Source organism: Bacillus piscicola (genome assembly GCF_022458745.1).
In the GTDB taxonomy this organism is placed as follows: domain Bacteria; phylum Bacillota; class Bacilli; order Bacillales; family Marinococcaceae; genus Alteribacillus_A; species Alteribacillus_A piscicola.
The window spans coordinates 287,486-345,156 of the sequence record NZ_JAJJJF010000002.1 but is presented as its reverse complement, the minus strand read 5'-3'; the positions used below and the strand labels follow the sequence as shown (position 1 = coordinate 345,156).

The window sequence follows — 57,671 nt, the reverse complement described above, 5'->3', positions numbered from 1 at the left end:
TGCTTGTTGGGCGTCATTACCTGCGTTGATAGCCGCCACGCCTACGGTACCAAAGGCCGCCACTGCCGTACCCGCTACGCCTAACATCGCCTTATCCATCGTTTTCGTCATTTTGGAAAAGGTACCGGACGTCTTCTTCGTTGTGTTACTTAACTTCTCCGTCTGCTTTACCGCTTTGCGCATAGGAGCCGACCATTTATCCTCTAACCGCAATACGGCTTTTAAATCAAGTGCCATCCCGTCTCCACCTCCTCAATATCCCTTTGTAATACGGCGATCAACTCGCCAGCTTCTCCGGCAGACTTATGCGCAACCTCGTAAATTGCCGTCGTATTTATTTGCTCTAATAGCCGGATAATCTCCGCCATAATTAAGCCGATACTGCTGACGATACCGCCGTCCTGCCGAAAAGCCGTCGCAATCGCTTTAAAACGTTGCAGCCGTTTGATTCTGCGTTTGAAGTCGTCGTCTAGCGCAAAGTTGACGTTTTCTACTATCGTTAGAAATTCGCGTAGTTGCTTACTACGCCTGTATGATAACGTTGTCATTTCGTTCACCCTTTCCGAATATTAGTTGACGTAATGCGTAAATAAAAAAGACGCCCCGGAGGGCGCCGCAGTAAATGTCTAAAATTTTAACTTTGCTGCTCCAGGCTTTAGTAGGATCGGCCGATCATCGCAGCTATTTGATATTGTGCCTATCGTTATAACTCTTCACGAATAACTGTTTTGCCTTCGCGTAAATCTTCGCGCCTTCTTTACCTCGTCTTACTCCGATGTCGTAGGCTCTTGATAGATCGTCTGCACCGACTAGCTCGCCGCGCGGAAACTCATTAGCTGGAAGCTCTACCTCGTCAATGTCTTCCCCTTCTACCTTCGCAAGTACCTCATCGTCATTTTCAATGATTAATTTATTTCCCTCGTATCTGATTCTCATTAGATCGCTCCCCTTTTGGTTTTTAATTTTGATTTCCGGTTTCTTCCTCACTTTTATTACTTGCGTCCATATTCTGTTAAGTTGAAATCATCCGGTCGGTTTAAAATCCCCGCGTATTTGCTCCCTAACCTCTGCGCGATTGGCTGGTTGTGGATTTGATTATAAAATTGTCGTGAAAAAGCTCCTTCTGTGCTTGCTAAAATTTGTTGCGCCTGTCTCTGCTCGTCTGTCATTGCTTTTTGTTGCATGTCTTCATAGATACGATGTAATGACGTTTTTTCCTGTGACGTTAAGTTCTTGTTTATTAGTCGTTCATACATCGACGGTAGTTCGTTGATGAAGTTCTCTGCGAGATAAGGGTCTTCGATTTTATCCGCATACTGTTTTAACTTCATAACCGTCTGCCCTCCATGCCCCATTAGTGCATCCATTTTTAATTTATTGACTTCTTTTTCATGTAACTTAATGTCTGTATCATGTGGTTTCTTATGGGGCGCTGCTAGGGCGTCCTTTGCTCTGTTCGTAGCTTTTACTATACTTTCTTGATAGCTTTGTTTGTCCTTTTGCAGCTTAGTAAACAACTCGTTTGCCATTTCCTTATTTAATTGTTCTCGTTTTTGTGCCTTTCCTGTATCGCTAAGCATGGTATCCGTGTTAATTTTCGCCGCCTGTTCATCGTACATATCTTGAAACGTGTGAATAGTGGTTGTAGCCTGTCCTGCAATTTCTTGCGCTTGCTCGTATGCTTCCATTGCTTGTTGTAGATTATCTGCCATATTATCTATCTCCCTTTTTATTATTTGTTCGTGCTAACTTCTTTTACAGTTATAAAATTGTTATCAGCCGCAAGTCGATACGCTTCCTCAAGCGACAATCCCGCAGCAACTCCGCGACTAACTCCGTTATATTTTGACGTCTTACTTTCCGAAATTTCGCCCGTTTGGGCGTCAATGATCCGGATACTAACGAAATGTACGTCTGCGGCCAGTTGGCTTGTCTCGACATGGTGTACTATGATGCACTCGCTCCCTAATTGCACGCCCATCATTGTTATATCGTCCCCTCCTCTTCGCCTGACGTCCGGTCCGTCTTTCGAAATCGCAATCAAACTCCTGGCTCATCCGAATACACCGCAGTCTCACTTTTGGCCGCCGTAAATGCGCGAACTCTTCGTTTTCTTCGATGAAATACCGCAGCCAAGGCGGATACCAGTCGTCAGGCGTAGCAAACGTTTTTCCCTGTTCCTTTTTCGTCTCGCCTAGCCGGTCTAAGTCCAATCGCCCCATGCGCTAATATCACTCCATACCGTTGATTTTCGTTTTATTGCGTCGTTAATTAATTCCGTCAGCTCCCAACGTAACCACGGCAACCCCGGCTTTAAGCGCCTAATACGAAGTTGTGCCGGAGAGCCTTCGAGTCGCTGCTGTAACCTCGCGGACTTATTAAAAAGCTGATTCGTGCCGATAAAATGCACATGCTCGACGTCTTCCGGTAGCTGTTCCAGGATCTCCGGTACAGCCCGCACAAAGGCCGCTGTCTTCTCCGAGCAAGGTACTTCGAAATAAATCGAGCCTATTTTGCGAAGCTGAAAAGTGCCGTCTTTGTTGCGCTCATTAATTCGCACGGATACTGCGCCGTATTCCACCTTGATATTTATAAAAGCCGCTCTCACTTATCCGCCTCCTCGTAAGTACCTTTTAAGTACCTTTTGAACGCTATAAAGGCTAAACCCTTGCTTACATATTCGGCTATGCTTAACGCCCCGTACACGCGCTAATTTTGCGGTTAAAATGGCTGTTTTTGCTTTAAAAGGTACTGACTCATGCCTGCTTTTTCGTCCGCAAATAATAGTCGTGGTTATACCGCTTTTTCCGTTCTCGCTTCGCCTTTGCTCCGCAAGGTGAGCAATACTTTTGCCGCCCGCTTTTTCGTTCGTACGGCTGGCCGCATTTATCGCAAAAGGGCAAGTTGTCAGCCGGCATGTAAGTTTGCCAGTATCGCGTATGCAGTGCTTCGTTTCCGGGCAGTACCAAATTCTCGAAATACGGGCAGCGCGGTATCTCCTTCGTATCTTCGAAAAATACGCAAGGCCGATCAAGAAGGCACTGGCCGTCAGCGTCGTAAGTAGCGCAATCGCTGGCTGCGTGTTTTGCTAGGTCTTGTTTAAGCGACATCGTTTATAACCTCGATTTATGGAAAATTTACTATTTGACATTGAAATCACCTCATGTTAACATTAAGTTGGATAAATTTGAACGTTTATAGTTTAATAAGCAAAAAAATTAAGGAAGTAGTTTATGTGAACGCTCCACCACCTCCAAAAACTCTCCGTCAATCTCAAATATTTTTGATATAGACATACGCAAACGCTCGGAAGGTTTAACTTTGCCATTTTCGATTCGCGACAACCAAGAGACAGAAACGCCAGTGTCATTGGCAAATTCTTCTTGTGTTTTTTCTAAATATAAACGAACCGCCTTAACTGTTTTTCCTGTCATATTTACCCCCTCCTTGTACTTTATTGTATAAACTTGAACATAACGCCCTAAAAAAGAGCGCCTTTGTTCCCTCCATATACAATAGGGTTTTCCCTTTACTAAATAGCCGGTTTTTCCCGATTTATCAAGGGTTTCCGGTTATTTTTTAGGTTCATTTTGTAACTGCATTGCGAAAATTCCGGCTGCTTATACATCGGCAATAAATCGCAATAGCGCTGCCGAAGGTCATGCGCATAAAAAGCGCCCCCGCAACACTCACACCGCCTCACCCGATCCGTATCGAGCCGCCGTATCTTCACGCGTACCTCTCGCTCATTTCCGCGCGCACCGGCAAACCTTCGCGCATACTTCCGCGGGTCCTGTTTCGCGTCGTCAATCAGCGCAATAAGACTGGCCGGATCGGAGGCGTCGTCTTCCCAAAATACCGCTTCTTCTACCGGTCGGCTTTCCGCATGGTCTAGCTCGTACTCATCCGCAGAATACGGGACAGGTATCGGCCATTCGTCGTCCTGCTGCATATCTTCATCGAGAAGTATCGTTCTTTCGTATTTTTGGCGGGCTGCGGTATCGCGCCAGTCCTTCTCCGCGTTGGGTATCGGATATTCCGCCTCACGCTCCGCAACCTGGCCGACGTCGAGTAGATAATCCGTTATGATATTGATAAGCTCCGCCTGTATACCCTTGCGCCATAATTTCGGATGGGTCATGGTCCAGCGATCCAACGGACGGCAGTCGCCTCCTAGTTCGTCGGATTGCGTGACGCCCTTCGCTTTGAAGTCGCGGAGTAGTGCCGCAATACGCGCTTGCCGGGCGGCTACGTCGGACTTTTCCGGTTGCGGCTTGTCGTACCATAGGCGGAGTATTTGCTGTTTTGCGTAGGATTCGAGATTCATCGTTTCCTCACCCTTTCGGCGGCATGAAAACTTTCTTTTCTTTTCACGGCCATCTTTTCTTTTCTTTGAAAGTTCCTTCGCAAAGGTATTAGTTAATATGTTATTGCGATTAGGTAGGCAGACAAGTGAACGTTAGTGAACGAAGTCTAAGGGAAGCGTAAGCGACCGCCATCTTTTGGTTGGTATCTTTAACGTTGGTATGTTTAACGTTGGTATGTTTACAGTAACGTCAGACGCTACTAACCGTGGTATCATTAGACGCAACTACTGTTAGTATCATCAGATGCAACTACGGCACTATGCGCTGTCATATACAGCTGGATCAGGACGGACTATCTCACCCCACTCATCGACTAAATAGCCGGTGTCCGTTATTTGCGGACAGAACGACATATAGTAATGCTTGTACCTTCGCGTCTCTACGTAAATAGATTCCGTCCGAAGAATCAGCCCGTTCGCTTCGAGAATATCGACTAGCGGCTTAATCCGCCGCCGGTCAATATCGAGACTTTGCGAAATCTGATCGAGAGTCGGGAAGGCAGCGCCGAACCATTTATCAGCACTCCCGTCCGCACGATCGTACTCACCGTTCACATACGACAGCAGATAGAAATATAACGGAATAACATCACGTATCTGCGGCTTACGTTGCTTGCGGCCGTGACGTTCGTTACATTCCCCGATGATACGCGGAAACACCTTGCGCATGAGGTCGAGGTTATACATTTCGAAATTCCGAGTTTTCAGCAGGTCGCGTTTGTCGTTTGGTAACGGCTTATTTGGCAGGTTAAGCTCCGTCATACTTTGCGCCTCCTTTAAAATATGAAATCGGTAATTCCGTCTTCATCAAGCGGCACTATTAGGAACGGTTCAAATCCATACGGTTTAAGAAATGAATGTATTTTCTCTTCTGCCTCTTCGTAATTTTCTGCCCAAGCGTGGATTAGATAAGAATCTCCGATCCCTGGACGAAATAAATGCCTCTTAATTTCTTGCGGATATTTAAAACCTTCATACTCTTCATCTGTCATTATGCCGCCGAAAATTATGTCGCCTTCTACCGGATCGTTTATAGTGTGAATATCTAAGTTTAAGTGCGATTTTGATATATACATCTTATTAATATCACTTTCAACCTTAGCGGTCGCCGCTAAATCAGCCCAGTCCTCGTACGTCATAGCATCCATTTTTTGTTTAACTTTTTTTGAGCTTAAACTTACTACGTTACTCATACTTAACCTCTCCCTTTACTTGGTTATTTTGCGACAGGCTGCCGAAACCTGCCGCGTCTTCGGATTTGCTGATAAACTACGGACTATCCTACGGCCTTTTGCGCCTTCATTGGATTAGTTTTAGCAATGGCAGAATAAATAGTAACCGTCGCCTATGTCTGCCTCTTTCTGCGGTCTTCCATCGATGTCGATAAAACGCTCGATTCCGTAGTAATCTAAGCATAACTTCGCAAACTGAATGCGACCTATTGTTGCAGCGATAATACTATTTATCTCAACGTCCATCTCTGCATCTCGTAACGTTTTAAATACTTTTGCAGGTATATTTGTTACACCCTCCAAGAAACTGTCCTCTATCATATAAATACCACATAGACCATACTGATGATCATTGATACGGCCGTATACTTCTTGCAAAAACTCTGATTCATGTAGGATCGTGTGTTCTTGCAAGATTTCATGACTTTCTCCCTCTCCACCTATCTCCTCAAGTTTTCGCTGCTTGTCCGTAGGTAACTCGTTGAAGATCCTCATTGTCACTGTGTCTACTGTTTCCTTAGCCGTCAATTCCTCTGTAAAATCCACCGGTTTCATTGCCATAATAAAATCTCTCCCTTGTAATAGTTTTTTATTTTATTCCTCCGGCAGCTTGTCCGCCCTCATCGAAATATTTACCCTTCTACTCTCTATACAGCATTTTGATCGTTCATTTGGGACAAATTTTCGTAAATTTTTTGACGTCCTATTACGTTATTACCCAATGAACGAAAAGTGGCACGGGTAGTTGCGAAATTTCTTCGCTGTTAATGGATAATACGATTACACCTCCGATTTTTTGGCGTTTCTGACGAAACTTTTTTCGGCTTCTAGGATTATATACGACAGTGAATCGGAAAAATTAGGGTCTAAGCGGTAATTTATTAAAAAAAGACACACTTGCAGAATTTTATGAAATTATATTTTATTTCTATTGACAAGGAACACTTGTTCGTATATTATAATAATCAGAAAGAACACACCGCAAGATACGCATATTTAATAAGCCGGTCAACTGCCGGAAATTTTCGTTATAGTGTTGCGGCAAGGGACGGCTGGCAGACCGCCCCATCACCGCAGCCCGAGTGGCGATTCGAGTAGTTGGCGCTACCCGACACGGGCTATATCATACGCGCGCATGCTCCTCCGTAGTGGCGATCCAAGTCGTGTGGCAGCACAACCCGGCTACTTCATCGGAGCCTTGCGCTAAGGTATTTCGAGGTTGACGTCCGTATCGCGCCGCATGTCGTTTACTAGAAAGTCGTACAAGCTGATCCGTTTCATTCGCTGGTAGAATCCGAAGAAGTCGAAACCTACGAAATGGTCCTCCGGCAGACTGCGTAATCGAATCGGAGCATAGTCGGTCACGTCATACGCAAAATAGCCAGCATGAAAGTCGCAGCGAGACAGCTTTAATTCGCGGTTATCGTCATAGAAGACCTGGCGCACTTCCGTATCATAAAAGCCGCGGTGTCGAAGTACCTTGCAGTATGTAACGTCCTCGATGCGGTGAATAACGACACAAGGCATTAACATACGGCAGCAACCTCCGGAAAGGTAACGCCCAGCTCGTCCAATAATTCGGCAGGCACATCGACTGCTCCCATAGTTGCGGATGCAGACACTAGACCGGAATTGACGAAGTAATCGAGCCAGTTCGGACCTATTACCGTAGCCTTTGCGCCTGTTTGAACGTCAGTAACGACCATAAAGCCGAAGCCAATTTGCGATTTTGGTGCAACGTAATAAAATCCGATAGTTTTCATGAATAACCCCTCCGTTAATATGATAAAATGGTATAGTTACGTCTATTAGTTGACTTGACCCCTTGTTAACTAGTCAACTTCCTGACATGCTATGTATATCTTAGCCTTATTTTGTCATCATGTCAACATCCTGACGTAAATTATTTAAATATTTTTGGAGGGCGTTATTATGATTGTTTGTAGGCTCGGCGAAATAATGGAGGAACGTAATTTATCAAACCGAAATGTCGTAGAAATTACCGGGGTAAGCCGCAATACAGTAAAAGGATTACAAACAGACGCTTCTCGGAGAGTTGATTATGATACACTTGACCGACTTTGTGAAGGATTAAAACTTACTCCTGGCGACATACTTAAATACATACCTAATAACAAAGAAGACGAGACCGATTAAGGCCCCGTCTTTTTTTATGTTTATAAATCGAATTGCATTTCTGTTCCTTCATTTATCGTTGAATAATCCTCGGGGTTAAACGTATTCCCTGTGATTACTCTTATCCATTCTAGATTATTCACGTCCACCTCACCATCAATAACGAAAACGTAGTGACCTTCTTTCGTTACTCCATCAAAATAATCACCGTATAGACTTTTTTCGTACTGTCCCACTTCATTCGTATCATATTCGAGCTGTTGACCAGTGCTTAATACGACTGTCTCCACTGGACTTACGCCAATCGCTTCCTCACCGGTATTTGTTATAGTAGCCGTTAGTTGTACGGTCGTGAAATTTTTATCACTTGCGTACATGGAGTATAATTGCTCGAAAGCTGTGTCGGAAACTTCCTGCGCAAATACCTTTGCATCGTGCAATTTAATTTCAACCGGTCCGATATTTGTAGTTTGCTCCTCATCGCTAATTGCCAGCAATTCAAGCGAGTAATGCTCCTCGTCTACAGTTTGCCCGACTTCCGTTAAAACGCCGTCTTCCGGTTCCGCAGGTTCCTCCTCTTCTTCTTCCGCTATGGCCGGTTCAGTTTCTTCCTCTGTTTCCGCAGATGCCGCAGCTTCTTCGGTCGGCGCGCTGTCTTCTGATTGCTGTTGTTCCGCCTTTTCTTCTTCGTCTCCTCCGCAAGCTGATAACGTAAGTAATACAGATAATGCCGCAACCTTTGTAAATATTTTCATAATATTCTCTCCCTTCGATACGACTATTATTTTACCGTATTTTTCCAACGTACACAATGCGAATGTTCTCATACAGCATCCCCTATTCCGACTAATAACTCTAACATTAACGGCGATAACTGTACGAGTATATATCCTATTGCGCTATTCTGTATTAGCGAATAACCTTTGTCTTTCTGCCCGATCATTATCATTAACGCCCCGCCCGCGATCATTACGCCCGCAATCGGGTAACTGAGCGATGTAATAAGATCAATTAACGGATCGAAAGAATGCATTATCTTCTCTTTAATACCGTCCCCTATTGCTACCGTTACCGCTGCCGGCTCTGCCGCCATTGCCGGAGTTGTTGCACCGCCTGCCAGTAGTAGAGGTACCGTAATAGACGCCGTATTACGCTTTTTCCTTTGCTTAGGTTGCGGATTCATGAACTCACTGACGGTCCCTACTGTTTTCGTGCGATTAAACATATTAAACGCCTCCCCGTGTTATTGGAAATCTTGAACGGTAAAGATTCGACAGTCCAGCCCCTCGTGTAGCTTTTCGAGTTGTTTTCTGCGGTACTCGGTTGTCGTTATCCATATAAAGCTTGGCGGTATTTTGAAGGCTCCCCCAGTCATTAATTGCTGATATTTTTTTATCTTCCGCCTGTTAACGCTCATCTTTTGCGTATGATCCACCTCAATAATAAAATAACGATTATTTTCCACGAATAAAGCATCGCATATTACGCTTGTTATACCCTTTACGGCCAGTTTAATTTCGTTCTTCCACGTTGCAGGCTGACCGTACGCAATATAGAGATAGTTACGCATAATATAGTGCCGGGCCTGGATCGTCTTTTTTAATACCCTGCGACAGTTAACCCGTTCGCGCCCTACTTTATTAAGATAATAAACGTTTTCTCCGTCTCGGAAGCTGCTGACATATTCGCTCATATTCTTTAATACTCGCGAAGCATTGCGATCACTGCCGAGATTGTGAAGCACCTGCAACTGCGACCGATTAAGATAGTTCAGTTTCTTCAATGATAAGAGAATCTCCTCTTCCCGTTCGATCCGTCGCAGTTCCTTTGTTAACGCCATCTTGCGACTCCTCCCTCGCACGAATATTGATATGCGGCTCTATTTTCCGCTGAATATAATCGTTACTTATATACGGAGTTTGAATCGTTGTTTGACCGTCCGCAGTACGGTAAATTGCCCGCCCTTTAGTTGCCGGTAACTCCTCCGCTCCAGTTTCATCTAGTACGGCCATACTTGCGCGAGCCGTTTCTAATTTAAAGCAGACTCTTGCGCTCACATTTTGGCGGACTTGACTAGGTAACGTCTCATTCGTAGGGTACTGAGTGGCGTATATGAGCCGATAACCTGCTGCGCGTCCCCTACGCCCAATATCTTTAATAATGGACTCCGCTTCGACTAACGCCTTTTTCATTTCCTTATCCGTCTCACCGAAGCTGGATAAATCTGCCGCCTCATCTATGACAATAAAATTCCTGGCGTCCTCCTTCGCTTCCTTCATGTCCTCGTAACCCTTTTCGAGTAAATAGTCGAGCTTATCGTTCATGGATTGCTGGAGATTCCGCAAAGCTTCAACTGCTTCAATCGGTGACTTTGCAACGCATCGGACCTGGGCGCAGTCACGGTAACGGGCAAACGCAAGGCCACCTTTTAAGTCGATAAGCGAGAATGACACGTCGTCAGGCTTACGGTCGATTAACGTAGTGATGACGTTTTTCAGAAATACCGACTTCCCTTTGTCAGTAGCGCCCGCGACAATCATGTGCGGGAATTGTTCGAAGTCGTGAAATAGCCAGCCGTGTCTCGAAACGCCTGCCGGCACCTGCCAGCCCTTACACTTTGCGAGGAGATTATCGTCATATTTGACGTACTCCGTCAGGCGATCATTGTAGACGCGAATCTTTAACAGACCGTCATACGTAAGCTCAATTTCCTTGTGTACCTCCTTACGCAATAGTTGCTTAATCTGCTGAATGATCCGTTTATTAGGCCGGAGTTTTTTAATGTCGGCAAGCGTTATATCGAATATGGCGTATTTGTTATTGAGTCCGTCCTGGATAACGTGGATTTTATTTTCGAAATCCTTGACCGATAAACCTAACGGAATACGGTAAGCATATTCGACGCCCCATTCACGCCTCGTTTTCCGCAATAGCTGCATCGTACGAGTTTTACCGCCCTCCTTCACGGTCAATCCTGAATTAGCACAAATGCGCTGAATTTTCGCCGCGTCTGACGTGGTTCCGCTTTGTTGCAAATAGGTATAGCCGACCAATCCGCCCATCAACAATGACGAGGAAACTTCGAAAAGCATCGCACCACCTTCTTTCTTTATTTCGGAGAAATAGTCCCAAATGAAACGAACGGTACCGGACAAGGTGAACGCCTATTACTGCGGGAAAGTTAGCAGCGAGTTACCTGTCTGCTATCGTAGCCAGTTGCGAAGGATAGAAACGAATAGTTGAAACGTCTTTCAATCGGCAGCCTCTCCGGCATTCTTTGTCGTATACTTAATCGTATTGTGGTACGCTTGTCCTATATGTCACTTTTTTTCGCGAGGTATAAAAAATGACACCTCGGACGAGACTGACGGTAAAAAGACGAGGTGATCGTTATGTTGCTATTTTTCGGATTCTTTGACGTGCAGAAGCCGCGGACATATTTCGGTGAGAAATTAGATGAGGAAGGAATAACGCAACTTGAACTGGAGAAAGCTTCGGGATTAAGCCGCGGGACTATATCGCGGTTATGTAATGACGAGGAATATCAGCCGAAGTTATCAACGGAGATGAAAGTAAAGAAGGCGCTCAAAAAGCTAGGCGTAAAGAAGCCGGGCAAGTTTTTCGAGTAATCGCATATATTGCGGTAAGACGATAACCCCCCGACATTGAAAAATATTGCGCAAATTATTACCGGCTAGGGACGTTATATGGCGTTTCAGTCCGTGGCGTAAACCCCCGAGGTAAAAAATGATATTTACGGGTATCTGAGCCCAGATAAGCGACGTATTAGGGTACCCGTTTGGGGAACGCCACTCCACGCCAAGTACATCCGATATACATACAACTCGACGAATAAAACCGACAATTCTCCGTTTCAGACAGCGTTCACTTTATACGTAACTATGTATGACATATTCGTTTTTAGTTAACATAATACATCTTATAGACAGTAGTTATTATATGAATACCTTGCGCCACAACGGTTACACAACTGCAACATTTTACCGTTTATGCACGTTTTTATACATTCGTATAATATCAACCGCTGCAGCGTTTCTTGCTTCGTTCCAGTAAGCGCAATTATGTATAAACGAACGCTGCTATTTCGCCTGTATAACGCTTGTATATCCGCTATTGACCACCCCCGATATTTATAGGCACGCACACGCTGGCGCCTTGTCGCAGGCTATACGCCCCTATATCGCCATATTATGAAACAGACTGAACGATAAGCAACGGAATGTTTCGCTAATCATACTACATATTACGCTATATTTCTGCTATACTATACGCGAAGGCTTCGTTTACTATATGAATCGAAATAATAACGTATGGGTTCTATTGCGAAAAACTAATCGAAGGTGTCTTAAACGTTGATTTGACGCCTGATTTGGCGGACAGATTGAACGGAAAATTAACGGTCGAACTTCAAAACCTTCAGGGAGGCGCGTGCCGTCTCCGCTGGGTTCGATTCCCAGACGGTCCCGCCACATTTTAATTACTATTTGCGAATACACTCCCTTTTTATTTATGACATTGTGAAAAGTAGAACAATTCATAAGCCTCCTTATAATAAATTTTGACTTTCAAGGAAAAAATAGGTCATGCAACCGTTGCGACAGGACGTCGCGAACTTAGGTTGTTACCTCACCATACGCTACCTATGGAGTCTCAAGACTCATGCTATTCCCGCTGGAGTCGCAGCCTTCCGTTACAATCAAAAACAGATACTTACGGATTTCAACGAATAATTTCTGTGTTGGTCAGTAAAATTATTCGTATTTATTATATGAAAATCTAATTTAAATATATTAAAAAAGAACGCCGGTACTCCTAACACTTACGTTCCACGCAGTCGTGCTAAAATAGGATTAAAAGTAACCCCATCTCAGCTTGGCAGGCAGGATGGGATTATTTTCTATGGTTACGATCTGACAAAAATATATAGCTACTACTATTCGTATTTTCATCCTAATAATGTCGTTTTTTGTATGTTTGCTGATATTCCGTCAAGTCACGTAACGATTTGTCATTAATAGCAAATCCGATTCCTGGTTCGTCGGGAACGGATATTCTCCCGTTGTTGACAGTGATCTCCGGTTCGATGATATCTGTTTCCCAGTATTTCGAGGAGGCTGATATGTCACCGGGGAGAGTGAATCCAGAGAGAGTCGCCAGTGCTACATTATGTGCACGGGAAACTCCAAATTCAATCATGCCGCCGACCCAGAGAGGGACATCGTGCTGGAGGCAAAACTCATGAATCGCCGCAGCTGCAGACCAGCCTCCTATTTTTGCCATTTTTAACGTAAAGATCTGACAGCTTCCAAGCATGATTGCACTTTTTACGTCATGTACAGAATGAATGCTTTCATCGAGGCAGATGGGCGTCTCCAGATGCCTTTGCAGTTCGGCGTGTTCCACAATATCGAAATGGGAAAGCGGTTGTTCAATCATTAACAGTTGAAAAGCATCAAACTGTTTTAAGTGTTCAGCCATGTCGAGTGTATATGCTCCATTCGCATCCGCCATTAACGGAAGCTCTGGAAACGAACTGCGAATGGCAGACAGAAGTTCCAGGTCATTTTCTGGGTGGATTTTAATTTTATAGCGCTCATAGCCTGTTTTCTCATATTCTTCTATCTGAGATAGAGCCTCGTTCATACTAGTAGCAGCAATTACAGCACCGGTTGTTATCTCTTTTCTATGACCGCCAAACAAGTCCCCTAGATAAACTTCTTGCTGCTTAGCATATAAGTCCCATAATGCTTGTTCCAGGGCTGATTTGGCCATATGATTGCGGCGGATGCCCTTCCAGACACGAGGTAGCTCTTCTGGGTGATGCCAAGTTGTCTTGAAAGTAAGCGGAATTAAAAAGTCATTCAGCATATGCCAACACGTTTGGATTGTTTCTTCGGTGTACCAAGGACTCGAGAAAGGAACAGCTTCTCCGTAACCACAGCGCCCTTCTACATCGATTGCTTCGACGATGATTGCTTCACGCTTCCTGACAGTTTCCAGGTGGGTAACGAATGGTTTTTTCAGTGGTGCCTGAATCACTCGCAAATGAATCTCCCTGATGTTCATCACTCTTCTCCTAACTGTTCTTTTAAATCTCGTCTAACCACTTTACCCGCTCCGTTTCGCGGCAATTCCTTACAGAAAAGATAAGTGCGCGGTACTTTATACGCGGCTAACTGTTTCTTACAAAACGCCTCCAGTTCTGTGGCCGTTGTTCCTTTATCTTTTGCTACGATAAAGGCTGCCGGAACCTCCCCCCACTGTTTATCTTTCCTTCCGACAACCGCCGCTTCAAAAACTTGCGGATGTGCTCTTAATACAGCTTCCACTTCTGCAGGGTACACATTTTCTCCTCCGGAAATAATGAGGTCTGAACGCCGGTCCAACACGTACAAGAATCCTTCTTCATCAATGAAACCAATGTCCCCGCTATACAGCCACCCATTTTTGATGGCTTGTGCGGTTGCTTCCGGCCGGTGTAAATAACCCTTCGTTACGTTGGGGCCTTTCATCACAATCTCACCAGCCGTACCAGCAGGGGCTTCTTTCCCTTCCTTCACAATTTTGATCTGCGCCGAGAATAACGGCTTCCCAGCTGAACCGAGTTTACGTAAGCTGTCTTCCGGGGAAAGCGTTACAATTTGAGAGGAGGTTTCTGTCATTCCGTACGTCTGAAAAACTGGAATGTGTTTCTCTTTGCATTCCTCTAAGAGCGGCTTCGGGGCAGGTCCGCCGCCAAGCAGCATACACCGAAAGTGATCGGGATAGCCACCATCCCCTACATCAGCCAGCATCCGGTTTAACATAGCGCTCACGACTGATACTATCGTTACCCCATCTTCTCGGATACTTCTATTCACCTCTTGTTCCACAAAGGTCTCTGCAAGTACCACTTTCATGCCGTAAATAACGCTCCGCATTAATATCGATAAGCCGCTAATATGAAAAATCGGCACCGCACAGTACCAACGATCTTTCTCCTGCAAACCTAGATTCAACACGGAACCAACGGCACTCCACCAATGATTGCCAAATGTTTGGATCACGCCCTTAGGCCTGCCCGTCGTTCCGGACGTGTACATAATGGTAGCTGTCTCGTCCTGACAAAATTCTTCCTTTAGCAGTAGACTCTCTTTTTTTGAGATTTGAGCTAAATCCTCTTTTTTTCGCACGCTTTCTTTGGGAAACTCTTGCAGTTTCTCACCAAATTGTTCTTCAGAAATGATCCAAGACGCTCCGCTGTCCTGAAATTGCCAGTCCAATTCTTTTGTGGTCAGCTTATGGTTGAGCATCACAATACGTGCGCCTATGTAAAATAAAGCGTGAATGATGATCACACTATCGGCGTGATTGCGAAGTAATAGAGCGCAGTACTCTCCCTCTTTGATACCGGACGCTGCTAAGCGGGCTGCCATGTCCGTCACTTCTTCATCCAATTGCTGAAATGTCCATTGGCTCCCCTGAAATTCGAGTGCTTGCCGTTCGGGGGTGAGGCTCGCTCTTTTTTTTAACCAGTTTGGTAACATATCTGCCACATGTACTCTCTCCTTCCGTCCATACAGAAAACAGCCCGGCCGATAGCCGAGCTGCTTTTTACTCACCCAACACTATTAAGGAAACCGTGGGAATTGATCGAAGTCTGGTTTGCGCTTCTCTTTAAATGCATCACGGCCTTCTTTCGCTTCATCGGTCGTATAGTACATAAGCGTCGCATCACCGGCAAATTGCTGCAAGCCGGCAAGACCGTCTGTGGACGCGTTAAAGGCAGCTTTCAACATCCGCAGGGCAGTCGGGCTTTTTTCTAGCATTTCTTCACACCACTTTACCGTTTCTTCCTCTAACTGGTCAAGAGGGACTACGGTATTCACAAGCCCCATATCAAGTGCTTCCTGTGCGTTATATTGGCGGCATAAGTACCAGATCTCACGTGCTTTCTTCTGGCCGACGATTTCTGCTAAATAACCAGCCCCATAACCGCCGTCAAAACTGCCGACTTTCGGACCGGTCTGACCAAAAACGGCATTATCAGCAGCGATCGTTAAGTCACAGACCACGTGGAGAACATGTCCTCCACCAATTGCGTAACCAGCAACCATTGCGACGACGGGTTTTGGAATCACCCGGATGAGACGCTGTAAATCTAAGACATTCAGCCTCGGAATCTCATCGTCTCCTACGTAGCCGCCGTGACCGCGCACTTTCTGGTCCCCGCCGGAACAAAACGCTTTCCCGCCAACACCGGCAAGTACGACGACACCGATGCTTGAGTCATCACGCGCCCGCGAGAAGGCGTCAATTAATTCCATCACCGTAGTTGGACGAAATGCGTTATGTACCTCAGGACGGTTAATTGATATTTTCGCAATGCTGCCTTGTTTTTCATACAGAATGTCATTATACTCCCGGACTGTCTCCCATTGAATAGCCATATTTACGTCCTCCTTTTGTTTCTAAATAAAAATTCACTTACTATTGTAGCAAACATTTCCTGATCTTCCACATGGACCGCATGTCCCGTTTTTGGAACAATGTGCCATTCAGCGGCAGGCAAGGCCTTCTTCATCTCACTGGCAATGTTATTGAACTTATCATCCCATTCCCCAGTTAAAAGAAGCACAGGAAAATGCAGATCTGGCAGCTGATCCCACCACGACGGCTGTGATCCGGTCCCCATTCCAAGTAAACTGTTAGCAAGACCAAGTGCAGAGTTTTTTAGACGCTGTTCACGGATTTTCCGCTGTTCGGCGTAGGGCAGTTGCTTTTGTGTCGCAAACAGCGGTATGTTTTCCCATTGGTTGACGAAAGCCGGCACCCCTTTTGCAAGGATACGATCCGCTAAGCGCTTGTCCTGATTTTGCCGTTCTACGCGCGCGCTCGAACTTCGTAACCCGGGTGATGCACTTTCCAGTAGCAAAGACCGGACACATTCAGGATAGAGAGAGGCGAGGCTTAACGCCAGCCTTCCTCCCATGGAATAGCCGAGCCAATGTGCATCCGTAATAGTAAGCTCCTTTAATAAGCTTACTAAGTCTGCAACTGTTTCCTCCGCTGTGTAACGGTGAAAATCGGCAGGTACACTACTTTCCCCATGACCGATAATATCGACCATTATAAGCTGAAAATGCTGCTCCAGGTAAGGCACCAGGAAATCCCATGTTTCCCTGTTACCCGTAAACCCGTGCAAAAGTACGAGCGGCTCTCCTTCTCCTGCTAATTGAATGTGATACTCAACACCGCGGATCCGCCTTCTCATTATATCCCCTCATTTACGAGTAAAGAAACCTGTTCGATTACTTCATCCCATAGTTTCCGGTGTTTCTGAACATTGGCAGCTCTATCCGTTGGTACTTCAATTATTTTTAAACCAGGCTGTGCAAAAGAAGGACAAAAAGCAGATTCCCACTCTTCCCATGTTTTAACTTTTTTGTAAGCCGCTCCGTAAAGGCCCGCCGTATGTGAAAAATCAAGGCCGTGTGGGGTGCCGAACAGGGTTTCAAAATGTTCTTTTTCAGTCGCCTGCGGGAGAAAAGAAAAGATGCCTCCCCCATCATTATTAATAAGAAGAATCGTCATATTCACCTTCTCAAGCCTCGCCGCTAATAAACCATTCATATCATGGAAAAAGCTTAAATCCCCGATCACAAGCACCGTGTGTTCCGATACAGCGCTCATACCAGCTGCTGTTGAGACGACACCGTCAATTCCGTTTGCTCCGCGGTTCGCAAATATGCGGATGTTTTTATCGTTCGCATGGAAAAAGGTGTCAAGGTCACGGATCGGCATACTGTTGCCGACAAAAAGCGTTGCAAAGTCAGGTAAATGGTCGCCTAACAGGGAGAATACCATTCCTTCGTTCAATTCAGCTTCACGTATGTCACGAAGAGCCTGTTTCGTCTTATCGTTCATGTTTTGCCAAAATGACAACCAATGGTTTTTTGCTTGATCTGGCAAGGACTGTGAAATGGCATCGCAAAATCGTCTTTCATCACAGTAAACCATCTGAGCAGGGAGCCCAGCCGGATCGCGCCAACCTCCTCCTCCGTCCACTACGACATGCTGTGCGTGCCGCTGCTCTTTTAAAAACAGAAGGAGGGGTTTCGATACTGGCATCGTTCCAAAGCGCAAAATAACATCTGGCTTTAAAATAGCAGAAGCTTGGCTTGCACGTAAAATCGTGTCATATGTATCGATCACTACGTCTTTTCGATGGGGACCACTGCGCAATTGTGACAGCGGATCAGCAAGAACCGGGAAACCCAACTTCTCTCCCAACATAATGATCGCTTCCTGAGCGCCTCGTTCTACTAATTCACCACAAACTATCATTCCACGTTCTGCGTCCGCTAGAAGGTTTGCATAGTATGTTTCCTGCATCTCAGATACCGACAATACACCGGTATCAGATAGGGAGAGCGCTTCTTCTATTGGCTCTTTATACTTTTCCGCCGCCTTATTCATGTTTGGGACGAGCGGTTCGCGAAGCGGGAAGTTTAGATGAACAGGGCCGGCTGGCAAGTTTTTAGCCGCAGAAAGCGCTCGTACTCCTATCGTACGAGCATACCGCATCATCGGCTCAGTAGATTCAGGAAGGGCCATTTCCACGAACCATTTAACATAATTCCCGTACAGCTGGATTTGATCGATCGTTTGCGGGGAGCCGTTATCACGCTGTTCATGCGGACGGTCAGCTGTCAAAACAAGAAGCGGTACCCGCGAATAGGCCGCTTCAATAACAGCAGGGTAATAATTGGCCGCTGCTGTTCCTGACGTGCAAACGAGGGCTACAGGTTCTTGCAAAGACTTTGCTAAACCTAACGCATAAAAACCTGCAGAACGCTCATCCATGTTCATATGCACTTCTATATCTGGATGAGCTGCGAGAAGCATGGCAATCGGTGTTGAACGGGACCCCGGGCTGACAACGGCGTGTTGTAAGTTATTTTGGGCTAATTCATTAATGAAAGCCCCAATATATTCGGTTAATATAGTACCGGAATCACCCTTCATGATAACTGCCCTCCTAAAGCACTTAGCATCGGATTGAACTTTATTGCCGTCTCCTCGTATTCACTGTCTGGTGTAGAGTCCGGAAGCACTCCTCCGCCAGCGAACAAAGATGCCTCGCTGCCTTGGACAAGTGCGGAGCGTATCCCGACGGCAATATCGCTATTTCCATAAGCGTCAAGCCATCCGAGCGGAGCAGCATAAAAACCTCGCTCCAATTGTTCCCATTCACGAATACAAGTAACAGCTTGTTTTTGCGGGACTCCGCCCATCGCCGGTGTCGGATGTAACTTGGCAACAAAATCTAACACAGAAACACCATCGTGCAAACTGCCGGAAATCGGTGTATACAGGTGTTGAATATGGCGATTTTTCATGAGTTCCGGAGCCTGCGGGACCTCAATCTTTTGACAATACTCACGGAAGACATCTGTGATCATCGAAACGACATATTCGTGCTCAAGCAGATTTTTGCGGTCCTGCAGCAATTCACTGCCAAGACGGCTGTCCTCCTCTATACTCGTCCCTCTCGCAATAGAGCCTGCCAAGCAGTCTGAGTAGACAGTGTCTCCTCTTCGCTGTATTAGTTTTTCAGGTGTCGCACCGATAAAACAATCAGATCCTGCCTCCAAGCTGAAAACATAACTGCCAGGCTGATCTCGAAGCAGGTTTTGAAGCACTCCTTCTGTCTGAATTTCCCTTTGGCATGTTAACCGTAATTCGCGAGCAAGGACAACTTTGTCTAAATCCGATTGTTTCATCTCTTGAACTGCTTTTGCTACCGTTTGTTTCCAGCGTTCGGGTGCTATTTCTAGTTGTTGAACAACTCGATTATAAGATATGTCTTCTTCCCGGTGACAGAGAAGTTGCTGCTCTTGTTCCTGAATCAGCTTGAGAAGTTCGGTTTCTTCTTCTTCAGCCGTACAAAGTACGTTTACGGTAAAATAGGCTTGTCCTTCTACAACGGAAAGCATATACTCAGGAATATAAAATAGATAATCTCCAAATTTTTTCCAAAGAATACGGTTATGTTCTTGCTGATCAAAAGAAAAGCCCCCAAACAGTAAGGGCCCGGTTGCCATCTTCTCCGTTATTCCTGCAGTCACCGCATTCTCACACAGAGAAAGCCATTTCTTTTCCACTTGCTGATAGCGGTTTTCGCACGCTTCCATTTCTTGAAACTTCGTAATGTTGCCTGCTCCGGCAATCAAAATTTCCTTCCGTGGATCCTGCCAAAAAAAACGGGACCCTTTATGAGTTAAACGCGCGGCCGCATAAAAGGACAAAACGTCAGCTGCATCTAATTTTTTCACGTAACTAAAAAGCACAGACCTTTTTATCTCTTTTGATTTCCCAATTGCAGCTGCTAATCCATCTATGCAATTTAATTTTTCTGAGATAACGATTTCAAATCACCCCAGTTTCTCTATAGTAACGGATGATTATCCTATTTAAAGATACACTTCGTCTCGAACCGCTGTCAATAAAGTAGTAATACGGAAGCCGTTACCTATATATTCAGAAGAATAATTGACACATTGCCCGATATTTTCTAAACTTAAACGTTGAAATCTTATTTACTGTACCACGTTGCTCTTCTATCCATACATTTTAAAGAAAAAGGAGAAACCAATGGATACTCAACACTATTCAAAATCAGCAGAAAGCCTGCCAAAACGCACTTGGAAAGTGTGGTGGGAACTTATTCGGCCGCATACATTGACAGCTGCCTTTGTTCCTGTCCTGCTCGGGACCGTACTTGCCCTGCAAGCAGGAGAATTTCATGTTTTTCTATTTGTGGCGATGCTCTTCGCCAGTTTGCTTATTCAGGCAGCTACTAATCTTTTTAACGAGTACTACGACTTTAAAAGAGGGCTCGATACGAAACACTCTGTCGGAATCGGGGGCGGTATTGTCCGCCACGGCATGACCCCACGTCTCATCATGGGGCTTGCCCTTGCTATGTACGCGATTGCGCTGTTGCTTGGACTTTACATTTGTGCTTCTTCTTCTTGGTGGGTGGCTGTAATCGGGCTCATCTGCATGGCTGTCGGTTATTTATATACAGGCGGCCCGCTGCCGATATCCTCTACTCCTTTTGGTGAATTGTTTTCCGGTCTATTTATGGGCTTTCTTATCATCCTCATCACCTTTTATATTCAAGCTGGTTATGTATCAGAGAGTGCCATTCTCATCGCTGTACCAAGCGGTGTGCTAGTCGGATTAATTAACATGGGCAACAACCTTCGTGACCACGACGGGGATAAAGCAAATGGACGCAAAACACTTCCTATCGTGCTCGGTCCGAAAAAAGCTATCTTTGTTTTAGGTAGTTCTTATGCTTTTTCTTTTCTGTGGCTTATCGGCCTAGTGGTCCTCGGTACTGTTACTCCATGGGTTTTACTCGCCTTGTTCAGTATTCCAAAAGCCGCAGCTGCCACAAAAGGTTTCATAGGGAAGACTGCCCCAAAAACAATGATGCCGGCAATGAAAGCAGCCGCACAAACGAATACATTTTTTGGAATGCTAATGGCAATTGGATTATTAATCAGTTATGTGACCTAACACACATAGAAAAGCGCACTGCCAACGAAGCAGTGCGTTTTGTCAATACAACCCTTTCGAAAATTTGAAAATGAACATAACGGTTACAGCAATCGTAAGCAAAGTGCTATGTTTTAATAAAGGGCTTTTCTCTTCTGTTGTGAGAGTTTCTCTTAAAGATTTTGCAGTCATTCCCAGAAACGCACTGATAACAAGCCATAAAATGAATACGGCCGCTGTCCACCAAGACAGCCACTCGTCTATTAAGAAAATGCCCGTGACGACTGTGCCTATTACTGCTGCATGTGCAAACAGGGTGATTGGTCTGTATACTTTTTTTATAAATAACAGATTCTCCCCCTGCATCCCTTTTACGAAAAAAGGAAAAGGGATTAACATAAAAAAAGCAAGAGCCATCAACCAATGAATGCTGAAGCTAATGATCTCTACCCACATACACGACGCTCCTTCCGGTGAAAATTATAGCAAAAAAAGCATCTTTACACTATTTGTAACGACTGAATGACTTTTAATTATCCGTTTCCATGTTAAAATATTAGGTGATAATGAGAGAATGAGGTGACAGGCCTATGCCCTCCGATATCTTCATGTGGTTTATTGTATTCTGGTCTCTATGTATAACAATTTTCCTATTTATTGGCGGTTTCTTTATGTTCCGCAAGTTTCTTAAAAAACTGCCAAAAGAAGATGGAAAATCTATTTTAGATTGGCAGGACTACTATATTGAAAAGACAATTCATTTATGGCCGCAAGACAAAAAAGACTTACTGGAAGAATTGGTTCAACCGGTTCCTGAAATATTCCGTGATGTGGCCCGCGAAAAGATTGCCGGAAAAATTGGGGAACTGGCCTTAAAGGAAAAAGCCCATGAGATTGACGAAGATCTTCTCATCCGTGGTTATATCATCGCGACACCGAAACGCGATCACAAGTTTTTAAAGAAAAAATTAAACGAAAAACAAATCGATTTTACTCCGTATAACCATTTATTTAACTAATACCAGTCCGTCTCCTATGGCAAAAGGCTGTACTGACATTCAATCAGTACAGCCTTTTGCTGCTCTCGAACAATATTATTTTTTGTCGTATTGCTTCTGCATGGCCTTCATCATTTGATTTATTTTTTTCTGCGAAGGGTTTTGTCCCATCTGCATCATCATTACCCGGAGCATTTGCTCGTTAATTGGCGGGTTTTTCTTCATGTAATTGACCATTGTCTTTCGCGCTATAAAAAAACCAATAACTGCACCCGCCACTAAACAAAGTAGTCCGACGAGCACAAACCAAAGCCAATCCATCCCAGTCACTTCCTCCTTCTGCAACCATTACAACCATTATGTCGTCATGTTTTCTGCGTTTAACCTATATAATTATAACGTATCCTGTTTCTCATTAAAAGAGGACGACCACATTTAATTACAAAACAGAAAAAACTTTTAACGGTTTTAACCAGCCATAGATGCTCCGCTCTATATTAACGGCAAACACACATGGTGAAACTTGTTTTAAACAATCAAAGACTTCCCATTCTTCTTTGGCATCCCCGGCATGGTCAAAAATAATTGCACTATCTTCAATGCGGAGGTTACTTCCCGTTATTGGAGAATGATAGAACAAAGCATTACCACTTCGGCTAGGTATCATTTGGTAACCGATTTTCTCTAATTGACTATGGATAAAGCGGTTCCAATCTTCTATTCCAATTCCCTCCGTAATATAACGGATTTGCTTTTCCAAAACGGGTCGTGCCCACTCATACGCATGGTGATAATCCAAAAACAACCGATATAGCTTTCCTTCTGATTGGTAATACTGGAGTGCTATTTCTTTTTGGATGATGACTAGTTGATACCGAGACATGGTATATTCGCTCCTTTCACTCCTTTTCCATTATCATACATCAGTATGATTGAAATAACTGTCAAATTTAGAAAATAAAAAAAACTTATTTTGTCGAAAAATTCCATTCGCTAAATTACATAAAAAATACCCCAATAGGGCAAAAGGAAAACACCTTTTGCCTGCCTATTGGGGCATTTATTTACTCATGTAACAATGACTTTACACGTGCTACTACATTTTCTACCGTAAAACCGTATTCTTTGATGACTTTATCTCCAGGCGCTGAAGCCCCGAAACGATCAATTCCGAGAACGTCACCTTTCGCTCCTGTATATTTATGCCATCCATGAGAGGCTCCCATCTCTATGGCAAGTGCCGGAACACCCGGTTGTAGAACATTCTCACGGTAAGCACGGTCTTGTTGGTCAAAAGCGTACCAATTCGGCATGCTGACGACGTTCGCCTTTATACCATCTTTCTCAAGCTCTTCACTTGCTTGAACGGCGAGTGCTACTTCAGAACCCGATGCGAGCAGCAATACATCTGCCTGCTGATCTTTCTCTACAAGCGTATAGGCACCTTTTGTAACACCTTCCGCCGCTTTTTCCACCGTTCCAGAAAGAGTAGGTAAGCCTTGTCGTGTCAAAATAAGCGCGGTTGGTGTACTTTTACTTTCCAAGGCCACTTTCCATGCTGCAGTTGTTTCATTACCGTCAGCAGGGCGGATAACATGCAAATTCGGGATCGCCCGTAAAGAGCTAATCTGTTCAATAGGCTCATGAGTAGGCCCGTCTTCCCCTACCGCAATACTGTCATGAGTGAAGACGTACGTAATCGGTAATCCCATCAAAGCACTTAAGCGAAGGGCAGGTCGCAAATAATCAGAAAAAACAAGAAACGTTGCGACGTAGGGCTGAAGACCACCATGTAAACGCAGTCCATTCGCAGCTGCAGCCATCGCAAATTCCCGCACACCAAACCAAATATTACGGCCTCTATAGTTATCTCGGGAGTAATCCGATTCAGCTTTCACAAGGGTCTTGTTGGAAGATGCCAAGTCCGCTGAACCGCCTACCAACGCTGGAATAGACTCGGATAGCACTTGGAGAACCTCACCTGAAGCGGCACGGCTTGCTAATTTTTCGTCGTGATATACGGGCAACTTGTCCGCCCATCCTGCCGGAAGCTCTCCTTTAACCGCTTCTGTAAACTGCTTCGCAAGCGCTGGGTACTTTTCCTGATACTGTTCAAATAAAGTATTCCACTCTTGTTCCTTCCGCGCCCCTTCTGCCTTTCCTTCTGCGAAGTATTCGGTCACCTCTGGCGGCACATGGAATTCCGCTTCAAATTCCCATTTGTAATTTTCCTTAACCATTGCCGCTTCTTCTTTTCCTAATGGAGCTCCGTGAGCCGCATTTGTTCCTCCTTTATTCGGTGAACCAAATCCAATCTCCGTTTTCACTTCGATAAAAGCAGGCCGTTCAGAAGAGCGCGCTTCCGAAATCGCACGTTCAATGGCATCTACGTCATTACCGTCCTCCACCAAATACGTGTCCCAACCGTATGACTCGTAGCGCTTTCGAACATTTTCAGAAAAAGATTGGTGGAGATCTCCGTCAAGTGATATATCATTGGAATCGTATAAAACGATTAAGCGGTCCAGCTTCAAATGGCCAGCCAGTGAGGCAGCTTCTCCAGATACACCTTCCATTAAATCCCCATCTCCACACAAGGCGTACGTATAATGATCAACAAGTTTTATATCATCCTGGTTGTAAACACCTGCCAGATGACGTTCTGCCATCGCCATCCCCACTGCCATTGCAAGTCCCTGACCAAGCGGTCCCGTCGTCGCCTCGACACCAGGTGTATGCCCATACTCCGGATGACCTGGAGTCTTACTCTCCCATTGACGAAAATTTTTCAATTCATCAAGAGATAAATCATAACCGCTTAAGTGAAGAAGACTGTACAAAAGCATGGAGCCATGACCTGCCGACAGTACAAAACGGTCACGGTTGAACCATTCTGGGTTTCCTGGATTGTGATTCATGAATCTTGACCATAAAACATAAGCCATTGGTGCAGCACCCATTGGAAGTCCCGGATGGCCGGAGTTAGCTTTTTCGATACTGTCTATCGATAAGGTGCGAATCGTACTAATTGCTAGTTCGTCTCTATGTGTGTTTCCCATTCATTTCCTTCCTTTCATACCTATGTATATTCATCCTCGTATTTCATCATAAACGTTCTTCGGTGTTTTCACAAGATTTGATGAGCATGATATAGAGAGTAGATTAAAACACCTAATATAGCAACGGAGTAACTGGTACTTACTGCCACAAAAAATCCTGATGGCACATCCATCAGGAATCTCAATGCTTATTATTTTTATTCTTTAATTCAACTAGCTTACTTGGTGTCACGTCTTTTCCTTTTGGGTCCATCACCTTGACAGACTGCAATTGACTCTTAAATGAAGAACGGAATTTAGACAAATATTCTTGTCGCAGCTCTTGCTGCTCAGCTAGTTCCTCCTCGGTTAGTCCAGTCGTTTTGGAACGTTCCGAGAGTTCATTTATACGGGCTATCTTCTCTTGAGAAAGCATAATCAGCTTATAACCCCCCACATATTGACTTGGAAATACGTATGTATACTATAAATCAACTTATAAAAGGAAGCAAACCGCATTCTTCGTTATGAGATATATTAGTTGTCGCTGACATACGATTGACAGGGATCATCTGAAGTATTACTGCTTATCCTTTTCATTTTCCGGCTGTTGCATATGATCTTGATACCGTCGATGAACGGTTGCTTTAGAGACATCATACCCAAAACCCCGTAAAGTTGCCGCGATTTCATGAAAGGTAAGATCCAGTCTACGTAAGCGAACAATTTCTGCTATCGGCACTTCTTTCTTTTTACGTCCGCCTTCCTCCTTATTAGATAAATTTTTTTCCGGTTGAAAACCTTTTCTTACTGCTTCCTTCATACCTCTCTTAATTTTCAAATTGTGCAATTTCCGCTGATATTCTTCCACCATCGCAAGAATGTCCATTAACATATGATCAGCTTCTGATAGTTGCAGGGCACCTCTGTCTTTTACTGTATATACACTCGTGCCCATTTTAAATAATTGATGCAAAAGGGCAGCTTTCGCATTCCCTCGCCCGAGTCTCGTGTCATCTTGAATACAGAGGATATCTGCCTTTTGCTGAGATAATAAATCAAGCGCTTCAAGCAGCCCCTCCCGTTCCAAAGAGTATCCGCTGGCTTCTTCTGCAATCACTTTTACAATTTGAAAATGGTACGTTTCAGCCAATTGAATAAGCTCAGTCTGCTGTCTTATTAAAGATGATTGCTGCGTTTCCTTTGAAGTGCTGACCCGGCAGTATATAACACAGCGTTTCACTAATCTTCCTCCTCACCTGCTGGCGTCTTATCGGAAGACGCTTCCATGTTCTGTATGTCATTATAAGCAATAATGGAGTTTTCTTCTATATTAGTATTGTTGGAGAACCGATCATCGTCAGCAGCTGACCAATGTACAGTTACTACTAAAAATAAAATAGAAACAATAAATAGAGATAAAATAACCCATTCCTGACTCGTTAACTGTTTCCATTTAGTACTCATGAAAATCCCTCCACTGTAGAATGTACGTTCTTATTTAGTAATTACAGTATAATAGGAACCCTTGTTCCCGTCAAGAAAAATCCAGAACTAATGTTTGCGCACATATGTTTTACATGCTACAATTTAAAAAAATACATATTGGGAGGTGCAAGTTGTTGACTAAACTATCCAAACGTCAAGAACAGATATTAGAATATATAAAAAACGAAGTGAAAAAAAAGGGATATCCACCTTCTGTTCGTGAAATAGGAAAAGCGGTTGGACTTGCTTCTAGTTCCACTGTTCACGGCCATCTTTCCAGGTTGGAAAGTAAAGGGTATATAAGGCGTGATCCAACTAAGCCAAGAGCAATTGAAGTGCTCAACGATACCGAAGACGGTCCGCATATCGCAGAGAGTACTGCGGTGTATGTGCCTGTCCTTGGTAAAGTAACAGCAGGAGAGCCCATTACCGCCGTCGAGAACATTGAAGAATATATCCCCTTACCAGAGCGTATGGCTGCAGATGAAAAAGTATTCGCATTAACTATCCAAGGGGAGAGCATGATTGAAGCGGGTATCCATGATGGTGATCTTGTGATCGTGCGGCAGCAGCAATCAGCGGAAAATGGGGATATTGTTGTGGCAATGACAGAAGAGCTTGAAGCAACGGTAAAGCGCTTTTTTAAAGAAGATGGCTTTATCCGGCTTCAGCCGGAAAACGCAGCCATGGAGCCTATTATTTTAGAAAACTGTACCATTCTAGGAAAAGTAACAGGAGTATTTCGTACCTTACATTAAAAATTCAGCCCCCTTCCGCTTCCGGGAAGGGGGCTGAATTTTTCAAAACCCCTTGATGAATAGTGACATCAAAGGGGTAAATGTTTTAATAATGCGACATATACTGTTCACGTTCCCATGGGTGAACTTGTTTCCGAAACATATCCCATTCGATTTCTTTCGCTTCTACAAAATGCTTAATCGCATGCGGTCCAATCTTTTCAACCAATACTTTATCATTCAAAAGAGCGTCCAACGCTTCCTGCAAATTGGCTGGAAGTTCATGAATTCCCTCTTTCCTCCGCTCCTCACGCGTCATATCATACACGTTTCGGTCAGTAGAAGGGGGAGCTTCTAACTCACGCTTTATTCCGTCAAGGCCAGCTGCAAGCATAGATGCCATGGCAAGATAAGGATTCGCAGCAGGATCAGGGCTTCGCGCTTCCACGCGTGTACTCGGCCCTCTGGATGACGGAATACGAACAAGAGGGCTTCTATTTTTCATCGACCAGGCTATATAAACAGGCGCTTCATATCCCGGGACAAGCCGTTTATAGGAGTTAACAATTGGATTAGTAAGCGCCGTAAAACCTGGAGAGTGCTCGAGAATGCCAGCGAGGAACTGCATTGCTGTTTCACTTAGCTGTGTCTCTGTGTTTTCATCAAAAAAAGCATTTGTCTCTCCACGGAACAAAGACATATTGCAGTGCATACCGGATCCCGCTACCCCATATAGTGGTTTTGGCATAAAAGTGGCGTGGAGTCCGTGCTTTCTGGCAATTGTTTTCACGACTAACTTAAAGGTTTGAATGTTGTCACAAGCGGTGATCGCGTCCGCATATTCAAAGTCAATTTCATGCTGCCCTGGCGCCACTTCATGGTGGGATGCTTCAATTTCAAATCCCATATCCTCTAACTCAAGCACGATATCGCGCCGGCAGTTTTCACCGAGATCGGTCGGCGCCAGATCAAAGTAACCGCCTTTGTCATTCAATTCCATCGTCGGTTCGCCGTTGGCATCGTTCTTAAAGAGGAAAAATTCCGGCTCCGGGCCAATATTGAAAGCGGTAAATCCCATTTCTTCCGCTTCTTTTAACATTCTTTTCAATATTCCGCGGGGATCTCCCCCGAAAGGCTTAGGCTTGCCTCTTACACCACCCGGTTCATAGATATCACAAATTAAACGGGCTACTTTGCCTTTCTCTGGTGTCCACGGAAAGATAACCCATGTGTTTAGATCGGGATATAAATACATATCAGATTCTTCCACGCGTACAAAGCCTTCAATTGAGGATCCATCGAACATCATTTTATTGTCTAACGCTTTCTGAAGCTGATCGACTGGTATCTCTACATTTTTAATCGTACCTTGTAGATCTGTAAACTGCAGCCGGATGAACTTCACATTTTCTTCATCTGCCATACGTGTAATGTCATCTCTAGTATAATGGTGGGCTTTCAAAGTTATATCTCTCCTCTTGTGACAAACTCATTCAGTCATACTTACCCTGCATGAATCGATAATTTATGGGCCTATCTTACAGAATGTTGTTTTCTTTGTCAATTTGTTATTTCACTCATTTATTATCCAGCATGCAACTCTACTGGCCTTTAGGAAGCATTAGCAAGTTCTCTTCAGCAAGTACTTTTAAAGCATGACGGACAGCGATTTTTACGTGGGCTGTTGTAAGACCTCCTTGTACATACGTAATATAAGGGGCGCGCATCGGACCGTCTGCTGAGAATTCAATGCTTGATCCTTGAATAAAGGTGCCCCCTGCCATGATAACCTCATCTTCGTAACCCGGCATCGCGGAAGGCTGCGGTGAGACATTTGAGTCGACCGGTGATGCCTCCTGGATTGCTTGACAGAAACGGATCATCCTGCTCCTGTCTTCTAAAATAACAGCCTGAATGAGATCGGTACGTTCTTCCTCGGAACGAGGAAAAGTATGGAGACCCGCTTCCTCACAGAGCGCCGCTGTATAAAGTGCCCCTTTTAACGCTTCAGATACAATGTGAGGAGCTAAAAAGAGACCTTGAAACATTTCCAGCAAAGTTGAGAGGGTTGCACCGCCTTCTAACCCAATGCCAGGAGCCGCAAATCGAGCTGAAGCTTGTTCGACATACTCTGCTTTCCCAGCTATGTATCCTCCTGTTCTAGCAATGCCGCCTCCCGGGTTTTTAATCAGTGACCCGGCGAGTAAATCTGCCCCTGCATGACCCGGCTCTAAATCTTCTACAAATTCTCCGTAACAGTTATCCACAAACACGATCAAATCAGGCCGCTGTTGTTTCAACTGTGTAATGATCTTTTTCAAAAGAGAGATTGGCACAGAAGGTCGCGACGCATATCCTTTTGACCGCTGGATAGCCACTACTTTCGTTTCCGGCCGCAGCCGTTTGATTAACAGTTCAGCATCAGGATAACCCTCTTCATTTAGCGGAGCGGCCTCGCTTTGAATCTGGTAATCAGCCAGTGATCCCGGCTCGTCACCAGAAAAACCAATAACTGTCTGCAACGTGTCATAAGGCATGCCGGCATATAGAAGATGATCTCCCGGACGCAGCACTCCAAATAAAGCTGCCGTAATAGCGTGCGTGCCTGAAATAAATTGGTGCCTGACAAGTGCTTTTTCCGTGCCAAATACCTTTGCATATACGCGGTCTAATGTTTCTCTGCCAGAATCATCGTAGCCATAACCCGTAGAAGAGTGAAAATGAAACGACGACACGCGCTCTTCTTGAAATATCTGCAAAAGCCTCTCCTGATTATGTTCAGCTGTCCGCTCTGCTGCCTGCAACTGTTTCTGAATTTTCTTTTCTGCTTTCAGTGATAATTGCTGAATCGTTTGCTGTGCTTGTCCTGCTGTAGTCATTACTTCCCCCAACTTTCTAATAAGTCGATTCGTATTTATTTATCGTACCATTGACTGGATGATCTTCAAGTACATACCCTTTATAATCAAAACTATTCTTGTCTTCAAGAAGCTCTTCCGATTTAATGAGTGTATACCGGCGGATAGAAGCAAGACTTTTGCCATCATCTGCAGGTATACGGACATGATAATACCTCATTTGCTGTTTCAGTGTGTCCTCCATAAGCTGGAGGAGCCGCAGTTGATCGCTTTTTTGGAAAGCAGATATTGAAATAGATGGTTTACCGGCTGCTGGCAGCGACTGAGTACGGGTAAGGCGGTCTTCCTTGTTAAAAACAGTAATCAGCGGAATAGAGCTTGCATTTAGTTCGGACAAGAGCTCTTCCACTGTCTTCATTTGCGCGTACGCTTCGGGATGAGAAGCATCTACAACGTGAAGTAAAATATCAGCTTCTTTTACTTCCTCCAGTGTAGAGCGAAAGGCCGCAACCAAGGATGTCGGCAAATCTTGAATAAAGCCGACTGTATCGGTTAATAAAGCTTCATACCCGGAAGGCAGTTCAATTTTACGTGTGAGTGGGTCCAGAGTAGCAAACAGTAAATCTTCTTGAAAAGTCTCTGTACCTGATAATTGATGCAAGAGCGTCGATTTACCGGCATTCGTATACCCGACTAGTGCAAACTGGACATTGCTATTTTTGCGACGTTGTTTCCGATAGCTCTCTCGATGAGCCTTGACATCTGCCAATTGTTTTTTTAAGTCATCCATGCGTCTTTGAATATGCCTGCGATCCGTCTCGAGTTTCGTCTCCCCTGGCCCGCGTGTTCCTATGCCCCCTCCGAGACGTGACAAAACTTGCCCCTGTCCGGAAAGGCGCGGGAGAATGTACATAAGCTGCGCAAGTTCGACTTGGATCTTTCCTTCTTTTGTATGCGCGCGACCGGCAAAGATATCAAGAATTAGTTGAGTCCGATCAATAACCCTTACATCAACGGCTGCATCCAGGTTACGTACTTGGCCTGCTGTCAGCTCATCATTAAAAACGACTAAGTCAGCTTCCTTCTGCGAGACGGCTTCCGCTAATTCTTGCGTTTTCCCACTTCCGATATACGTTGCGGCGTCAGGGCGCTGCCGTGACTGCTCGATTTTTGCAACGATTTCACCGCCAGCTGTATGAACGAGCGCTTTAAGTTCATCCATACGCATGTTGAATTGCTCTTCTTCCATGTGAGAAAACTGACAGCCTACAATAATCACTTTCTCTTTCATAATCGTCTCCTTTACTTAAATTCTTCTTCATCTTCGATTATAAAATCAACTGTTTCTAGCGTTATTAGCGAGTGTTTATCGATTGTTCTTCCTTCTTTTAAAATACGGAGAGCGTGACGTCTAATCATTTTTTCGATCAAGTTTCTTACATAACGGCCGTTATAATTCTTACCGTTCCCTTTTGTTCTATCTTGGAAATGAGCAATGAGCTTATCACCTAGCTGTTCCGTACATTGGTAATCTTTTTCTTTCGCCATCTGTTTAAATAATTTTACTAATTGAGTACTCGTAAAGTCTTCGAATTGCAAGATGTTAGGAAAACGTGACGGCAAACCAGGATTCATACGTAAAAAACGTTTCATTTCTTCTGGATAACCTGCCAAAATCAAAATAAACTTGTGCTGATGATCTTCCATCGCTTTTACAAGTGCATCAACGGCTTCCCGTCCGAAATCTTTTTCTCCTCCACGGGCTAGTGAATATGCTTCATCAATAAAAAGGACGCCTCCATTTGCTTTCTTAATTAAATCTCTCGTTTTTTGGGCGGTCTGACCGATATATTCTCCGACTAAATCCGCCCGCTCTGCTTCTATAAGGTGACCTTTTTCCAAAATGTTCATGTCTTTCAACATTTGTGCCATAATACGGGCGACTGTTGTTTTACCGGTTCCGGGATTACCGATAAACATCATGTGCAGATTATGCTGCGTTGCCTCTAACTGTAGTTTTTCCCTGCATTGATTAACATAAACAAGAGCATACATTTCTTTTACAAACTCTTTAACCTTATTCACTCCGATTAAGGCGTTCAAACTTTTTTCCGCTTTTCGTAACGCATAGTGTTCTTCTTTTAATAAATAATTTTCAGTATCTCTGAGGGGGGCCTCCTTTTTTGCTGGATGTATCGTAACTTGAATTCTGTCCCTGCCGTCCGTGTGAACCATCACGACCATTCCCCTCTCTTCCTTAAAATGAATCGGGCGTTTACCCATACTATACGCAAACACAGCCGATTAGTGATTAATCTGTTATAATTAACGATAAGGATTTCTCACCAAGGAGGACGGCAAGAAAGCTGTACCTATCACTATTCCCGGCTTTAAGAGAGGAGCGGATACCGTGACCGCTGAAACGTCGATATTCCCGAATGATGTCGAGTCTTTTTTACATCATCTAGCTGCGAAAGGACGCAAAGCAAGTACAATTAAGCGTTACCGTTATGATCTAGCGGACTTCTTCCGGTTCCTAGCAGTCACAAAAGGGGATCAACAAGCGCTCAAGCCATCTTCTCTCACACCGCAAGCCATAGACTCCTATTTTTTCTTATTAGAAAACGAGCGACACTATCAGCTCCGAACATTAAAACGTGTCCAAACCGTATTAAAAAGCTATACAGCCTTTTTACAAGCTGTCGGAAAGTTACCTTTCGATCCGTTCTCTTCTCTGGACCTTGACGAGACGATTTGGAATCAACTGACTAAAGAGGAACTGCTTTCTCATGCTGAACAGCAGCGTCTCTTGAATGCATTAAAATCAGATGCTGGTTTATCGAAAAAGCAAGCGGCAGCCCGGCCATTGCTCGCTCCACGCAATTTGTTCATCATCACCCTGTTTCTTCATTACGGTCTTAGGCTTCAAGAACTCTCACATTTAGAAATGAAGCACATTAATCAAGGAACTGGTGACATTCTAATCCCCGAGATGACCGGAAATCCGCGTACCATTACGTTGTTGCGGCCCCACAAAAAACAGCTCCATTATTATTTACAGGCCATACCAGAAGCAGTTCGTCCTAGAAAAGACACGGACCCACTTCTAGTCGCTTTTGATTTCCAGCGAAAGACTTTCCGCTGGAGCTACGAAAATGATGCACCTAAAAATTTAACAGAAATCGCCATCCAAAAAATGATTCGTGAAGAAAGAAAGCGCGCAGGAATCAACCGCGCAGTATCGGCACGACACTTTCGTAATACATACATTGTTCAAGCTCTGAAAAATGGCGAAACACCGGAACAGCTCCAAAAAAGACTTGGCCTTCAGACGATTCTTACCTTAAACAAATATGTCGAGTATGTAAATTCTTTGGCGTCTAGCGGATCAGAACATTAAAAAGCTTCCGGGACTACCCTCCGGAAGCTTTTCACGTTATACATTCGGCGCTGCGTTTTCAGTTTCCGTCTCGGTTTGTAAAGAGATATTTCGCTGAGGAGCAAAAGTAGAAATAGCATGCTTGTAAACTAGCTGCTGCTTCCCATCGCTATCAAGAACGACGGTAAAGTTATCAAATGCTTTAACTTGGCCCCGCAGTTGAAACCCATTGAGTAAAAAGACAGTCACCGGTGTTTTCTCCTTACGCAACGTATTTAAAAATTGATCCTGAATGTTAATCGGCTGCTTCATATAGTACAGTCCCCCTCCTCAAACTCTCTATGAATAAGACATTCGACAGTTATGAAAATTTACCTTCTATATATTCAATCATTTCTTGAATTTTTTCTTCTTTGTTCATCGACGTCATGTCAAACCACTTCATCTTTTCTTTATTGCGAAACCATGTCAACTGTCTTTTCGCATAACGTCGTGAGTTTCTTTTTAATTGTTCAACTGCTTGTTCTATACTATATTCTCCTTTAAAGTAGGAATAAAATTCTTTATAGCCGATCGCCTGTGCTGCTTGACTATCCTCTGGAGCGTATTCGAACAGCCACCTTGCCTCTTCCATAACGCCGTCTGCTACCATTTGATCAACACGTTCATTGATACGTCGGTAAAGGACGTCCCGCTCCATCGTCAATCCGATTAACGCTAGGTCATAAGGTGACGGTTGGGTTTCCTGTTCTGAAAACTCTCGTTGCTTCCGCCCGGTCGTGTGATTAATTTCAAGCGCTCTGATTACTTTTTTCAGATTGTTCGGATGAATACGCGAAGCGCTTTGATAGTCAATGGCCTGTAATTTTTCATGCAATGCCTGTGTTCCGTGTGTTTGTGCATATTGTTCCATTTCTTCCCTGAAACCTTCATCAGCACTTGTTTCGTGCAGATCCAGGTCTCTTGTTAATGCCCGAATGTAAAATCCCGTCCCGCCAACGACAAAAGGGAGTTTCCCGTCGTCATTCATGTTCTTAATTCGTTCCTTCGCCTCTTTCTGAAAAGCGGCCGCTGAATAAGATTCTGCAGGATCTCTTTCGTCAATTAAATGGTGGGGAACCCGCTTTCGTTCAGCCAGCGTAACTTTTGCTGTGCCGATGTCAAGTCCTCGGTAAATTTGCATCGAATCTCCACTGATTATTTCCCCGCCAAAATGAAGGGCAAGTTCAATTCCTATTTCTGATTTACCTACAGCTGTCGGCCCAGCTATTACAACAACTTTATTTTTACTCATTGCTCCCTTCCCTTCTTTTCTATAACACCGTAACGAAATGATGTTCGGCTACGACGCTTAATAAAAGTAAAGCCAAGACTCTCCAGATACTCATTCGGATAAGAGCTTTTAATGACTACCCGTTGTTTGGCTACTCGAAGTGCCTCTTTAATATGACGGAGACCGAGGGAGCCGTAACAGGCAAACGGACGAATAGCTGCAAGATGAGAGGATGAATAAACAGCTTTTTGAAACATCGGATCAAAATAGACAACGTCAAACGTATTATTCGGTATACTTTTTAAATAGTCGAGATGATCTTCCGTTTTGACGATGATTCGATTCATCGCCTCATTGAATGCATCCATGTCCTGTTTCCACACGCGTAGTCCTTTTTTAATAATCGCACCAATATAGGGATTTTTCTCAATTCCGGTTATGCTTCCTTCTTTTCCAACCACATAGCTTGCTACAATGCTGTCTGAAGCAAAACCTAACGTTGTGTCTAATACTGTCATGCCTTCTTTCAATTGCATGGCGGTGATCATCGGATCGCTCTTACCTTCTGCGAGCCGCAACACCCGAATCCAGGCCATACTCGGATGAAAAAAAAGAGGGTGCATCGTGTCAGGGTGATATAGCTTATCTCCTGTTTCACTCACAACATAAATGGGAGTCTCAGCGTCTTTCAGCCATTTTTTCAAAGATTTTTTTCCACGTTCCCTATAGACAGCTTCTTCCCATTTGTCGGCCAGCACCAAGGCTTCTCTCCGGGATCTGTCTCCCATATTTTTACCAATCGTTATTATCATACCTCATCTCCTAGCAGTCATCCTCACGTATAATAGTTCCATTTTAGACACTAAATAAAGAAAAGGACAAGCCCCAAAACCATCGAGAGTACGCCAGCTTCGCCCGATAATTAAAAAAAAGACGCCGAGTCAGGGCGTCTTTTTTGACTTAATGATCAGATTGAGATTGTTTTAACATATAAATCGCCATCGCTAAACTTACAAGTACGACAAATGCAGAAATACCTAGTACGGCAATAAGGTCCACTGGGGTCATGAATTTCTTCTCTCCTTCAGTCTCTTTTTAACCAAATCATATCATAGGCTGCATGCTGAAATACGCTTCGTTTGTGACGAACATGTTACACTTTTTCTACATAATGCGTTTGAACATTTTTTCCATATCGTAGCTCGAAAAATGAATCAATATCGGCCGGCCATGCGGACAGGTAAACGGTACCTCACACTGCCCGAGTCTGGTAATCAATGCCTGCATTTCATCTTGCCGTAAATAACGATTTGCTTTAATAGCTGCTTTGCATGACATTAGGATTGCAGCCGCTTCTCGCAGTTTCTGAATACTTATCTTTTTTCCTTGTTTTAACTGTTCAAGTAATTCCCGTATGGTGCTCTCTTCTTCACCGGAAGGGAACCACACGGGATAGGCACTGACACGGTACGTTCGCTGTCCAAAAGGCTCGAGAAAAACACCAACCTCCTCCAATTTACTTTGGTTCATTTGCACAATCGTTTCTTCGACAGCTGAAAACTCCAGTGTCAGTGGCACCATTAGCTCTTGAAGTTCAGGTTTAGTTTCTGCAATTCTTTCACGATAATATTCATAAAAAATCCGTTCTTGAGCCGCATGCTGATCAATAATATATAAACCTTCTTCATTTTGAGTAAGAATATAGGTCCCATGAAACTGCCCGATTAACTCAAGAACAGGAAAGCGTGTTGATGTGGATCGCGTAGAAGCGGCCATCTTCTCTTTCTGTTCGTTTAAAGGGCTGTTCTCTTTCGAAAAGTCCGCCTTACTTTCGTGGATCGTGTTGTTAGTATCAATGGAACGAGAACTATTGTTGACAGACTCTGCCTCTTCCTTGTCAATCTTCTGCTCTAACGGATTCTGATCTTCAAGAAATGACTGCGGCTCCGGCTCTTTTTGAGGAACAGGAACAGAAGAAAAGTGAAATGGCACTTGTTCACTTTGAAGCTGTTTCCCCCGCTTCTTATCAACTTCTGGAATAAGCGTCTCCTCATGTAACTGCTTTTTGATTGTCTCTTCAAGCAATCTGGTCAATTCTTGCTCTTTACTTAACCGGACCTCTAATTTGGAAGGATGTACATTCACATCAATCAAAACTGGGTCCATTTGGATATGAAGCACGGCGAGTGGATGACGCCCAATTGGCAAAAGTGTGTGATAAGCTTGTTCAATCGCTTTTGTTAGCGGAAAATGACGTATATATCTACCATTAATAATAGTGAAAAAGTGCTGCCGTGATGCTCTAGTCACTTCAGGCTTTGCAACAAAACCCTCAATAGTGTAATCATCTGTAGCTGCACGAATAGGCAGAAACTGCTGGGCGGTATATCTTCCATAAATTGCCGCAATCACCGCTCGTACATCCCCGCTTCCATTCGTAAATAGCAGTTGGCGGCCGTTGTGTGAAAGCTCAAATGAAATAAAAGGGTTGGCAAGCGCAAGCCGATTAACAACGTCGGTTATTTTACTCAATTCCGTATTAATTGTTTTCATATGTTTTAAGCGCGCCGGTGTATTGAAAAAAAGGTCACGGACAATCATTTCAGTACCGCTTCGCCCCTTTGCTGCCGTACACGTAATTCGCTTTCCCCCTTGATAGCGAATCAGTGTGCCGGCGCCTTCGCCGTTTCCTGTCTCTAATTCTAAGTGAGACACGGCAGCGATACTTGGCAGCGCTTCGCCCCGAAATCCGAGTGTTGAAATACGGAATAAATCCATCTCTGTTTTTATTTTACTTGTTGCATGTCTAGAAAACGACAATTCAGCATCTTGTTTCGTCATTCCCGTGCCGTTATCCGTTATCCGTATTTCGGCAAGACCGCCTTCTTTGACGCCAATAGCAATTCTTGTACTACCAGCATCTATCGCATTTTCTGCTAATTCTTTAACTACCGAGGCCGGCCGCTCCACCACTTCTCCAGCAGCTATTTTATTTGCCAGTTCGCTTGAGAGTTTTGTGATTTCGGCCATCATCTCTTCCTCCTTCTCTTTACGAACGTAATCTTTTCTGGTATTCGTATAACTTTTCTAGTGCTTCCATCGGTGACAAGTGCAAGATATCTATCTGATTTAAGTCTTTTTCGATATAAGCTAAATCTGTTTTCTTTTCAGCTTCTGCAGGCTCGCTCTCCATCATAAATAACGGCAGCTGTTCCGGCCTTTTGTTTTCTTCGTCCTTTTCTTTTCTCTCCCATTTTTCTTCAGGTATTAATGTTTGTTCTGCAGATGCTGGGCTTTCTAATTCTTTCAGCAATATTTCTGCCCGTTCTAAAACATCATCGGGTAGTTCTGCCAGTTTTGCCACGTAAATCCCGTAGCTGCGGTCAGCCTTCCCCTCTTCCACTTTATGCAAAAAAACGACGTTCCCCTCTTCTTCGATCGCGCTGACGTGCACATTTTTCAACTTGTCCAGCTTCTGCTCGAGCGTCGTTAACTCGTGATAATGAGTGGAAAACAATGTCTTTGTTCCAACATGATCATGAATGTATTCCACAATCGCTTGCGCGAGCGCCATCCCATCATAGGTAGAGGTTCCTCTTCCTATTTCATCCAGCAGCAACAAGCTCGCTGGAGTAGCCTGAGTCAGTGCATAACGGGTTTCGAGCATCTCCACCATAAACGTGCTTTGCCCGGATGCCAAGTCATCTGTCGCCCCAATACGCGTAAAAATCTGATCAAATAGCGGCAGTATTGCTGAGGCAGCCGGGACAAAACACCCCGTCTGGGCCATAATCGATATTAAAGCAGCCTGACGCATATATGTACTTTTCCCAGCCATATTCGGGCCTGTTATTAATAAAACTTCCCTTTTTTCATCCATGGTAAGATCGTTTGCTACATACTCGCCTTGTCCGCGCATCCGCTCGACAACAGGATGGCGGCCTTCTTTGACTATTAGAGAGCGATCGTCAGCGAACTCAGGTTTCACGTACTGATAACGCTCACTAATGACCGCAAACCCTTGCAATACATCAATTTCACTAACGATCGCAGCCGTTTTCTGCAGATCGCGCAAATAAGACTGCACCTTCTCTCTAACGCCGAGAAAGAGTTCATATTCCAAAGTAGTAATCCGTTCTTCAGCACCGAGGATTAACGATTCTTTCTCCTTTAATTCAGGGGTGATAAACCGCTCCGCATTTGTTAAAGTCTGTTTTCTTTCATACCTTCCCTCCGGAAGAAGCGGTATGTTTGGTTTCGTCACTTCGATATAATAACCAAACACTTTATTAAAGCCAACTTTTAGTGACTTGATTCCTGTCGCCGTTCGCTCCTGTTGTTCCAGCTGGGATATCCAGTCTTTCCCGTTCTTACTTGCTTCCCTGTATTCGTCAAGTGCATCATTGTATCCATCTTTAATCATCCCCCCTTCTGTAATCGAGGCAGGCGGATCATCGACTAACGCATCTTCAAGAAGGCGTACTAAACTGCTAAAATCAGCAAAAGATTGAAGCAGTCCGTCTACATATGAATTTCCTAACTGACGCAAAATGTCATATAAAAAGGGAAGTTCCTGCAGGGAACGCCGGAGTTGAACGAGCTCACGAGCGTTAATGTTTCCGTATGCCGTTTTACCTGCCAGCCGCTCCAAGTCATACACATGGCGAAGACGGTCGCGCAATTCCTCTCTGGAAAAAAAATCGTCACAAAGAGAGGCGACGAGGGACTGTCTGTTCAGAATAGCTGTCTTTTCCAAGAGTGGCTCTTCCAACCATTTTTTGACTAGTCTCCCTCCCATAGCCGTTACCGTTTCATCCATTAGCCACAACAAGGAACCATATTTCTTTTTATCACGGAGTGACTCGGTTAACTCCAAATTGCGCCGCGAATGAATATCTAATTGCATCCGTTCATTAATGTAATAGACCGTTACCGGCTGCAAATGGGAAAGCGACCGTTTCTGTGTACGTTTGAAATAATTCGTCAACAGTGCTGCCGCAGTGACTAGTTTTTCATTGTCTAACCCGCAGCATAAATGAGTAAAATCTGCGTCCAATTCCGTCTCTTCTTCCATAGAGAAAACTAACTGGGGTGCGGCCACCGAACTTTGATCAAAATGCGGGGGAACCACCATTTCTTTTATATCTGAACGTAGCATCTCTCTTTCCCACGTTCGTTTCTCTGTTCCGAGTAACGCAGCTGTTGTCTCTCCAGTTGTTAAATCGGATTTTACAAATCCTGCCGTTCCATCCTCAAAAGGGTACAGCGCAGCAATAAAATTATTTTCCGTTTCTTGGATTGCTTTTCCTTCCATGACCGTACCAGGCGTAATTAACTGTACAACTTCTCGTTTTACGACCCCTTTGGCAGTCTTTGGATCTTCTACCTGTTCACAAATCGCAATCTTATAGCCTTTTTCAATGAGAGTGGTGATGTAATGTTCTGCAGAGTGATAAGGGACTCCACACATTGGGATATGTTCCTCTTTTTTGCTTCCTCTTCTTGTGAGGGTGATTTCCAGTTCACGGGCAGCTTTTATAGCATCTTCAAAAAAAAGCTCGTAAAAATCACCCAGCCTGAAAAATAAAAAAGCATCTTCATATTCCGACTTTATTTTTTTATATTGCTTTATCATCGGGGTTTCTTCGGTCACGTTCATTCCTCCAGCATCTCTGTCCTTCGATGTTATGAATCTATTATAGCATCACTGGGAATAAAAAAAACACGCCCAGTTCCGGAAGAACCAGGCGCTTCTTGTTAACCATTCTTATCGTCGAGAAATTCAGTATCGATCTCTTTTAATTCTTCATCTGATATTTGCTCATCCCAGTTAATATCTTTGTAATCATCATCTTCTGCGTCAGGATGTACTTGGATGCATACCTTTGTTTCGCCAACAATCTCTGCAGCAAATTCTTTTTCTACATCGACGGTTACTTCCTTGCCATTCTCATCAATTAATGCTTCAAGTGTGCTTGGCTGCTTTACCGTTCGGGCGATGACCTCAATTTCATCCCCTATTAAATCTTTTTGTTTCATCGCAAGGGGGATGACCTCAGAATACGTCACACTGTCTGACAACACATCTGTTTTCGTGTTATCGTCATAGGAATACCAAACATTAATATCATAGCTTCCAATAACTTCTACAGAGTCCCCCTTACGATCTGCATCATAGACATGATTAATAATCCAGCACCCTAATATGCTTGTCGGCTTTTGAGGCGGCTTAATGACGTGATGGTCCTTACAATGCTTTCTCCCTTTTCCACAAACAGCTTTCGTGACAATTTCCCGGTAGTATGGGTTATTTCTTTCCCGCGACATGCATTACCCTCCTTTTCTAACATGCAAATGGCATTTTCCCTGGGCTTCAGGATTTAATATATGCGTGCCAAATGTCTATGTTGTCAATTGTATTCAACATACCTTCTATATATGTTCCCTTCGGCATGATCCGGATGTTCATGCTGTATAACCTCTATTTTATATGTATGGCTTGATTTTCTATATATGAACAAAAAAATCAAAAAATATATTGTTAATGAAAAGCTCTTTGAAGTTTACTAATTTAATAATACAGTACGTGAAATTTTTATAGTATGCGCGATAGCGTCAAGATAAAAAGAGATCACTGCAAGAGATATACTCTTGCAGTGACCTCTCCTTGATTACTGTTTGTGGATCGGAATAAAAGGACTGCGTGCTGTTGTTCCTCTCAGCTTGTCTCCTCCCGTTGACTCGATAATCTCATCCGTTACCGTGTTCGAAATTGTTGTGGAGACAAGCTGCAATAAATGGTTGACTTCTGTCTGGCTCTGTTTGAATTCTTGGACAAGCGGAATTTCATCGATTTCCGCATTCAACTCATCTATTTCTTTTTCTACTTGCTTTAGGGCTTCAGTCTTTTGGTAATGCTGTAAGTTCACAGCTTCTTTTTGCTTGTTCTTAATCTTGGCGATTAATTCCTGGACGCGGACATTTTTGTTGATCTGTCCTTCTGCCCGTTTAAAAAAATCTACCTCTTCTGTTTCTGCAATTAGTTTTCCAAGCTCCCGTGCTTTATCTAGTACTTCTGATTTACTGTATCCATTTTCGCTCATTATTTGTTCACCTCAGCCATTTCTACCATTTCCCCATCAAGCGTCCATGTTTTTGCTTCGATAATTCTTGTGTACACAATCTCCCCGATACATGATTTCGAACCGCGAAAATTAACAAGTTTGTTCGTTCTCGTTCTACCTGAAAGAACGTCAGGGTCTTTCTTGCTCTCCCCTTCAACAAGCACTTCGACAACTTGTCCTTCTAATTCTTTATTGCGGCGTGCCGAAATAGTATTAACAACCTCGTTTAAACGGGCCAGGCGCTCTCTTTTAACATCCTTTGGTACATTATCTTCCATACGGGAAGCCGGAGTGCCATCCCGCGGAGAATAAATATACGTAAAAGCACTGTCGTAGTCCATTTCTTTCATCAATGAAAGCGTATCTTGAAATTGCTCTTCTGTTTCATTTGGGAACCCAACGATAATATCAGTCGTAAAAGAAGCGTGTGGAATCGCCTCTTTTATTTTACGGGCCAACTCCACGTACTCTTCTCTCGTATATTTACGTCCCATAATTTTCAACATCTCGCTGTTTCCGGATTGTACCGGCAGATGAATATGCTCGACGAGGTTGCCGCCTTTTGAGAGTACTTGGATCAAGTGATCATCAAAGTCACGTGGATGACTTGTTGTGAATCGAATACGCGGAATATCAATTTGATGCAGATCGTCCATTAAGTGACCAAGTCTGTAATCCCCATCCAAATCTTTTCCGTATGCATTTACGTTCTGACCGAGCAGCGTAATCTCTTTGTATCCTTGACGGGCAAGATCACGAACTTCGGAAATTATATCTTCGGGCAGACGGCTGCGCTCCTTGCCTCGTGTATATGGCACGATACAATATGTGCAAAACTTGTCACAGCCATACATGATATTCACCCATGCCTGGGTCTTGCCGGCACGCTTACGCGGCATGTTTTCAACTACATCTCCTTCTTTGGACCATACTTCGATCACCATTTCTTTCCCCTGGATCGCCTCATAAAGGAGTTCAGGGACGCGGTGAATATTGTGTGTCCCAAAGATCAAATCAATGTGTTGATGCTTCTGCATAATGCGATTGACAACCGACTCTTCCTGTGACATACAGCCGCAGACCCCAAGAATTAATTCTGGTTTTTCCCGTTTTAATGTTTTTAGGTGGCCAATTTCACCGAATACTTTATTTTCAGCGTTTTCCCGGATGGCGCAGGTGTTTAGAAAGATAACATCCGCTTCTTCATGATCTTCGGTTTCCGTGAAACCCATTTCTTCCAAGATGCCGGACATATTTTCTGTGTCATGGTAGTTCATCTGGCACCCGTACGTACGAATCAAGTACTTTTTGCCGTTCCCAATTGCTTTCATATGCGGAGGTATGGAAAAATCATAATGGACCTCTGCCTCTTCACGGCGACGGCGTCTTCCTTTTTTATAATCAGGCTGGTCTTTGATAAGGATGCTGCGGCCGCCAATTTTCATATACTGCCTGCCGCTTTCATCTTCTTCCATGGACGCATGAGAAAAGTCGAAATACTTACTGTAGTCTTGTGCAGCTTGGGAAGCATCACTGCTGGCGGATTTTGGGTCCCGCGGTGACTCTTCACCCTGCTGTTGTTTGCGTTGTTCTTCGTTCACAATAGCAAACTCCTTTCTGTGTTCTATTTCATTCCTATGTGAATATAGATTGCATTCGTGTTAAAGACCCATCTAGAAATTATACCTTCTCTATCCTGTGAAAACAATAGCTTAGAGGTACTTACCTGGCGAATTAAGAAGGGTTGTCTACCCGCAAAGCACGGTGGCGGTTCATTGCTGCGGCTACTTCATATTTACGCGGCATTGCCATGTCACCAGGATGCCTTCCTTTAAATGGCGACACTTCATCTAACCCCTTTTCAGAAACTTGCTCGTCTAAAAAGTGCAAAATATCCGAGAGCGCAGCATTTTTATCATAAACACCGCACACATACCGTATCATATTTGCTATCGCATTTGCCTGGCTTCCGTTTACGAGTTGTTCCACACCGCTTACATTAATGGCATCTCTTCCAAATAAAATCATATCCTTGCCTTTTGCACTAACTTTTTCTTTCTTCCCTTTTCGTGCCTGAAAACTTCTTAAATCTACAGAACGCTCTGTAATTTTACCGAAAAGCGCATTCTTGTTCCCTTCTCTTCCCGAACCAAAAGTGCGTGCGATTTCTTTTGCTTTCTCGGTGACATCGTATGGAACATAGGCTTCCATCATTACGACACAATCAGCTACCTCAAAATAATCACCGGCGCCTCCCACAACTAAAATGGTGGACACGCCATGCTCGTTAAACAAGGAGCTGACTTTGTCAATAAACGGTGTAATCGGTTCCTGTTCCTTCGCGACCAGTGCCTGCATGCGTGCATCTCGGATCATAAAATTAGTGGCACTCGTGTCTTCATCTATTAGTAAACATGTTGTCCCTGCTTCCAGGCTTTCCATGATGTTTGCCGCTTGTGAAGTGCTCCCGCTCGCATTTTCTGTTGAAAAGGTGCTTGTGTCCTTTCCATTAGGCAGGTTTGATATAAACGGGGAAATGTTGACAGATGCTGTACTGCGGCCATCTTCTGCTCGGACTTTACACGCGGAGTCATCCGTAATCACGTATTCACGGCCATCACCGCTCCGGTGATTATACACCCCGCGCTCAATCGCTTCCAGGAGTGTACTTTTACCATGGTAGCCGCCGCCGACGATGACGGTTACCCCCGTTTTTAGCGCCATGCCTTTAATAGGACCATAATGAGGCAAAGGTATTTCCACTTCTAATGAAGGAGGGGAACGAAAGGGAACCACATCGGATGATTTTAGCGGCCGGCTGCTCACACCGCTTTCTCGCGGCAGAACGGAGCCGTTTGCAATGAATGCTGTATAATGATTCTCCTGTAAAAAACGCCGGATAGTGGTTTGATCATCAGCAAGTGCAATATGCGTTTTAAGCTTTTCCGGGCTATAATTTTTTACGGCTTGGTCTATAACAGCAGGCAAGTGTTCCGTAAGAAGCTGCTTCGCTGGTTTTCCCAAAATAGTTCTGCCTCTTGCCGGCAGCTGAATAGAAAAACGAATATCCAATTCGTCTTCACGAAGTACAACAGCAGTACGATCCATTACTTCCTGTCCCGGTCCGTCAATAAAAATTCCCTTTATCTCTTTTTGCTTTTTGATAACTTCCTGAAGCTCTTGTGCAAAAAAATCGATTACCGCGACTCGTCTCTCGTTCGTCTCATCTGTTTCCGCTCCTAACGCCAACCGTTCCCGTTTCACTATTACACGGCCCCGTGATGGGCTGGCAAAAGGGTCAGCCTGAATGTGATCGAGATGCAAGATAAAGTCAGGAAAGTGATAAGCCCCTTTCAAATCGTTGTATGCCTTGTAACCTTTACGGTCGATCCGCTCGATTATTTTTAATAATTGCTGCATCTCTATCCGTCTCCTTTTCCAAATAATTTCTTCTTAATTATACCGGTTCAGGCACTTACCATGGTGCGACTCTATTTGGCAGACTATTATCGTCTCTATCAATATTTTCGCGTGTTTTCATTTATTGACCAGACCGCAGTTCATCTACGCATGCGAAGAGAGTTATACGATCGTCATTCATTCCTGGATATGTTACACAGTTGACCGCGCACACAACGTGAAAAACCTGACTGTGTCAGCAGGACAGCCAGGTTTGTAAACATCAATACGCTCTTTAGAGGAGGGATCAACAGCCTCCCTCCCTTTATACAGAAATGCAAGGCAAGATACATTTTGCCTGTGAAGCCTACCGAGGCTCTATGATCAATTTAATTGCCGTTCGTTCTTCACCATCAATTTGAATATCTGTAAAGGCAGGTATACAAATAAGGTCTATCCCGCTTGGGGCCACAAAACCTCGTGCGATAGCAATAGCTTTAATGGATTGATTCAGGGCGCCTGCGCCTATAGCTTGGATTTCGGCAGCACCTCTCTCACGAATAACTCCCGCCAAGGCGCCAGCAACAGAGTTGGGAGTGGATTTGGCTGATACTTTTAATACTTCCATTTTTAGTACCTCCTTATGTGGAATAAATGCCCCTCATTACCTATATTCATGATAAACTACGTATATTCCTGCTAATAAAGCGAAACTTCAGTCAGTGAGGTTTTCCATCCCCCTCTGATTGTTAATAGAACGATCGGGTATCAACTGTGACATTTATTATTTAAGCAACTTATTCAAAAAACGGTTCTTCAGCACTTATTTGGATTCGTTTTATTTTCAAGGCTTTTCCTGTTTCTGGATGCGCCTCCACAAGTATTCCATTTAATTGTTCCCTTCCCGTGTCCACTTCAAACCTTGCAGGTAGGCTCGTTAAAAATTTCTTAATAATATTCTCTCTTTTCATTCCGAGGATACCATCCATAGGCCCTGTCATCCCAACATCGCTTATATAAGCGGTTCCCTGCGGAAGAATGCGGTTATCAGCCGTCTGTACATGGGTGTGCGTGCCGGCTACAGCCGTAACTTTTCCATCTAAAAACCATCCCATTGCTTGTTTTTCACTTGTAGCCTCTGCATGAAAGTCCACGAAAATGAATGGTGTTGTTTTTCTCACTTTTTCAATCAGCTCTTCCGCTTTCTTAAACGGACAGTCATTCACCGGCATAAAGGTGCGTCCCATTAAATTTATGACTCCCACCTCGAGATTATTCACTTTAACAATGATATATTCATTTCCTGGTGTGTCACTTGGATAGTTAGCGGGCCTCACGAGCAAAGAGGCATCATTGATAAACTCAAAAATATCTTTATTATCCCAAGTATGGTTCCCAAGTGTCACCGCTTGGGCACCCTGCTCAAGAAAACCTTTATATATTTTTTCCGTGATCCCTTTTCCACCTGCAGCATTTTCACCATTTATAATGGTAACAGTTGGTTTGTACTTTCTTTTCAGTTTAGGCAAATATTCGCGGATCATCGATCTTCCCGGTGATCCCACAACGTCCCCAATAAACAATAACTTCATCGTCGTCTCCTTTACTATATGACACATGTATTAATTTCCGTTATACCAAAAAAAAGGAAAGAGCGCAAATTATGACGAACGGCCAAATAAAAGCGGCCCTTAAGGCCGCTTTATTTTGCATATTCTACTGCTCTTGTTTCACGAATAACGGTGATTCTAATATGGCCGGGATAATCAAGCTCATTTTCCACTTTCTTTGTGATATCCCGTGCTAATTGATGTGCGAGTGCATCATCTACCATCTCTGGCCTTACGATAATGCGTACTTCCCGTCCCGCTTGAATTGCGTACGTTTTCTCTACCCCTTCGAATGATTCAGCTATTTCTTCCAGTCTTTCTAAACGACGAATATATGTCTCCAATGTCTCACGTCTTGCTCCTGGCCGTGCCGCTGACAGGGCGTCTGCGGCGGCTACTAGAGTTGCAATCACCGACGTTGCCTCGGTATCCCCGTGGTGGGAGGCAATGCTGTTGATTACAACAGGGTGCTCTTTATACTTTTGCGCCAGCTCAACACCAATTTCAACATGACTGCCTTCAACTTCATGATCAATCGCCTTTCCAATATCATGAAGCAAGCCGGCACGTTTGGCAAGCTGGGTGTCTTCACCGAGCTCAGCGGCCATTAACGACGTTAGATGAGCTACTTCTATGGAGTGTTTCAGAACATTTTGTCCATAACTGGTTCGATAATGCAGTCGTCCGAGAATTTTGATCAAATCAGGGTGCAAGCCGTGAATTCCCATTTCAAAGGTTGCTTCTTCACCATGTTCCCGGATTAACTCGTCCACTTCACGACGGGCTTTATCAACTGTTTCTTCAATCCGCGCGGGATGGATGCGGCCATCCTGCACCAATTTCTCTAGAGCCGTCCGAGCAATCTCTCTCCGGATTGGATCGAAACCGGAAAGAATGACTGCTTCTGGTGTATCATCAATAATAAGGTCAATCCCGGTCAACGTTTCTAATGCACGGATATTCCGGCCCTCTCTCCCGATAATACGACCTTTCATTTCATCATTCGGAAGGTTGACAACAGAAACAGTCGTTTCTGCAATATGATCAGCTGCACAACGTTGAATAGCTAAAGAAAGGATATTTCGCGCTTTCTTATCAGCTTCTTCTTTGGCACGTTCTGTATATTCTTTTACCATTAGCGCCATATCATGTTTCAGTTCTTTTTCAACGTCTGAGCGAATCATCGTACGTGCTTCCTCACGAGTCATTCCGGAAATACGGTCTAACTCTTCTTGCTGGTTTGCTAAAATCTCCTCCACTTTGCTGTTCTTCTCTTCTACCTGCCGTTGTTTATCAGTGAGAGATTCTTCTCTCGTGTCCAACGATTCTTCTTTTTTGTCTAGCATTTCGCTTTTCCGGTCAAGAATCTCTTCTTTTTGCATTAACCGGTTCTCTTGTTTTTGTATCTCATTTCTTCGTTCTCGTAAATCTTCTTCAGCTTCAGCGCGAATTTGATGGGCTTCGTCTTTCGCTTCAAGTATGACTACCTTCTTACTCGCTTCTGCTTCCCGTTCTGCATCATCTGTAATTTGTTTTGCAGCCTGTTCAGCGCTGACAATTTTCGCCTCTGCTATCGATTTACGAACAAAATAACCAATTAAAAAACATGCAGCTGCAACGACAATTAGCAAAATGGAGATGAGAAAGATACCATCCAAGTCTTTTCACCTCCTCTTGCTATCTGATTGTACTCTTCTTTGGCTTATACCTTGAGAGTGTGTAGTTCATTTTTCATAGAAGTTCCGCATAATTCAACCATACAGTATTCAGTGAAAACACATCATGCGAACAGCATCATGCCTTTTTATTGTATCCTCCAGTAATATCGATGTCAAGACTTCAATGCCGGGGAGACCCTTCACTGCTAAGGGTTGTCTTCCCTATCTTTTTCCTTACTATTTAATAGCAGCTAAAACGTAATTTGAGAGATTCTTCAAGCTGTACAGAAACCCAACAAACTTTGCACAACCGGCATGAATGAACGAATCATTTTTAATGAAAAAGAGACAGGCGTAGGAGAAAATCTCTCAGCACCGTCTCTCTTTATCCTGTTTATTCGTTTTCATCTCCGACCAAAAGACCTGCTTCATGGTCTGTTTCGGCATCCGCTGTATACTCAATTTTGTTCAACTCATAATGGTCGCGAATGCTTGCTTCGATCGCATCTCTAATCTCCTCATTTTCCTTGAGGAATTGCTTTGAATTTTCCCTTCCCTGTCCAAGTCGTTCTCCTTCATAGGAATACCACGCGCCGCTTTTTTGGACAATGTCTAATTCTGCGCCGATATCAAGTACAGAGCCTTCTCTCGAAATCCCTTCCCCATACATAATATCTACTTCTGCTTGTTTAAATGGCGGCGCAACTTTATTTTTGACTACTTTGATTCGGGTTCTATTACCGACCATCTCGTTACCTTGCTTCAATGTTTCGGCACGGCGTACTTCAAGACGTACGGAAGAGTAAAACTTCAGAGCACGACCACCAGTTGTCGTCTCAGGGCTTCCAAACATAACGCCAACTTTTTCCCGGATTTGGTTAATGAAGACCGCGATGGAATTTGATTTGCTTATGGCACCGGAAAGCTTTCGCAGCGCCTGGGACATGAGACGTGCCTGCAGACCGACATGGCTGTCTCCCATTTCTCCTTCGATCTCTGCTTTCGGTACGAGCGCTGCCACGGAATCGACCACTATGATATCCACTGCCCCGCTGCGAACGAGAGCTTCCGCAATTTCCAGAGCCTGTTCGCCGGTATCGGGCTGTGATAAAAGCAGTTCATCAATATTTACACCCAGTTTTTCTGCATAAGATGGATCGAGCGCATGTTCAGCATCGATAAAAGCAGCCTGGCCGCCCTTTCTCTGAACCTCGGCTATCGCGTGAAGCGCCACTGTCGTCTTACCGGAAGACTCTGGACCATAGATTTCAACAATTCGTCCGCGGGGATACCCGCCTACTCCAAGGGCAATATCAATGGCGAGCGCGCCAGTCGAAATAGTCGATACTCTTCTCTCTGCCTGCTCTCCTAGTTTCATAATCGAGCCTTTTCCGAATTGCTTTTCAATGCTTCTTAAAGCCTGATCAAGTGCAGCTTTGCGTTCACTCATTCTATCTGTCTCCTTTTACTCAATTTATATCGGTATAACCGGTGTGAAAAACCCTCTGCTTTCCTCAAAAAAACAGAAAGATATCAGCCTATTTTACGAAGGACCGTTTTTGTTTCATCCCCATCCTTATCATACCTTTTTTTAAACCGCTTGCCAATAGTTTTTACGAACATTTATTCGATTGAACAGCTATTAATCTAACTAAAAAAACGGAAAAACTGTTCAAAGAATGCATTCATTCTTTGAACAGTTTTTATCAGTTGTTTTATTTAGAAGAATGAGAAGATCTGTTTGTTTGCGGGCGTTTAGGACGCGGTTTTGCCGGCTCTAAATTTACCCTGGCACCATTGATACGTGAGTAGCGTAGTGCCTCATAAACGAACGGCGCTACCTCTTCCGGCACCTCTACGAAGGTAAATCGTTCAAATATATCAATACGACCGATTGCCTTACCTGGAATGCCAACAGCTGCAGATATTTCATCGATCAGCACTTTAGGGCTCATCTCAACGTTGCGGCCTACATTTATAAAGAAACGAGTCATCCCCTTCGCGCCGCCTGTCTCTCCAAAATTATAACCAGGATCATTCTCACCGATTGAAGCAGAGAAGTTCAGCTTCATAAGAGAGCGCACGACGTCTTTTGCATCATAATCCGAAAGCAGTTCAGCAGCCAAATCGTCAAACAAAGAAAGTTCTTGTTCATCCGTAAACTGTTCTACAATAAGATTTTTCCATGAATCTTGCTGCTTTTCCACCACTTCTTCAATAGATGGCACTGTCTTCGAAGGAATCTGCATTTTGATCTCTGCTTCAATGGAACGCAAATGTTTCATCTCACGCGGCGTGACAAGAGTAATCGCCTGACCGGTACGGCCTGCCCGTCCGGTGCGTCCTATTCGGTGGACATAGCTTTCGGGATCTTGGGGGATGTCGAAGTTAATCACATGACTAATGTTTTGAACATCAATCCCCCTCGCAGCAACATCAGTGGCGACCAAGAAATCGATGGAGCTTTCCCGAAATTTTTTCATCACCGCGTCACGCTGCGGCTGAGTCAGATCACCGTGCAGTCCATCAACAAGATAGCCTCTTGCCTGCAGAGCTTCCGTCAGCTCTGCCACTCCTTTTTTAGTCCGGCAAAATAGAATACCCAGTTCGGGGTCTTGGCTGTCCAGTATCCGGCACAATGACTCTTGTTTATTACGTTCAAGCACCTTGTAGTACACCTGGTCAATAGACGGAGCGGTGATTTCACTCTTATTAATAGAAACGGTGACCGGCTTTACCATATAACGGTTCGACAGTTTGCGGATGGCTTGCGGCATCGTTGCTGAAAACAGGAGCGTCTGCCGATCAACATTCACTTGCTTTAGAATTGCTTCAATATCATCTACAAAACCCATGTCGAGCATTTCATCCGCCTCATCCAAAACGACAGTGCTGACACGGTCCAGTTTTAACGTACGCCGACGCAGGTGATCCTGCAAGCGGCCGGGGGTGCCGATAACGATTTGGACACCTTGCTTCAATGCCTTAATTTGATGGCCAATTGACTGGCCGCCGTAAATTGGAAGAGTCCGGATATTCAAGTGCTTAGAAAGCTTTTGAAGTTCTCCGGATACTTGAATAGCGAGCTCCCGTGTAGGGGTTAAAATAACAGACTGCACGTGAGAGTCTGTCGTGATTCGGTTGATCAGCGGAATTCCAAACGCCGCAGTCTTACCGGTACCTGTTTGGGCCTGGCCGATCACATCATCCCCTTTTAATATTACGGGAATTGCCTTCTCCTGAACAGGCGAAGGTTCTTCGAAGCCCATTTCCTTAATCGCTTTTTTAATTTCATTTTTAATTTCAAAGTCATCAAAATACGTCATTTGTTACCACCTTTTCCCTCAATAGAAACCAGCAGCCGTGATAAACCGCTAACCGGCGGATTTGTTCCCGGCTTCCTGATAAATGTAATAAGTGTGATGTTGTACCATGTGGGCCGGCGATGCCGATCCATACTGTCCCGGGCACCTTCCCCTCCAGCGAGTCAGGACCGGCTGCTCCCGTAAAACTGATTCCAACATCGGTTTGATATAAGAAGCGAACAGACTCCGCCATGCTTTCTGCACATTCCTTGCTTACCATTCCTGCTTCGTTAAGGAGCTCTTTTTCTATTCCTAGTACGGTTTCTTTCGCACTTTTTGAATAAACGGTAGCTCCCCCTTCTAGTACGGCGGAAGCTCCTTCAACATCAACTACCGCTTTAGAGAACCATCCACCCGTGAGACTTTCCGCAGCTGCAAGCGTTAATTTATTGTGACGGAAATGCTTTACTACCTGCTGAGGCAATGTTTCCTCTTCCCGCCCATACAAAAAACGACCCAGTCTATTTGTAATCTCTTTGTCTATTTTATCTAAAAGGAGAGTCCCCTCTTCGTGAGATCCAGCTTTAGCAGTTAAACGAACCGTCACTTCACCATCTGATGCAAGCGGTGCAATCGTCGGGTTGGTCTGCGCCTGAATAAGGTCGAGGAGCTCTTCCTCCAGGCTTGACTCCCCAATTCCGAAAAATCGAAGAACTCTAGATAAAACAAGGGACTCACCGCCTAATTCACGCAATAAAAACGGTCTTACGTCATTCCAGAACATATTCTTCAGCTCTCGCGGCGGTCCTGGCATTAGAATCAGCAGCGACGTTTTATAAGGCATCGCAAAGCCACAGGCCATTCCAGCTTTATTATAAAATACTTCACTGCCTTCTGTATAGAGCGCTTGCTTTTTATTATTCGCTGGCATATATTTTTTCGTTTTTTCATAATACTCGCGAATTTTCTTCAAAGTTGGTTCATGGTAATGAAGCTGCGTTCCTGTTAAATCAGCGATGACCTCTTTTGTAATGTCATCCTCTGTCGGCCCCAGTCCACCTGACAAAAAAACGAAATCGGCCCGGTGTACCGCTTCACTGATCGCGGCATACAATCGTTTATAATTATCCCCAACAACCGTATGCCGATAAACATCGATTCCGATACCGGCGAGCTCAGTAGATAAATATTGACCATTCGTATTGGCAATCTGCCCAAGTAACAGCTCGGATCCAACTGCAATAATTTCGGCGTTCATTTTTTCACCTCGTTTATTTTTACATTGATCCTTGAAAAACATGCTTGTTTTTTAAAAAGTAGTCTACACCCGATACAATTGTCAACATCACTGCTATCCACATAAGGATCATTCCTGCGGGTATATCCCAAATCACAAATGGCAGATCATGAAACAGCAGAACAGCTAATGCCGCCATTTGAAATACGGTTTTCCACTTACCCAATGGGCTTGCTGCAATCACATCGCCGTTTGCAGCCGCCACCAGCCTCATTCCAGTAACGGCAAACTCCCTGCTTACAATGACAATCGCCATCCACGCGGGCAGCAAATCTAATTGGATTAGCGATAAAAGAGCAGCCGTCACTAACAATTTATCAGCCAGTGGATCGAGGAACTTGCCAAAGTTGCTAATTAAATTATATTTCCTGGCTATGTAACCGTCGAGCCAGTCTGTAGCTGCCGCAAGTACAAACAACCCTCCGCCTACAGCATGAGACACGGGCAGCAAAGCGCCTGCAAACTCCCAGCTGCCAAACGGTAATGGAGTAAGCAACAAAACCATGAAGAGTGGAATAAGGCAGACACGCGCAATGGATATTTTATTTGGAAGATTCATCGTTTTCCCTCGTTTCCCGTCAAACACCCAAACAGGCAAATTAAAAATCCCCCGGGCACTATCTTAAGCCCGCGGGGTTTTATTGTGCGTTTCTATCCAAAATAAGATACTGATGGACTGAGCCCGTTGGATATTCGATCACTTCCCCATTCAAGCGAACTGTTACAACTGTCGAGTTACCGATGTTTATTTTTACGTAGTCACGATCGCTGTAATCAAGCTCGACACTTTCTCCTTCTTCAAGACCAGCAAAGGTTTCTATCACAGTGCCACTCTTATCCTGCACATCCAAATAAGAATCCCCGTTTAATTTAACTTCTACAACCAACTCTTTAAAATCAGAAACATCATAAACGGAACGCCGATTCTCCGATGAGACAAGCTCAGGCTCTTTCGTTTTGTCTTTCTCTTCTTCTATGTCTTCATCCATCTTATCAACTTCCTCATTCTGCTCTACCGATGCAGATGGATCATTTTTATCAGCATTGTCTATGTTTTCATCAGAGTCTTCTTTTTCAGCCTCGTCATTAGAATCCATTTCAATTGGCGGATCGTTCTCCGGAGAGACTCCGCTGGAATCATTGCCACCGCTTCCTTGCGCGAACAAATATATTGCCGCGGCGACTACAATCACAAACAAAATCACGAGGATGACTGGCAGGATTGTTGATTTTTTTTTCTTTTTTTTCACAACGTTGTTTGGTTTCATCCGTTCGGTACGCGAAGGCAAATCAGACGTTTGCTGCTTCGGCTGAGGAAGTTCTGAGCCGTATGTTTCTAAGACCTCATCCGCATTCAGACCGAGAGCTTCTGCATAACTTTTCACAAAAGCGCGGGCGTAAAACGCACCAGGTAGTGCATCATGCCGGCCTTCCTCAATCGCAGCAAGGTAGCGCTTTTGAATCTTTGTCAATTCCTGGAGCCGCTCTAATGATACTCCTTGTTGTTCCCTATTCGTTTTTAAAAACTGGCCTAGTTCAGACACTATTAACACCTACCACCTAACTGATATCGAAAGAAGAGAAACCCGTTTCGACAACATCATAAGTGATCTCCTCTTCATCATTATTGCGAAGCTCAATTATACAGTCAAAATCATCGAGTTTATACGATGACTCCCTCACAAATATATCAGGATGCTCGACTACTTTCACAGCGGGAAGCCTCATAATATCATCCACTAACATTCTATGTTTTTCCGGGGCGCGCATCATCGATACGATTCCATCGATAATATACACATGGCCACCTTCTAATTCGTCTTCCGCAAGCTGATGCCTTACCGTCTGCCGGAGCAAGGTTGACGAAATAAATGACCATCGTTTATTTGCACAAACACTGGCTGCGACGAGTGATTCTGTTTTGCCGACCCGAGGCATACCCCGGAGGCCGACCAGGTAATGCCGGTCCTTCTTAAATAGTTCAGCCATAAAATCAACCAGAATACCGAGCTCATCCCGGACGAAACGAAATGTTTTTTTCTGGTCAGAGTCACGTTCTATGTATCGGCCATGCATAACAGCTAAGCGGTCGCGGAGCTTAGGTTCCCTTATTTTTCGGACTGTTATATTATCAACTGTGTCGAGAATAGCTCTCAGCCGTTTAATCTGGTCATCGTGCTGACTGCGGATCAGCATGACACGACGTCGTACTTCCACCCCGTTAATGGAGACAATATTGATAGAAAGCTTCCCTAATAAAGAAGAGATATCGCCTAAAAGACCAGGGCGATTTTGGTGAATTTCATATTCTAAATACCATTCTTTTTTTTCAGCCATCCCTCTCTCTCCTCTACGTTAGGTCAATTTTCGTTAGTTGTTATTTTACGCTATTTTTATATATTTGAACAGACCTAACATTATTTTTGCCTGTTTTCAGCGAAGGCAAAGAAAAAGAGCTGCCCCTTTCAGAAAAGCAGCTCCGCCGTCGTGTATAAGCTTCGACTGCGACATTTTTATCCGGCCGAACACACGTAGGCCGGATAATCTGCTTCGCCCGAGACAGCCCCAATTCTTTCTTCTGTTATTTCGATTGAACTAATTTCACCATCATGTTTGCGATTGCTTCCTGTTCTTTTTCGTCGGCAACGTTCCAGAGGTCAGAAAGTACTCTTTCCTGTTCATTTTTAGGGTCGACTTCTTTTGCGAGGTAATCGCCGACTTGGTAAGCGACATCCGAGATTACATTCTCAGATACCCCTCCCTGTTTTGCCTGCTCGAGCTTGCCATCTAAAAACTGCTTCCATTGTTCCCAATTGTGTAATACTGACATATTCATAATCCCTCCTTAAAGGTATCGTCCCTTATAGGATGAGCAGAAGGATTTTTTTTATGCGAAAAACAACACGTAAGCCTTATTTTTTTCTGATGGCTACCAGCCCCCGTTTACATCCAATATGTGACCGTGAATATAACTGGACTTCTGGCTCACTAAAAACGAAACGGCTTTTGCTGCCTCTTCCGCTGTTCCAAAACGGCCGGAAGGAATTGCTTCTTTCAGGTCCGCCAAATCCTCTTTCGTAAAAAGGTGCATCATCGGTGTGTCCATCACTCCTGGGGCCACCGCATTCACCCTTACACCAGAACGGGCAGTTTCTTTCGCCAAAGCTTTCACGAATGCGTTCAAACCGCCTTTCATCGCCGAGTATGCAACTTCTAAAGCTGCTCCTCTTTCTCCCCAGATAGAAGAAACGAACACCATATTCCCATGTTTATTGAAAAGCATCCATGGTAGTAGCTTTTTTGCTGTCAGCATAGCATTTAAAAGATGAATGTGGGCAAGTTCATAAATTTCCTCGTCCGTAACATCTTGATAAAAACCATAATGAGAAGTGCCGCAATTATAAATAAGGGTATCAACAGGCGAGTGAAGCTGCTCACTCAACCGCTCTGCCCCTCCCTTTTTAGAAAGGTCAGCCTGTACGGAGAAAACAGGTACATCAAAAGCCCGGCATCGGTTCTGCACTTTTTTAACCGCGTCTTCAGAATGATAGTAATGGAGAAACAACGGCTTCCCTTCTTGGGCAAGTTCAACAGCAGTTGCACTGCCGATGGCACCGCTCGCTCCGGTGATCAATGTATATGCTGACATTTCTATTCGGCTCGCTTTTTTTCAATAAGAGAAACAGTGCGCTTTTCCTCTTCAAAATGGGTAAGCAGAAGATCCTTTATTTCTGCTTCGCTTATCTCTTCTAAGATCGTACTTGCCTCAAATAAATGCATATCGTAAAAGGCATAATGAGTATACGAATTTGCAATAAATTCCGGGGAGTTTAACTGCTTCAAGAAAGAACCAATTTTCTTTTTACGAACCCTTTCAAGCTCCCCCTCTGCAAAACCTTTCTGTTTGACCTCTGTTATCGTGTCAATTATACGCTTTTCCAGCTCTTCGGGATCCGGGGAATCTCCGCCAACAGCCATAAACGAAAAGGAGCGCTCTACAGATAATTCACTTGAAAACGAAGCGTCGATTAAACCATCTTCATACATGGATTCATATGCATCAGAACTTGCTCCGAACATCATTTCAAGAAGAAGCTCCATGGCGAGCTCATATCGCAGCAAATCACGGCCTGTTTTTTCTGGTGGCGTCACTTTATACCCAACCATACATTTAGGGGTGTTCACGCTCATCGATTGAACAGTG

Annotated in this window: 61 protein-coding genes (2 of these 61 running past the window's edge); 6 read left to right on the top strand and 55 right to left on the bottom strand. The window is 44.2% G+C overall.

Annotated elements, in window-relative coordinates; all coding sequences use genetic code 11:
- The 13 genes from LOR49_RS06410 to LOR49_RS06350 form a co-directional block, all read right to left on the bottom strand.
- Window positions 1–237, bottom strand: partial view of a phage tail tape measure protein gene (locus LOR49_RS06410; RefSeq protein ID WP_240375436.1) — the start only. 1,953 nt of this gene lie to the left of the window's left edge; the window shows 237 of its 2,190 coding nt (coding positions 1–237); the start codon lies at window positions 235–237; its stop codon lies off the left edge, out of view.
- Complete coding sequence (locus tag LOR49_RS06405; RefSeq protein ID WP_240375435.1) at window positions 222–548, bottom strand: hypothetical protein; 327 nt, start codon at window positions 546–548, stop codon at window positions 222–224. The genes LOR49_RS06410 and LOR49_RS06405 overlap by 16 nt, the downstream gene beginning before the upstream one ends.
- A gap of 133 nt (window positions 549–681) precedes the next feature.
- A complete protein-coding gene (locus LOR49_RS06400) occupies window positions 682–936 on the bottom strand; it encodes a hypothetical protein (RefSeq protein ID WP_240375434.1) in 255 nt (84 codons plus the stop codon).
- Window positions 937–992: 56 nt separating this feature from the next.
- Complete coding sequence (locus tag LOR49_RS06395; protein ID WP_240375432.1) at window positions 993–1,712, bottom strand: hypothetical protein; 720 nt, start codon at window positions 1,710–1,712, stop codon at window positions 993–995.
- Window positions 1,713–1,732: 20 nt separating this feature from the next.
- A complete protein-coding gene (locus tag LOR49_RS06390; RefSeq protein ID WP_240375431.1) occupies window positions 1,733–2,044 on the bottom strand; it encodes a hypothetical protein in 312 nt (103 codons plus the stop codon).
- 159 nt (window positions 2,045–2,203) lie between these two features.
- On the bottom strand, window positions 2,204–2,608 hold the full coding sequence (locus tag LOR49_RS06385; protein WP_240375429.1) for a hypothetical protein: 405 nt from the start codon (window positions 2,606–2,608) through the stop codon (window positions 2,204–2,206).
- A gap of 610 nt (window positions 2,609–3,218) precedes the next feature.
- A complete protein-coding gene (locus LOR49_RS06380; protein ID WP_240375427.1) occupies window positions 3,219–3,434 on the bottom strand; it encodes a helix-turn-helix domain-containing protein in 216 nt (71 codons plus the stop codon).
- A 98-nt stretch (window positions 3,435–3,532) separates the two neighbouring features.
- Complete coding sequence (locus LOR49_RS06375; RefSeq protein ID WP_240375426.1) at window positions 3,533–4,327, bottom strand: hypothetical protein; 795 nt, start codon at window positions 4,325–4,327, stop codon at window positions 3,533–3,535.
- A 297-nt stretch (window positions 4,328–4,624) separates the two neighbouring features.
- Window positions 4,625–5,128: a hypothetical protein gene (locus LOR49_RS06370; protein ID WP_240375425.1), complete on the bottom strand. Its 504-nt coding sequence runs from the start codon at window positions 5,126–5,128 to the stop codon at window positions 4,625–4,627.
- A gap of 14 nt (window positions 5,129–5,142) precedes the next feature.
- Entirely contained in the window at window positions 5,143–5,559 is a 417-nt protein-coding gene (locus LOR49_RS06365; protein ID WP_240375424.1) for a hypothetical protein, read from the bottom strand.
- A 120-nt stretch (window positions 5,560–5,679) separates the two neighbouring features.
- A complete protein-coding gene (locus LOR49_RS06360; protein WP_240375423.1) occupies window positions 5,680–6,159 on the bottom strand; it encodes a hypothetical protein in 480 nt (159 codons plus the stop codon).
- 642 nt (window positions 6,160–6,801) lie between these two features.
- Window positions 6,802–7,131, bottom strand: coding sequence for a hypothetical protein (locus LOR49_RS06355; RefSeq protein WP_240375422.1), 330 nt, complete (start codon window positions 7,129–7,131; stop codon window positions 6,802–6,804).
- Entirely contained in the window at window positions 7,125–7,361 is a 237-nt protein-coding gene (locus LOR49_RS06350) for a hypothetical protein (RefSeq protein ID WP_240375421.1), read from the bottom strand. The genes LOR49_RS06355 and LOR49_RS06350 overlap by 7 nt, the downstream gene beginning before the upstream one ends.
- Before the next feature lie 169 nt (window positions 7,362–7,530).
- On the opposite strand from LOR49_RS06350, the gene LOR49_RS06345 reads away from it, so the two are divergent.
- Window positions 7,531–7,755, top strand: a complete 225-nt coding sequence (locus tag LOR49_RS06345; RefSeq protein ID WP_240375419.1) for a helix-turn-helix domain-containing protein — start codon at window positions 7,531–7,533, stop codon at window positions 7,753–7,755.
- A 20-nt stretch (window positions 7,756–7,775) separates the two neighbouring features.
- On the opposite strand, the gene LOR49_RS06340 is transcribed toward LOR49_RS06345, so the two are convergent.
- The 4 genes from LOR49_RS06340 to LOR49_RS06325 form a co-directional block, all read right to left on the bottom strand.
- On the bottom strand, window positions 7,776–8,489 hold the full coding sequence (locus tag LOR49_RS06340; RefSeq protein WP_240375418.1) for a hypothetical protein: 714 nt from the start codon (window positions 8,487–8,489) through the stop codon (window positions 7,776–7,778).
- A gap of 68 nt (window positions 8,490–8,557) precedes the next feature.
- Complete coding sequence (locus LOR49_RS06335) at window positions 8,558–8,959, bottom strand: hypothetical protein (protein ID WP_240375417.1); 402 nt, start codon at window positions 8,957–8,959, stop codon at window positions 8,558–8,560.
- 18 nt (window positions 8,960–8,977) lie between these two features.
- Window positions 8,978–9,574, bottom strand: a complete 597-nt coding sequence (locus LOR49_RS06330) for a replication-relaxation family protein (RefSeq protein ID WP_240375416.1) — start codon at window positions 9,572–9,574, stop codon at window positions 8,978–8,980.
- Window positions 9,495–10,826, bottom strand: a complete 1,332-nt coding sequence (locus LOR49_RS06325) for an FtsK/SpoIIIE domain-containing protein (RefSeq protein ID WP_240375415.1) — start codon at window positions 10,824–10,826, stop codon at window positions 9,495–9,497. Before LOR49_RS06325 ends, LOR49_RS06330 begins: the two co-directional genes overlap by 80 nt.
- Window positions 10,827–11,126: 300 nt before the next feature.
- On the opposite strand from LOR49_RS06325, the gene LOR49_RS06320 reads away from it, so the two are divergent.
- Window positions 11,127–11,363, top strand: coding sequence for a helix-turn-helix domain-containing protein (locus LOR49_RS06320; protein ID WP_240375413.1), 237 nt, complete (start codon window positions 11,127–11,129; stop codon window positions 11,361–11,363).
- Between the two features lie 1,342 nt (window positions 11,364–12,705).
- Here LOR49_RS06320 and menC read toward each other — a convergent pair.
- From menC to LOR49_RS06290, 6 genes are all read right to left on the bottom strand, one after another.
- Window positions 12,706–13,821, bottom strand: coding sequence for an o-succinylbenzoate synthase (gene menC, locus LOR49_RS06315; protein WP_240375412.1), 1,116 nt, complete (start codon window positions 13,819–13,821; stop codon window positions 12,706–12,708).
- Window positions 13,821–15,281: an o-succinylbenzoate--CoA ligase gene (locus tag LOR49_RS06310; protein WP_240375733.1), complete on the bottom strand. Its 1,461-nt coding sequence runs from the start codon at window positions 15,279–15,281 to the stop codon at window positions 13,821–13,823. Before LOR49_RS06310 ends, menC begins: the two co-directional genes overlap by 1 nt.
- An 84-nt stretch (window positions 15,282–15,365) precedes the next feature.
- Entirely contained in the window at window positions 15,366–16,184 is an 819-nt protein-coding gene (gene menB / locus LOR49_RS06305; RefSeq protein ID WP_240375411.1) for a 1,4-dihydroxy-2-naphthoyl-CoA synthase, read from the bottom strand.
- A gap of 2 nt (window positions 16,185–16,186) precedes the next feature.
- A complete protein-coding gene (menH, locus tag LOR49_RS06300) occupies window positions 16,187–17,008 on the bottom strand; it encodes a 2-succinyl-6-hydroxy-2,4-cyclohexadiene-1-carboxylate synthase (protein ID WP_240375410.1) in 822 nt (273 codons plus the stop codon).
- On the bottom strand, window positions 17,008–18,762 hold the full coding sequence (menD, locus tag LOR49_RS06295; protein WP_240375409.1) for a 2-succinyl-5-enolpyruvyl-6-hydroxy-3-cyclohexene-1-carboxylic-acid synthase: 1,755 nt from the start codon (window positions 18,760–18,762) through the stop codon (window positions 17,008–17,010). The genes menH and menD overlap by 1 nt, the downstream gene beginning before the upstream one ends.
- Window positions 18,759–20,087: an isochorismate synthase gene (locus LOR49_RS06290; RefSeq protein ID WP_240375408.1), complete on the bottom strand. Its 1,329-nt coding sequence runs from the start codon at window positions 20,085–20,087 to the stop codon at window positions 18,759–18,761. The genes menD and LOR49_RS06290 overlap by 4 nt, the downstream gene beginning before the upstream one ends.
- 304 nt (window positions 20,088–20,391) lie before the next feature.
- Here LOR49_RS06290 and LOR49_RS06285 point away from each other — a divergent pair, with 304 nt between their 5' ends.
- Window positions 20,392–21,324 carry a 1,4-dihydroxy-2-naphthoate polyprenyltransferase gene (locus LOR49_RS06285; RefSeq protein ID WP_240375407.1) on the top strand — a complete coding sequence of 311 codons (933 nt, stop codon included), beginning with the start codon at window positions 20,392–20,394 and terminating at the stop codon, window positions 21,322–21,324.
- Window positions 21,325–21,366: 42 nt separating this feature from the next.
- Here the strand turns inward: LOR49_RS06285 and LOR49_RS06280 are convergent, their stop codons facing one another.
- The gene (locus tag LOR49_RS06280) at window positions 21,367–21,759 is read right to left on the bottom strand and encodes a hypothetical protein (protein ID WP_240375406.1); all 393 of its coding nucleotides are present in this window, start codon (window positions 21,757–21,759) and stop codon (window positions 21,367–21,369) included.
- A gap of 134 nt (window positions 21,760–21,893) precedes the next feature.
- On the opposite strand from LOR49_RS06280, the gene LOR49_RS06275 reads away from it, so the two are divergent.
- A complete protein-coding gene (locus LOR49_RS06275; protein WP_240375404.1) occupies window positions 21,894–22,322 on the top strand; it encodes a DUF2621 family protein in 429 nt (142 codons plus the stop codon).
- A gap of 75 nt (window positions 22,323–22,397) precedes the next feature.
- Here LOR49_RS06275 and LOR49_RS06270 read toward each other — a convergent pair whose 3' ends face one another.
- The 6 genes from LOR49_RS06270 to LOR49_RS06245 all read right to left on the bottom strand — a co-directional run bounded on the left by LOR49_RS06270 (window position 22,398) and on the right by LOR49_RS06245 (window position 26,806).
- A complete protein-coding gene (locus tag LOR49_RS06270; protein WP_240375403.1) occupies window positions 22,398–22,622 on the bottom strand; it encodes a YneF family protein in 225 nt (74 codons plus the stop codon).
- 118 nt (window positions 22,623–22,740) lie between these two features.
- Entirely contained in the window at window positions 22,741–23,184 is a 444-nt protein-coding gene (sirA, locus tag LOR49_RS06265) for a sporulation inhibitor of replication protein SirA (protein WP_240375402.1), read from the bottom strand.
- Between the two features lie 181 nt (window positions 23,185–23,365).
- The gene (gene tkt, locus LOR49_RS06260) at window positions 23,366–25,360 is read right to left on the bottom strand and encodes a transketolase (RefSeq protein ID WP_240375401.1); all 1,995 of its coding nucleotides are present in this window, start codon (window positions 25,358–25,360) and stop codon (window positions 23,366–23,368) included.
- A gap of 181 nt (window positions 25,361–25,541) precedes the next feature.
- A complete protein-coding gene (locus LOR49_RS06255) occupies window positions 25,542–25,775 on the bottom strand; it encodes a DUF896 domain-containing protein (protein ID WP_240375400.1) in 234 nt (77 codons plus the stop codon).
- Between the two features lie 144 nt (window positions 25,776–25,919).
- Entirely contained in the window at window positions 25,920–26,582 is a 663-nt protein-coding gene (locus LOR49_RS06250) for a YneB family resolvase-like protein (RefSeq protein WP_240375399.1), read from the bottom strand.
- Window positions 26,582–26,806 (bottom strand): hypothetical protein, encoded by a 225-nt coding sequence (locus LOR49_RS06245; RefSeq protein WP_240375398.1) that lies wholly within the window; start codon window positions 26,804–26,806, stop codon window positions 26,582–26,584. Before LOR49_RS06245 ends, LOR49_RS06250 begins: the two co-directional genes overlap by 1 nt.
- A 155-nt stretch (window positions 26,807–26,961) precedes the next feature.
- Between LOR49_RS06245 and lexA the strand changes: the two genes are divergently transcribed.
- Complete coding sequence (gene lexA / locus LOR49_RS06240) at window positions 26,962–27,585, top strand: transcriptional repressor LexA (protein WP_240375397.1); 624 nt, start codon at window positions 26,962–26,964, stop codon at window positions 27,583–27,585.
- An 85-nt stretch (window positions 27,586–27,670) separates the two neighbouring features.
- Here the strand turns inward: lexA and glnA are convergent, their stop codons facing one another.
- From glnA to LOR49_RS06220, 4 genes are all read right to left on the bottom strand, one after another.
- A complete protein-coding gene (gene glnA / locus LOR49_RS06235; RefSeq protein ID WP_240375731.1) occupies window positions 27,671–28,987 on the bottom strand; it encodes a type I glutamate--ammonia ligase in 1,317 nt (438 codons plus the stop codon).
- Window positions 28,988–29,165: 178 nt separating this feature from the next.
- Window positions 29,166–30,443 carry a methionine gamma-lyase family protein gene (locus LOR49_RS06230; RefSeq protein WP_240375395.1) on the bottom strand — a complete coding sequence of 426 codons (1,278 nt, stop codon included), beginning with the start codon at window positions 30,441–30,443 and terminating at the stop codon, window positions 29,166–29,168.
- 16 nt (window positions 30,444–30,459) lie between these two features.
- Window positions 30,460–31,716 carry a GTPase HflX gene (gene hflX, locus LOR49_RS06225; RefSeq protein WP_240375729.1) on the bottom strand — a complete coding sequence of 419 codons (1,257 nt, stop codon included), beginning with the start codon at window positions 31,714–31,716 and terminating at the stop codon, window positions 30,460–30,462.
- Between the two features lie 8 nt (window positions 31,717–31,724).
- Window positions 31,725–32,666 carry an AAA family ATPase gene (locus LOR49_RS06220; protein ID WP_240375394.1) on the bottom strand — a complete coding sequence of 314 codons (942 nt, stop codon included), beginning with the start codon at window positions 32,664–32,666 and terminating at the stop codon, window positions 31,725–31,727.
- 166 nt (window positions 32,667–32,832) lie between these two features.
- Here LOR49_RS06220 and LOR49_RS17620 point away from each other — a divergent pair, with 166 nt between their 5' ends.
- Complete coding sequence (locus tag LOR49_RS17620; protein WP_240375393.1) at window positions 32,833–33,822, top strand: tyrosine-type recombinase/integrase; 990 nt, start codon at window positions 32,833–32,835, stop codon at window positions 33,820–33,822.
- 36 nt (window positions 33,823–33,858) lie between these two features.
- On the opposite strand, the gene hfq is transcribed toward LOR49_RS17620, so the two are convergent.
- From hfq to yfmH, 21 genes are all read right to left on the bottom strand, one after another.
- The gene (gene hfq / locus LOR49_RS06210) at window positions 33,859–34,113 is read right to left on the bottom strand and encodes an RNA chaperone Hfq (protein WP_240375392.1); all 255 of its coding nucleotides are present in this window, start codon (window positions 34,111–34,113) and stop codon (window positions 33,859–33,861) included.
- 49 nt (window positions 34,114–34,162) lie between these two features.
- On the bottom strand, window positions 34,163–35,095 hold the full coding sequence (gene miaA / locus LOR49_RS06205; RefSeq protein ID WP_240375391.1) for a tRNA (adenosine(37)-N6)-dimethylallyltransferase MiaA: 933 nt from the start codon (window positions 35,093–35,095) through the stop codon (window positions 34,163–34,165).
- Window positions 35,092–35,886 carry a class I SAM-dependent methyltransferase gene (locus LOR49_RS06200; RefSeq protein ID WP_240375390.1) on the bottom strand — a complete coding sequence of 265 codons (795 nt, stop codon included), beginning with the start codon at window positions 35,884–35,886 and terminating at the stop codon, window positions 35,092–35,094. Before LOR49_RS06200 ends, miaA begins: the two co-directional genes overlap by 4 nt.
- Before the next feature lie 352 nt (window positions 35,887–36,238).
- The gene (gene mutL / locus LOR49_RS06195) at window positions 36,239–38,104 is read right to left on the bottom strand and encodes a DNA mismatch repair endonuclease MutL (RefSeq protein WP_240375727.1); all 1,866 of its coding nucleotides are present in this window, start codon (window positions 38,102–38,104) and stop codon (window positions 36,239–36,241) included.
- A gap of 19 nt (window positions 38,105–38,123) precedes the next feature.
- On the bottom strand, window positions 38,124–40,727 hold the full coding sequence (mutS, locus tag LOR49_RS06190; RefSeq protein WP_240375389.1) for a DNA mismatch repair protein MutS: 2,604 nt from the start codon (window positions 40,725–40,727) through the stop codon (window positions 38,124–38,126).
- 104 nt (window positions 40,728–40,831) lie between these two features.
- Window positions 40,832–41,401, bottom strand: coding sequence for an outer spore coat protein CotE (gene cotE, locus LOR49_RS06185; RefSeq protein WP_240375388.1), 570 nt, complete (start codon window positions 41,399–41,401; stop codon window positions 40,832–40,834).
- A gap of 344 nt (window positions 41,402–41,745) precedes the next feature.
- Entirely contained in the window at window positions 41,746–42,177 is a 432-nt protein-coding gene (locus LOR49_RS06180) for a YlbF/YmcA family competence regulator (RefSeq protein WP_240375387.1), read from the bottom strand.
- The gene (miaB, locus tag LOR49_RS06175; protein ID WP_240375385.1) at window positions 42,177–43,799 is read right to left on the bottom strand and encodes a tRNA (N6-isopentenyl adenosine(37)-C2)-methylthiotransferase MiaB; all 1,623 of its coding nucleotides are present in this window, start codon (window positions 43,797–43,799) and stop codon (window positions 42,177–42,179) included. The genes LOR49_RS06180 and miaB overlap by 1 nt, the downstream gene beginning before the upstream one ends.
- Before the next feature lie 133 nt (window positions 43,800–43,932).
- Window positions 43,933–45,618, bottom strand: a complete 1,686-nt coding sequence (locus LOR49_RS06170; RefSeq protein WP_240375384.1) for an ABC-ATPase domain-containing protein — start codon at window positions 45,616–45,618, stop codon at window positions 43,933–43,935.
- Between the two features lie 346 nt (window positions 45,619–45,964).
- The gene (locus tag LOR49_RS06165; RefSeq protein ID WP_026701128.1) at window positions 45,965–46,225 is read right to left on the bottom strand and encodes a stage V sporulation protein S; all 261 of its coding nucleotides are present in this window, start codon (window positions 46,223–46,225) and stop codon (window positions 45,965–45,967) included.
- Between the two features lie 169 nt (window positions 46,226–46,394).
- Window positions 46,395–47,189: a TIGR00282 family metallophosphoesterase gene (locus tag LOR49_RS06160; RefSeq protein WP_240375383.1), complete on the bottom strand. Its 795-nt coding sequence runs from the start codon at window positions 47,187–47,189 to the stop codon at window positions 46,395–46,397.
- A gap of 110 nt (window positions 47,190–47,299) precedes the next feature.
- Entirely contained in the window at window positions 47,300–48,865 is a 1,566-nt protein-coding gene (gene rny / locus LOR49_RS06155; protein WP_240375382.1) for a ribonuclease Y, read from the bottom strand.
- Between the two features lie 394 nt (window positions 48,866–49,259).
- Window positions 49,260–50,315: a recombinase RecA gene (gene recA / locus LOR49_RS06150; RefSeq protein WP_240375381.1), complete on the bottom strand. Its 1,056-nt coding sequence runs from the start codon at window positions 50,313–50,315 to the stop codon at window positions 49,260–49,262.
- A 265-nt stretch (window positions 50,316–50,580) separates the two neighbouring features.
- Window positions 50,581–52,191, bottom strand: coding sequence for a DEAD/DEAH box helicase (locus LOR49_RS06145; protein ID WP_240375380.1), 1,611 nt, complete (start codon window positions 52,189–52,191; stop codon window positions 50,581–50,583).
- On the bottom strand, window positions 52,178–53,428 hold the full coding sequence (locus LOR49_RS06140) for a competence/damage-inducible protein A (RefSeq protein WP_240375379.1): 1,251 nt from the start codon (window positions 53,426–53,428) through the stop codon (window positions 52,178–52,180). Before LOR49_RS06140 ends, LOR49_RS06145 begins: the two co-directional genes overlap by 14 nt.
- Window positions 53,429–53,447: 19 nt before the next feature.
- A complete protein-coding gene (pgsA, locus tag LOR49_RS06135) occupies window positions 53,448–54,026 on the bottom strand; it encodes a CDP-diacylglycerol--glycerol-3-phosphate 3-phosphatidyltransferase (protein WP_240375726.1) in 579 nt (192 codons plus the stop codon).
- 79 nt (window positions 54,027–54,105) lie between these two features.
- Entirely contained in the window at window positions 54,106–55,011 is a 906-nt protein-coding gene (locus LOR49_RS17615) for a helix-turn-helix domain-containing protein (RefSeq protein WP_240375378.1), read from the bottom strand.
- Between the two features lie 16 nt (window positions 55,012–55,027).
- Window positions 55,028–55,804 carry a YmfK family protein gene (locus LOR49_RS06125; protein ID WP_240375377.1) on the bottom strand — a complete coding sequence of 259 codons (777 nt, stop codon included), beginning with the start codon at window positions 55,802–55,804 and terminating at the stop codon, window positions 55,028–55,030.
- 244 nt (window positions 55,805–56,048) lie between these two features.
- Window positions 56,049–56,297, bottom strand: a complete 249-nt coding sequence (locus tag LOR49_RS06120; protein ID WP_240375376.1) for a DUF3243 domain-containing protein — start codon at window positions 56,295–56,297, stop codon at window positions 56,049–56,051.
- Window positions 56,298–56,396: 99 nt separating this feature from the next.
- Window positions 56,397–57,116 carry an elongation factor P 5-aminopentanone reductase gene (gene ymfI / locus LOR49_RS06115; RefSeq protein ID WP_240375375.1) on the bottom strand — a complete coding sequence of 240 codons (720 nt, stop codon included), beginning with the start codon at window positions 57,114–57,116 and terminating at the stop codon, window positions 56,397–56,399.
- Window positions 57,117–57,118: 2 nt separating this feature from the next.
- Window positions 57,119–57,671: the end of an EF-P 5-aminopentanol modification-associated protein YfmH gene (yfmH, locus tag LOR49_RS06110; RefSeq protein ID WP_240375374.1), read on the bottom strand. It continues 740 nt past the right edge of the window; only the last 553 of its 1,293 coding nucleotides appear in the window; its start codon lies off the right edge, out of view — the gene reads right to left on this strand; its stop codon occupies window positions 57,119–57,121.

Bases quoted from the DNA above. Each gene is read 5' to 3' on its own strand.
- LOR49_RS06405 (WP_240375435.1), bottom strand. From the start codon at position 548: ATGACAACGTTATCATACAGGCGTAGTAAGCAACTACGCGAATTTCTA.
- LOR49_RS06400 (WP_240375434.1), bottom strand. From the start codon at position 936: ATGAGAATCAGATACGAGGGAAATAAATTAATCATTGAAAATGACGAT.
- LOR49_RS06395 (WP_240375432.1), bottom strand. From the start codon at position 1,712: ATGGCAGATAATCTACAACAAGCAATGGAAGCATACGAGCAAGCGCAA.
- LOR49_RS06380 (WP_240375427.1), bottom strand. From the start codon at position 3,434: ATGACAGGAAAAACAGTTAAGGCGGTTCGTTTATATTTAGAAAAAACA.
- LOR49_RS06375 (WP_240375426.1), bottom strand. From the start codon at position 4,327: ATGAATCTCGAATCCTACGCAAAACAGCAAATACTCCGCCTATGGTAC.
- LOR49_RS06370 (WP_240375425.1), bottom strand. From the start codon at position 5,128: ATGACGGAGCTTAACCTGCCAAATAAGCCGTTACCAAACGACAAACGC.
- LOR49_RS06365 (WP_240375424.1), bottom strand. From the start codon at position 5,559: ATGAGTAACGTAGTAAGTTTAAGCTCAAAAAAAGTTAAACAAAAAATG.
- LOR49_RS06360 (WP_240375423.1), bottom strand. From the start codon at position 6,159: ATGGCAATGAAACCGGTGGATTTTACAGAGGAATTGACGGCTAAGGAA.
- LOR49_RS06355 (WP_240375422.1), bottom strand. From the start codon at position 7,131: ATGTTAATGCCTTGTGTCGTTATTCACCGCATCGAGGACGTTACATAC.
- LOR49_RS06350 (WP_240375421.1), bottom strand. From the start codon at position 7,361: ATGAAAACTATCGGATTTTATTACGTTGCACCAAAATCGCAAATTGGC.
- LOR49_RS06345 (WP_240375419.1), top strand. From the start codon at position 7,531: ATGATTGTTTGTAGGCTCGGCGAAATAATGGAGGAACGTAATTTATCA.
- LOR49_RS06340 (WP_240375418.1), bottom strand. From the start codon at position 8,489: ATGAAAATATTTACAAAGGTTGCGGCATTATCTGTATTACTTACGTTA.
- LOR49_RS06335 (WP_240375417.1), bottom strand. From the start codon at position 8,959: ATGTTTAATCGCACGAAAACAGTAGGGACCGTCAGTGAGTTCATGAAT.
- LOR49_RS06330 (WP_240375416.1), bottom strand. From the start codon at position 9,574: ATGGCGTTAACAAAGGAACTGCGACGGATCGAACGGGAAGAGGAGATT.
- LOR49_RS06325 (WP_240375415.1), bottom strand. From the start codon at position 10,826: ATGCTTTTCGAAGTTTCCTCGTCATTGTTGATGGGCGGATTGGTCGGC.
- LOR49_RS06320 (WP_240375413.1), top strand. From the start codon at position 11,127: ATGTTGCTATTTTTCGGATTCTTTGACGTGCAGAAGCCGCGGACATAT.
- menC (WP_240375412.1), bottom strand. From the start codon at position 13,821: ATGAACATCAGGGAGATTCATTTGCGAGTGATTCAGGCACCACTGAAA.
- LOR49_RS06310 (WP_240375733.1), bottom strand. From the start codon at position 15,281: ATGTTACCAAACTGGTTAAAAAAAAGAGCGAGCCTCACCCCCGAACGG.
- menB (WP_240375411.1), bottom strand. From the start codon at position 16,184: ATGGCTATTCAATGGGAGACAGTCCGGGAGTATAATGACATTCTGTAT.
- menH (WP_240375410.1), bottom strand. From the start codon at position 17,008: ATGAGAAGGCGGATCCGCGGTGTTGAGTATCACATTCAATTAGCAGGA.
- menD (WP_240375409.1), bottom strand. From the start codon at position 18,762: ATGAAGGGTGATTCCGGTACTATATTAACCGAATATATTGGGGCTTTC.
- LOR49_RS06285 (WP_240375407.1), top strand. From the start codon at position 20,392: ATGGATACTCAACACTATTCAAAATCAGCAGAAAGCCTGCCAAAACGC.
- LOR49_RS06280 (WP_240375406.1), bottom strand. From the start codon at position 21,759: ATGTGGGTAGAGATCATTAGCTTCAGCATTCATTGGTTGATGGCTCTT.
- LOR49_RS06275 (WP_240375404.1), top strand. From the start codon at position 21,894: ATGCCCTCCGATATCTTCATGTGGTTTATTGTATTCTGGTCTCTATGT.
- LOR49_RS06270 (WP_240375403.1), bottom strand. From the start codon at position 22,622: ATGGATTGGCTTTGGTTTGTGCTCGTCGGACTACTTTGTTTAGTGGCG.
- sirA (WP_240375402.1), bottom strand. From the start codon at position 23,184: ATGTCTCGGTATCAACTAGTCATCATCCAAAAAGAAATAGCACTCCAG.
- tkt (WP_240375401.1), bottom strand. From the start codon at position 25,360: ATGGGAAACACACATAGAGACGAACTAGCAATTAGTACGATTCGCACC.
- LOR49_RS06255 (WP_240375400.1), bottom strand. From the start codon at position 25,775: ATGCTTTCTCAAGAGAAGATAGCCCGTATAAATGAACTCTCGGAACGT.
- LOR49_RS06245 (WP_240375398.1), bottom strand. From the start codon at position 26,806: ATGAGTACTAAATGGAAACAGTTAACGAGTCAGGAATGGGTTATTTTA.
- glnA (WP_240375731.1), bottom strand. From the start codon at position 28,987: ATGGCAGATGAAGAAAATGTGAAGTTCATCCGGCTGCAGTTTACAGAT.
- LOR49_RS06230 (WP_240375395.1), bottom strand. From the start codon at position 30,443: ATGACTACAGCAGGACAAGCACAGCAAACGATTCAGCAATTATCACTG.
- LOR49_RS06220 (WP_240375394.1), bottom strand. From the start codon at position 32,666: ATGGTCGTGATGGTTCACACGGACGGCAGGGACAGAATTCAAGTTACG.
- hfq (WP_240375392.1), bottom strand. From the start codon at position 34,113: ATGAAGCAGCCGATTAACATTCAGGATCAATTTTTAAATACGTTGCGT.
- miaA (WP_240375391.1), bottom strand. From the start codon at position 35,095: ATGAGTAAAAATAAAGTTGTTGTAATAGCTGGGCCGACAGCTGTAGGT.
- LOR49_RS06200 (WP_240375390.1), bottom strand. From the start codon at position 35,886: ATGATAATAACGATTGGTAAAAATATGGGAGACAGATCCCGGAGAGAA.
- mutL (WP_240375727.1), bottom strand. From the start codon at position 38,104: ATGGCCGAAATCACAAAACTCTCAAGCGAACTGGCAAATAAAATAGCT.
- cotE (WP_240375388.1), bottom strand. From the start codon at position 41,401: ATGTCGCGGGAAAGAAATAACCCATACTACCGGGAAATTGTCACGAAA.
- LOR49_RS06180 (WP_240375387.1), bottom strand. From the start codon at position 42,177: ATGAGCGAAAATGGATACAGTAAATCAGAAGTACTAGATAAAGCACGG.
- LOR49_RS06170 (WP_240375384.1), bottom strand. From the start codon at position 45,618: ATGCAGCAATTATTAAAAATAATCGAGCGGATCGACCGTAAAGGTTAC.
- LOR49_RS06165 (WP_026701128.1), bottom strand. From the start codon at position 46,225: ATGGAAGTATTAAAAGTATCAGCCAAATCCACTCCCAACTCTGTTGCT.
- LOR49_RS06160 (WP_240375383.1), bottom strand. From the start codon at position 47,189: ATGAAGTTATTGTTTATTGGGGACGTTGTGGGATCACCGGGAAGATCG.
- recA (WP_240375381.1), bottom strand. From the start codon at position 50,315: ATGAGTGAACGCAAAGCTGCACTTGATCAGGCTTTAAGAAGCATTGAA.
- LOR49_RS06145 (WP_240375380.1), bottom strand. From the start codon at position 52,191: ATGACGTATTTTGATGACTTTGAAATTAAAAATGAAATTAAAAAAGCG.
- LOR49_RS06140 (WP_240375379.1), bottom strand. From the start codon at position 53,428: ATGAACGCCGAAATTATTGCAGTTGGATCCGAGCTGTTACTTGGGCAG.
- pgsA (WP_240375726.1), bottom strand. From the start codon at position 54,026: ATGAATCTTCCAAATAAAATATCCATTGCGCGTGTCTGCCTTATTCCA.
- LOR49_RS06125 (WP_240375377.1), bottom strand. From the start codon at position 55,804: ATGGCTGAAAAAAAAGAATGGTATTTAGAATATGAAATTCACCAAAAT.
- LOR49_RS06120 (WP_240375376.1), bottom strand. From the start codon at position 56,297: ATGTCAGTATTACACAATTGGGAACAATGGAAGCAGTTTTTAGATGGC.
- ymfI (WP_240375375.1), bottom strand. From the start codon at position 57,116: ATGTCAGCATATACATTGATCACCGGAGCGAGCGGTGCCATCGGCAGT.